The following is a 44621-nucleotide window of genomic DNA, read 5'->3' on the forward strand; positions in this document are numbered from 1 at the left end:
AACAGCGCATCCACCTCAGGCAACAGGCGCTCAAGGGCGCCACAATCACGCAGTACCTCAATGAACACTTGCGGCTGGTCTTCCATGAGCGCGCGGGAGATCTCTTTCCAGCTCCGCTCGGGCGTCAGTGCTGCCAGTTCACCGGAATCGCTGAGTTGACGCATCAACGCCAGGGTCTCGTCGGCGACCCTGAAGCCCAGGGATGCGTAACGCGCAGCAAAGCGTGCCACGCGCAGTACGCGCAGGGGATCTTCGGCGAACGCCGGGGAAACGTGACGCAAGATTCGATGTTCCAGATCCGCCTGGCCGCCGTAGGGATCGGTCAATTGCCCATGATCATCCTCGGCCATGGCGTTGATGGTCAGGTCGCGGCGGATCAGATCCTGCTCGAGCGTAACGTCCGGATTAGCATAGAAAGTAAAGCCGCCATAGCCCTGGCCGCTCTTGCGCTCGGTGCGAGCCAGCGCATATTCCTCACCCGTTTCGGGATGCAGGAACACCGGAAAATCGGCGCCTACCGGTCGATAGCCCAGGCCCAGCATCTGTTCGGCGCTGGCGCCCACGACCACATAATCGATATCAGTGACGTCTCGCCCGAGAAGGTGATCCCGGACCGCGCCACCCACTTTGTAGATCTGCATGAAAAAGCCTCCGTCTGCGCCCACAGGATACCTGCTGCAGGGCGCCGAGGGAGGCTGGTGTGCCTCGGTGGATCAGAGATGGACTACGGCGAGATCCAGACGCCCGTAGTCGCCTTCGGCATGTTCGTGCCGGGGCGGTACGTGATGGGTTTTCATGATCTGGTCGCCCTGCAGGGTCTCCAGCTTGATATCGAAGCCCCAAAGCCGATGCAGGTGCTTGAGGACTTCGTCAGTGGACTCTCCCAGCGGTTTGCGGTTGTGCTGCTGATGGCGCAGGGTCAGCGAGCGATCGCCACGGCGATCGATACTGTAGATCTGCACGTTGGGCTCACGATTGCCGAGGTTGTACTGTGCAGCCAGAGTTTCGCGAATGATCTGATAGCCGGCATCGTCATGGATGGCCGGAACCAGCAAATCGTCGCGCTGGTCGTCGTCCATGATGCTGAACAGCTTCAGGTCGCGGATCACCTTGGGTGAGAGATACTGGAGGATAAAGCTCTCGTCCTTGAAGCTGGTCATGGCGAACTTGATGGTCGATAGCCAGTCGCTGCCGGCGATCTCGGGGAACCACTTGCGGTCTTCATCGTCCGGGTTTTCACACATGCGGCGGATGTCGCGGTACATGGCGAAGCCCAGCGCATAAGGGTTGATGCCGCTGTAGTAAGGGCTGTCGAAGCTGGGCTGGAACACCACGCTGGTGTGGGAAGTCAGGAACTCCATCATGAAGCCGTCGGTGACCAGGCCTTCGTCGTACAGGTCGTTCATCAGCGTGTAGTGCCAGAACGTCGCCCAGCCCTCGTTCATCACCTGAGTCTGGCGCTGCGGGTAAAAGTACTGCGCGATCTTGCGCACGATCCGCACGATTTCCCGCTGCCAGGGCTCCAGCAACGGCGCGTGCTTCTCGATGAAGTAGAGAATGTTTTCCTGGGGCTCCGACGGGAAGCGCACGTTGTCCTCTTCGCGATTCTTGTCGGCACTTTTAGGAATGGTGCGCCACAGATCGTTGATCTGGCGCTGCAGGTGCTCCTCGCGGTCCTTTTGCCGCCGACGCTCTTCCTCGGCGGAAATCGGATAAGGGCGCTTGTAGCGATCGACGCCATAGTTCATCAATGCGTGGCAGGAATCGAGCAAGTCCTCCACCGCATCGATGCCGTGGCGCTCCTCGCATTGCATGATGTACTGCTTGGCAAACACGAGGTAATCGATGATCGAACTGGCGTCGGTCCAGGTGCGGAACAGGTAGTTGCCCTTGAAGAAGCTGTTATGCCCATAGCAAGCGTGAGCCACCACCAGCGCCTGCATGCAGATGGTGTTTTCTTCCATCAGGTAGGCGATGCACGGGTCCGAGTTGATCACGATCTCGTACGCCAACCCCATCTGCCCGCGGGTGTAGGACTTTTCGGTACTAAGGAAGTGTTTGCCGTAGGACCAGTGGTGGTAGCCCAGCGGCATGCCGACGGACGCATAGGCATCCATCATCTGCTCGGCGGTGATCACCTCGATCTGATTGGGATAGGTGTCCAGCGCATAGCGCTCGGCGATACGGCCGATTTCCCGGTCGTAAGCCTGGATCAGCTCGAACGTCCATTCCGAGCCGGTGGAGAGGGGTTGGCGTTTCTGCTCTCTAGCGGTCATGTCACTAACCTGCGCTGGAAGAGTTCACGAAAGACCGGATAGATATCACCGGCCGTCACCAGCTGTTGCTGGGCGAACGTATCGGCGAAGCTCTCGCTGATGCGTTCATATTCATACCATAGAGCTTGATGTTCGCGCGGAGTGATCTCGACATAGGTGTAGTACTGGACGAACGGCATGATCTGCTTGGTGAGGATTTCGCGGCAGATCGGCGAGTCGTCGTTCCAGTTGTCACCGTCCGAGGCCTGGGCCGCGTAGATGTTCCATTCGTTGGTGGGATAGCGGGCAGCCATGATCTCCTGCATCAGCTTGAGGGCGCTGGATACGATGGTGCCGCCGGTTTCCCGGGAATAGAAAAACTCCTCTTCGTCGACTTCGCGGGCGCTGGTGTGATGGCGAATGAATACCACCTCGATCTTGTCGTAGTTACGCTTCAGGAACAGGTACAACAGGATGAAAAAGCGCTTGGCAATGTCCTTGGTGGCTTGGGTCATGGAGCCAGAGACGTCCATCAGGCAGAACATCACCGCCTTGGAGCTGGGGTTGGGGTGCTTGACCAGCAGGTTGTACTTGAGGTCGAAGGTATCGAGGAACGGCACGCGGTGAATACGCGCGCTTAGTTTCTCGATTTCGATCTCGACTTCCTGAATATCGCCGAAGTTATCTGGCTCTTCGCGCTTGAGGCGCTCGAGCTCTGCTTTCGCTTCCCTCAGCTTGGCGCGGCTGCTGCCGGACAGCGCGATGCGCCGTGCATGGGCTGAGCGCAGGGTGCGGACGATGTTGATGCGTGATGGATTGCCTTCGTTGGCTACACCCGCACGTACGGTCTTGAAGGTATCGGTACCGGTCAGGTTGCGCTTGACGAGGTTGGGCAGTTCAAGGTCTTCGAACATGAACTCGAGAAATTCTTCCTGAGTGATCTGGAAGGTGAACTCGTCCATGCCCTCGCCGGAATTACCGGCCTTGCCGGCGCCTTTGCCACCGCCGCCGCCCCCTTGGGGCCGGGCAATATGCTCGCCTGCAGTGAATTCCTTGTTGCCGGGGTGGACCACGGTCTGCTTGCCGCCGCGCCCATGGTGTAGCACTGGCTCGTCAATATCGCGACCAGGAATGCTGATCTGTTCACCGTGCTCCATATCGGTAATGGAGCGCCGGCCCACGGCCTCTTCGACCGCTTTCTTGATGTGATCACGGTAGCGTCGCAGAAAGCGCTGACGGTTCACCGTGCTCTTGTTCTTGCCGTTCAGACGTCGGTCGATCACATAGCTCATAGGGGGCCCTCCGGGCAGCTGCAAGCGTTAAGCTCCAAGCTGCAAGTCGGAGCTGCAGGCTGCCGCATCCGGCGCAGACAATGCGCCGTTTGCCGTCAACTTGCCGCGTACTACTTGCAGCTTATAGCTGCCTCATTGAGACTTTCTGACCCGCAGATACCACTCGGACAGCAGTCGGACCTGTTTGTCGGTGTATCCGCGTTCGACCATGCGTGTGACGAAGTCGTTGTGCTTGAGCTGATCCTCCTTGCTGGCTTTGGCGTTGAAGCTGATGACCGGCAGCAGATCCTCGGTGTTCGAGAACATTTTCTTCTCGATCACCACCCGCAGCTTCTCGTAGCTGAGCCAGGTCGGATTCTTGCCGTTGTTGTTGGCACGGGCGCGCAGCACGAAATTGACGATTTCGTTACGGAAATCCTTCGGATTGCTGATCCCTGCGGGTTTCTCGATTTTTTCCAGTTCCTCGTTGAGCGCAACGCGGTTGAGGATTTCTCCGGTTTCAGGATCGCGGTATTCCTGGTCCTGAATCCAGAAGTCGGCGTAAAGCACGTAGCGATCGAAGATGTTCTGACCGTACTCGCTATAGGATTCGAGATAGGCGGTTTGAATTTCCTTGCCGATGAACTCGATATAGCGCGGTGCCAGGTATTCCTTGAGATAGCGCAGATAGCGCTCGCGCACCTCGGCCGGGAATTGTTCCTGTTCGATCTGTTGTTCCAGCACGTAGAGCAGGTGCACCGGGTTGGCCGCGATTTCGTGCGGGTCGAAGTTGAAGACTTTGGACAGAATCTTGAACGCGAAACGTGTGGACAGGCCATTCATCCCTTCGTCTACGCCCGCGCTGTCGCGGTATTCCTGGATCGACTTGGCCTTGGGATCGGTATCCTTGAGGTTTTCGCCGTCATACACCCGCATCTTCGAATAGATGTTGGAGTTTTCCGGCTCCTTGAGTCGCGACAGGGTGGTGAACTGGGCAAGCATTTTCAGCGTGTCTGGCGCGCAATGAGCCTTGGCCAGCGAGCTGTTGAACAAGAGCTTGTCGTAGATCTTGATTTCGTCACTGACCCGCAGGCAATAGGGGACCTTGACGATATAGATCCGGTCGATGAACGCTTCGTTGTTCTTGTTGTTGCGAAAGCTGTGCCATTCCGATTCGTTGGAGTGGGCCAGCAGGATCCCGGAATAGGGGATAGCCCCCAAGCCTTCGGTACTGTTGTAGTTGCCTTCCTGAGTGGCGGTCAGCAGCGGGTGCAAGACCTTGATGGGGGCCTTGAACATCTCGACGAATTCCATCAAGCCCTGGTTGGCCCGGCACAGCGCGCCTGAGTAGCTGTAAGCATCGGCGTCGTTCTGTGGGTATTCTTCCAGCTTGCGGATGTCGACCTTGCCCACCAGGGCCGAGATGTCCTGGTTGTTGTCATCGCCAGGTTCGGTCTTGGCAACGCCAATCTGGTTGAGAATCGATGGGTACAGTTTGACCACGCGGAACTGGCTGATATCGCCGCCAAATTCTTGCAGACGTTTGGTAGCCCACGGCGACATGATGGTGTTCAGGTAGCGTAACGGGATACCGAAGTCTTCCTCGAGGATGGCACCGTCTTCGGTGGCATTGAACAGCCCCAGGGGCGATTCGAACACCGGTGAGCCCTTGATCGCGTAGAACGGTTCTTTCTCGATCAACTGCTTGAGTTTTTCGGCCAGCGACGATTTACCGCCCCCTACCGGGCCCAGCAGGTACAAGATCTGTTTCTTTTCCTCCAGCCCTTGGGCTGCGTGGCGGAAGTAGGAAACAATCTGGTCGATGCATTCCTCCATCCCGTGGAAATCCTTGAACGCCGGATAGCGTCGGATCACCTTGTTGGAAAAAATGCGCGAGAGCCTGGAGTTGGTCGACGTGTCGGTCAACTCGGGCTCGCCGATAGCAGTCAGAATCCGCTCGGGCGCAGACGCATAGGCGCTGCGGTCAGATTTGCAGAGCTCGAGATACTCCTGTAATGAGAGCTCTTCCTGACGAGTGGATTCGAAACGTTGCTGGAAGTGGCTAAAAATACTCATGACGTCACCTCGCTCGATACGTGGAGCCGACGTCGGATCAGTCAGTTTGATGCTGGAAAACAGCCGACATTCGGCTGCCTTTACCCCCCAGAACACCTCTAAGTCGCTACCGATGACCCGCGCGCCGGTGTACCGGCTCTCCCCTGTTTTGGATGGCCTGCACCTAAGGATAGTTGGTTATGGCAGACTTCAAGGCGAGATGAGCAATTAGTTGCGCCTGGCCAACTGGCAGCCAGGTCGCAGCCCGCGTGCCACGGGCGATAGACGGTAATTAAATTTTTTTTGATGCGACCCTCAGACTGCAATCTGCTCAGGGTAGGTGGCACGCCACAATTCAAAGCCGCCATCCAGGCTGTAGACATCGGAAAAGCCCTGGCTGACCAGATAGGCCGCCGCGCTTTGGCTGGAGTTGCCGTGATAGCAGACCACCACGACTGGAGCATCCAGATCGGCGCCACGGATGAACTCGGCGATCGAGTGGTTATCCAGGTGCTGGGCTTCGGGGATGTGGCTGGCGGCGAAGGTTTGCGGGTCGCGCACGTCGACGATGACCGCGCCTTTTTCGCGTAAGGATTGAGCCTCGGCGGGCGGGATGCGTTTGAATTCGGTCATGGCAGGGGCTCCATTCAACAGGATGATTAGCGGGGTGCCGACTGCGCTTCGATCACCTGGGACGGGGCGCCCCGTTCCAGGCGGCCGTGCTCGTCGCAGCTGCATTCATGGCGAGTGCCATGGTCGATATTGTACAAGGTCATGGCGCCGCCCCAGACGCAGCCGGTATCCAGCGCGATGATATTCGGCTCGCTGACCTTGCCTTCAAGCGCCGCCCAGTGGCCGAAGATGATCTTCACCGCCTTGGTGCGCCGCTCCTTGTGCTTGAACCACGGGGCATATCCGGGCGGCGCTTTGTCGGCGCCTTCCTTGCCCTTGAGGTCAAGCTTGCCTTCGCGGGTGCAGAAGCGCATCCGCGTAAAGTAGTTGGTGATGACCCGCAGCCGCGTGACGCCGTGCAGGTCCTTGTCCCACTTGTTTGGTTCGTTGCCGTACATGCCATCCAGAAACGGCAGCAGCAGATTGTCATCCTTGAGCACGGCCTCTACCTCTGCGGCGTATTGCAGCGCCTTGCCCAGGGTCCATTGCGGCGGGATGCCAGCATGAACCATGGCAACGCCCCTTGGCTCGTCGTAATGCAGCAGCTTTTGCTGGCGCAACCAGCCGAGCAACTGTGGGGCATCGGGGGCTTCGAGGATTTCGCGCAGGGTGTCGCCTTTTTTCAGACGCTCGATGTTGTAACGCGCAGCCAGCAGGTGCAGGTCATGATTGCCCAGCACGCAGACAACCGCCTCGCGAATACCGTACAGGTAGCGCAAAGTCTCGAGTGACTCGGGGCCGCGGTTGACCAGATCGCCGACCAGCCACAGTTGATCATGGGCGGGGTCGAAGGCCACGCGGTCGAGCAGGCATTTGAGGGGTTCCAGGCAGCCCTGCAGGTCGCCGACCGCATAGGCCGTCATCAGTGCAGGGCCCCGGGCACGGCCAGGCGAAAGGGCGCAATAACGGCATCGAAGCGTTTGCCATCCTCGGCCTGCATTTGATAGGAGCCCTGCATGTTGCCGACTTTGGTGGTCATCACCGTGCCGCTGCTGTAGGTGTGGCTGGCGCCCGCTTCGATACGCGGTTGCTGGCCAACGACGCCCGCACCGCGGACTTCTTCGACGTGGCCGTCACCGTCGGTGATTACCCAGTGGCGGGACAGCAAGGTGGCAGGCACCTCGCCGTTGTTGCGTACGGTGACGGTGTAAGCAAACGCATAGCGCTGCTGTTCAGGTTGCGACTGTTCTGCCAGGAAGCGAGTTACTACGCTGACATCGATCTGGTAGCGGGAGTCGGGCATGCAATGGCGCCTTTGAACAAAAACGAGTAAACCAAAAGAGGCGGATTCGATCAGTCTAGGTCATCAGGGTGGGGTAGGGCCAGATGTAGCGGTGATGCAGCAGGCCTCTTCGCCGCCGAACGCGTAACCTTGCTCCTGCAGGTGCAGGGCTCACCACTGTGGAGCAAGGTTTGCCCGCGAAGGGGGCTTGATGGCTGGCGCAAAAGAATCAGGCAGGATCGCCTAATTCATGCAGCTTGTCGGCCAAGCGCACGAACTCTTCCAGGCTGAGCTGCTCCGGACGTCGGCTGCCATCCACGCCAGTGGCTTCGATGGCCTCATTGGGCATCAATGCCTTGAGCGTGTTACGCAGCGTCTTGCGCCGCTGATTGAAGGCTTCGCGCACCACGCGCTCGAGCAGGCGGTGATCCTTGGCCGGGTGGGGCAGGGTCTCGTAGGGCACCATGCGCACGATTGCCGAGTCGACCTTGGGCGGCGGATTGAAGGCGCCCGGGCCAACGTTGAACAGATGCTCGACCCGGCAGTGGTACTGCACCATGATCGACAGCCGCCCCCAATCACCACCGCCCGGCCCGGCTGCCATGCGTTCGACCACTTCCTTCTGCAGCATGAAGTGCATGTCTTTGATCAAATGTGCGTTGTGCAACAGATGAAAGATCAGCGGTGTGGAGATGTTGTACGGCAGGTTACCGACCACCCGCAGGGTGCCAGGAGCGGCGCCGAGGGTATTGAAGTCGAATTTCAGCGCGTCGCCCTGGTGCAGGCTGAAGTTTTCACGCGCAGCGAACTGCTGGGTGAGGATCTGCGCCAGGTCCTTGTCGATTTCGACCACATCCAACTGTGCGCCGCTGTCGAGGATGCCTTCGGTCAATGCGCCTTGGCCCGGACCAATTTCCAGGACGTGCTCGCCTGGGCGGGCATGCACGGAACGCAGAATGCGGTCGATCACGCCAGCGTCGTGCAGGAAGTTCTGGCCGAAACGCTTGCGCGCCCGGTGTTGGTATTGCTCGGTCATAGTTGGGTCTCGGCCATCTGGTAGGCGGTGGCCAGGGCAACCTGCAGGCTGCCGGTGTCGACGCGCCCGGTGCCGGCCAGATCAAGCGCGGTGCCGTGGTCGACGGAGGTGCGGATGATCGGCAAGCCCAAGGTCACATTGACGGCGGCGCCAAAGCCCTTGTACTTGAGTACGGGCAGGCCCTGGTCGTGGTACATCGCCAGCACCGCGTCGCAGTGCTCCAGATATTTGGGGGTAAATAAAGTGTCGGCAGGCAAGGGGCCGCGCAGGTCCATGCCTTCGCTACGCAGTTGTTCAAGCGCAGGCTCGATGATGTCGATTTCTTCTCGGCCCAGGTGTCCGCTTTCGCCAGCGTGGGGGTTGAGCCCGCAGACCAGGATACGCGGCGCCGGGATGCCGAACTTGTGCTTCAGATCGGCGTGCAGGATGCGCGTGACGCGCTGCAGCCGCTCGGTGGTTATCGCGTCGGCGACTTCACGCAGTGGCAGGTGCGTGGTCACCAGTGCAACCCGCAGGTCGCCGGTGGCCAGCATCATCACCACTTGCTCGGTGTGGGTCAGCTCGGCGAGGAATTCAGTGTGGCCAGAGAACGCAATGCCGCCGTCATTGATCACCCCTTTGTGCACCGGCGCGGTAATCATCCCGGCAAACAGGCCGTCCATGCAGCCGCGACCGGCACGGGTCAGGGTTTCGAGGACGAAGCCGGCATTGGCCTTGTCGAGCTCTCCGGTGTGTACCGGGGCCGCCAGTGGCGTGTCCCAGACGTACAGACTGCCCGCGTCGGCGGGCTGCTCGGGGAGCGCGTCGGGGCTGACCCGCAGCAGGTTGACGGCCACACCCAGTTGCACGGCCCGCTCGCGGAGCAGGTCGTGGCTGGTAATGGCGATCAGGGGGTGGGGCTGGCGTTGCGCGGCGAGCAACAGGCACAGGTCTGGACCTATGCCCGCCGGCTCGCCGGGTGTCACCGCAAAACGTGCGGGTTTCACTGGGCAGCCTTTTCGGCGCCAGGGATCTTGATCTCGACGTAGGCTTCGTCGCGGATCTGCCGCAGCCAGGTTTGCAGCTCTTCATCATACTTGCGGTTGCGCAGGGCACTGAGGGCCTGCTGTTCGCGAGCCTGTTCGGTACTGTCGGTAGCACGGCGACCCAGCACTTCAAGGATGTGCCAGCCGTACTGGCTCTTGAATGGCTTGGACACGACGCCTTGAGCAGTCTCGTTCATCACGTCACGGAAAGCCGGAACCAGCGACGCTGGGTCGACCCAGCCGAGGTCGCCGCCGTTGAGCGCGGAGCCCGGGTCTTCCGAGAAGTTCTTCGCCAGTGCGGCGAAGTCTTCGCCGTTCTTGATGCGATCGGCGACGGTATTTATCAGGCGCTGGGTTTCCGCTTCGCTGCGGATCTCGCTCGGCTTGATCAGGATATGCCGCACGTGGACTTCATCACGCATCTGCGCCTGTTCGCCGCCACGGACTTCCAGGACCTTGAGAATGATGAAGCCGCCCGGCGTCCGCACTGGTTGAGTGATATCACCCACGGCCGTCTTCGACAGCATCGTGTCGAAAGGGGGTGGCAACTGAGCCGACTTGCGCCAGCCCATGTCGCCGCCTTCCAGTGCGTTGTCGCTGGACGACTTGGCAATGGCGGTCTGGGCGAAATCGGCGCCGCTTTTCAGTTGCTGATAGACGGCCGTGGCCTGGCTGGCAGCTTTCTGGATGGCATCGGAGTCGGCGCTTTCAGGCGTCGGAATCAGGATGTTGGCCAGGTGGAATTCCTGGGACAACTGCATCTTGCCCAGGTCGGAAGCGAGGAAGTTTTTCACTTCCTGCTCGGAGACCTGGATGCGTTCGGCCACACGGCGTTGACGCACACGGCTGATGATCATTTCGCGACGGACCTGGTCACGGGCGTCTTCGAACGAGACACCGTCGTGAGCCAGGGCACCCTTGAACTGCGTCAGGTTCATGTTATTGCGCTGGGCAATAGTTTCCATGGCCTGGTTGAGTTCTTCATCGGTGATGCGGATGCCGGAACGATCGCCAATCTGCAGTTGCAGGTTTTCGACGATCAGGCGTTCGAGCACTTGCTGTTGCAGTACATCAGGGGGCGGCATGCCGCCCCCACGTTTGGCGATGGTCTGCTCTACATCATGCACCCGCGCATCGAGCTGGCTTTTCATGATGACGTCGTTGTCGACGATCGCGGCCACGCTGTCCAGCGATCGGAAATCGGCGTGCGCCACGCCACTCAGTAACACCGCGCCCAACATCATGGGGCGCAGTCGATCAATTAGCTTGGTCTTCACGTTCACGATAACCTTGAATGCCTTTGTCGAGGAAACTTTCGACTTTGGTGCCTGTTACGCCACCGAGCCCTTTGAGCACGAATTGCAGGAACAGGCCATGATCGCCTTTCTCGTTTTGAGGCGCGTCCTGGCTGTACTCGTCGTAGTCGACCCAGTACCGGCTGATGAAGCGCAACTTCCAGCAGCAATTGTCGTATTCGAAGCCACCGAAGGCGTCGAGCGTACGGTTGCGGTTGTAGTCGTACTGCCAGCGGCTGATAAGGCTCCACTGCGGAACAAGCGGCCAGATGACCGAGAAGTCATGCTGCTTGATCTTGTAGTAGTCCTTCACATAGCCAGGGGTGCCAGGGGTGCCGTAGTCGCCACCGCCCACTTTCCAGGTACCCGTCGCGTTGTCGTAACGCACCAGGTCGTTGCGATAGCGATAACCGAAGTTGACCACCTTGTTGGGGTTGTCTTCAGGCTGGTAGTGGAACATCGCGCTGCCGGAGCGCGGGCTGTGGCTGTCCGGATCCCAGTTGTACTCGGAGTTGAAGCGCCAGTCGCGGTTGAAGCGCAAGACGTACTGCAGCGCGTACGGGGAGACCTTGGCAGTGGCGTCGTCGCGGGTACGGTAGTCGATGCCAGGCAGTTGCGCCTTGCGATCTTCCATGTAGTACGCCTGGCCGACGCTGATGCGTTGGCGTTCGAAGCCGTTGTCTTCGATCCAGCGGCTGGTGAGGCCGAGGGAGATCTTGTTCTCGTCGCCGATACGGTCCGAACCACTGAAGCGGTTGTCGCGGAACAGCGAATCGTAGTTGAAGGTGTACTCGGAGGTGTCGAAAACCGGGATGTCATCCTGGTTCTTGTACGGCACATAGAGGTAGTAAAGGCGCGGCTCGAGTGTCTGGCGATAGTTGGTACCGAACAGACTGGTATTGCGGTCGAAGTACAGGCCGCTGTCGATGCTGCTGATCGGGACGCCGCGGCTTGGGGACTTGTCGTAGCTACCATCGGTGAGCTGCGATTTGCCCGTACCGTCAAGGTCGAGATCGTACTGGGTGTAGGCGTACTTGAGCGTCGGCTTGATGAAACCATAGCTGTTGGACAGCGGCAAGCTGATGGCTGGCACGAAGTTCAACCGGTTGCCGTTGGCGCGGGCCAGACCCCGGACGTTGGTGTCAAGGCGCGGAACTGGGTCACCACCGTCTTCGTTAGTGTAATTGCCGTTCTGCAGATCACGCTCAAAGCGCACTGCTTCGGTCGCATAGCTGAAATCCAGCCCGCCTGGATGGAATGGCAACGCACCGTTGAAGTAGATCTGTGGCAGACGGTTGTACGGGGTGATGTCCGATACCGTTGCCAACTTGTACGCCTGCACGTTCAGGCCGGCCTGATAGGTATCACCGCGCCAGGTCAGGCTGCCCTGCTGGTTGATGTAGTCACGTTTCTCAACGCCGATCTGATCGCTTTCGAGATCCTGAAAGTAGTACGGATCGCTAATATCGGTGAAGTCAACTTGGGTGGTCAGGCGCGAGCCCAGGCCACCTTTGTGCTGCCAGTTGATCATCCAGCGATCTTTTTCGTAGTCGGTCTGCTTCGAGCGCTCATCATCGCTGTCATTCAGGAACGCACCACCAAACTGACCTTCACTGGTGTTGGTCAAATAGCGGAATTCGCCTTCCATCATGGTGCCGCGTTCGGCCATGAAGCGCGGGTACAACGTGGCGTCATAGTTAGGCGCCAGGTTGAAGTAGTACGGCGTGACCAGCATGAAGCCGGTTTTGCTGCTGCTCGAGAAGCTCGGCGGCAGGAAGCCCGATTGACGACGGCTGTCGATCGGGAAATAGATGTACGGCGTGTAAAGGATCGGAATGTCCTTGACCCGCAGCGTCACGTTGGTCGCGGTACCGAAGCCGGTCGCCGGGTTCAAGGTGATGTTGTTGCCCTTGAGCTGCCAGGCGTTGCTGTTCGGTTCACACGTGGTGTACGTACCATCCTTGAGGCGGATGATGGCGTTCTCGGCCCGCTTGGCGTAGAGCGCACTGCCGCGAATGCGCGACTTGTGCAGCACGTACTCGGCGTTGTCGACCTGGGCGGCACCGGTATCGAGTTGGACTTCGGCATGGTCGCCGACGATCAGCGCGCCGTTGTCGCGCAGCTTGACGTTACCGGTCAGCTCGCCACGGCTTTCGGCTTGATGCAGGCTCGCCTCATCGGCTTCGAGCTGCATGCTGCCCTGACGCATGACCACATCACCGGCGAGCGTCGCGACCTGAGTCTGCTGCTCGTAGCGCGAAGCTTTGGCACCCAGGAAAGTGGGCGCGTCCTTCTTCGAGGTCTTGTCGTTCATGCCGGGGCGGACGGGTTCGATGTAGGCACCGGAGCAATAAGAGCCTGCCTCCGCCAACTGCGCAGGGGTGAGCTTGTCCCGCGTGACCCAGTCGAGGTGACTGTAGTCAGTGCTGCGGGATTCAAGTCCTCGGCCTTTGCTGTCGATAACCTTGGTCGGACCCTCTGCCTTGCCGTCGGCGCCAGACGCACTGCGGCCATCCGCTACCGCGCCGTCCTGAACGGGACGTGGTGGCAGATTGGCTGCACTCGTCTGGGGCTTGCAGTCCCAGGTGCCGGCAGCAGAAACTGAACAGTCGAACTGTTCCGCTGCTATTGCATGCGGGAGGATCAGGGGTTGCATCGCCAGCAGACTGCCGGTTACGAGCAACGGAAACTTTCTACGAAACGCGGGGGATTTCAATGCCATCTTATTAGTCCGGGCTTCCTGCGTGCCATCTGCCCGCGGTGGGGCCGCACGCCTCTCGATGGTCTGAAAAAGATGCTGGATAATAAAGCATGACCCGCTTGACGGCTAGCGCCGTCGGAGACCCTTGTAATGCCTGAGCAAGATGTACGCCTGCAACACCTCGAAGTCTGGCTTGCGGAGCAGCTGACACACCTCTTCAACGACCAGGGCTGGGGCGCTGTACCCCCGGTTTCATTGGTTGCAGCCAGTAGTGATGCGAGCTTCCGGCGGTATTTCCGCTGGGCCGCCGACGGCAGAAGTTTCATCATCATGGACGCTCCTCCCCCCCAGGAAAACTGCGAACCGTTCGTAAAAATCGCTGGGTTGTTGAAAAAAAGCGGGATAAATGTCCCGCAAATTCATGCTCAAGACCTCGAGCACGGCTTTCTTTTGCTCAGCGACCTGGGCAAACAGACCTATCTGGACGTCATCGATGCCGAAAATGCCACGGCAAAGTTCGCCGATGCCATCGATGCACTGATCGCCCTGCAGCAGTTGCCCATGGACACGCCGCTGCCCAGCTATGACGTGCCACTGTTGCGCCGCGAGCTGGAGTTGTTCCCCGAATGGTATGTGCGCCGGCATCTGGGCGTGGAGTTCGATGCGCAACAGCTGCAACGCTGGCAGCGGGTCAGCGAGTTGTTGATCGACAGCGCACTGGCGCAGCCCAAGGTGCTGGTCCACCGTGACTATATGCCGCGCAACCTGATGGACAGCGAACCGAACCCCGGCGTGCTGGATTTTCAGGATGCCGTCTACGGGCCGGTAACCTATGACGTGACGTGCCTGTTCAAGGACGCCTTCTTGAGCTGGCCCGAAGAACGTGTGCAGGGTTGGTTGCACGACTATTGGCGGCAGGCCGCCGCCAAGGGTATCCCGGTGCAGGCCGATTTCGCCGAGTTTCAGCGGGCCAGCGATTTGATGGGAGTGCAGCGTCACCTCAAGGTCATCGGTATCTTCGCGCGCATCTGCCACCGTGATGGCAAGCCGCGTTACCTGGCCGACGTGCCGCGCTTCTTCGCTTATATAGAGACAGTGCTGGCACGCCGACCTGAACTGGCCGATCTGGCCGATCTGCTGCGCTCGCTGCCCGCTGCGGCCAAGGGCGCCCAATCATGAAGGCGATGATTCTGGCCGCGGGCAAGGGCGAGCGTATGCGCCCGCTCACATTGCACACCCCCAAGCCGCTAGTGCGCGCCGGCGGCGTGCCCTTGATCGAATACCATATCAGGGCGCTGGCCAAGGCCGGCTTCAAGCAGGTCGTCATCAACCACGCATGGCTGGGGCAGCAGATCGAAGACCATCTGGGCGATGGTCAGCGCTTCGGCGTGCAACTCAGCTATTCGCCAGAAGGCGAACCGCTGGAAACCGGCGGCGGTATCTTGCGCGCATTGCCGCTGCTGGGCGACGAGCCGTTCGTGATCGTCAATGCCGATCTGTGGACCGATTATGACTTCGCTCGCCTGCACCGCCCAATAGAGGGGCTGGCCCATCTGGTGCTGGTGAATAACCCGGTGCAACATCCGCTGGGAGATTTTGTCTTGAATAAAGGCAAGGTCCGTGACGGCCTGCCAGGGGAGGCGCAATTGACGTACAGCGGTATTTCCATTCTGCACCCAGCGTTGTTCGCCAACTGCCAGCCAGGGGCGTTCAAGCTGGCGCCGCTGTTTCGTCAGGCCATGAGCCAGGCGCAGGTCAGTGGCGAGCACTTCACCGGCCAGTGGATCGACGTCGGCACCCATGAGCGACTCGCCGATGTCGAACGCTTGCTGGCCGAGCGCCAATAACGTGCTGTGGCCGACGACCTTGATAGGCGCGGGTGCGGGGTATGCCATCGCCAGTATTCCCGGTGCCATGCTTGGCGCTTTGCTGGGCCAGGCGCTGGATCGGCGCCTGCAACTGCACAGCTGGGCCAACGTTCGCGAATTGTTGGGCGGTCGCCCGGCATTGCGCGACGACGAATTGCTGTTCGTGTTGCTCGGGCGGGTGGCTAAAAGCGACGGGGTGGTCACCGATAGCCATATTCGTCAGGCGCGGCACGAGATGGCGCAATTGCATCTCGGGCCGGGCGCGCAGCAGGCCGCGATCGCCTCGTTCGGCCGCGGCAAGACCGGGCGCGACAATGTGCGCGGGCATCTGCGCCGTCTTGGGCGCCAGGCGCACACGGGTGAGGGGATCCTGCGAGCCTGCTGGCGCATGGCCTGGGCGGATGGTGGGGTAGGGGCGACCGAGCGCGAGTTGATCCTGCAGTGGAGCGGGTGGCTGGGCTGGACTCGCCAGCAAAGCCTGGCGCTGGGCGCCGACTACGAGCCGCGACGCAACAAGCCGCCGGTCAACAGTGGTGGGGAATATCAGGATGCCTTGCGCTTGTTAGGGGTAAACAGCGCCACCGAGCCGGACCAGATCAAACGCGCCTACCGCCGACTGCTCAGCAAGCACCATCCGGACAAGCTCGAAGGCAGCGGTGCCAATGAGGCGCAGGTCCGGGCGGCGACCGAGCGCACGCGCGATCTGCACAATGCCTACACGTTGATCAGGCAGCGGCGCGATTTTTGATATTGCGTCAGCAGGGCGGGCCTCTTCGCGGGCAAGCCTTGCTCCCACAGAGTTCGCCGATCCCGAGTAGTACACCTGTGGGAGCGAGGCTTGCCCGCGAAGAGGCCTTCAAGAGCCACGCCAATCTCCCTACAGATTCTTATCCGGACTCAACCACCCTCGCACTCGCCGATACAGTTGCTCCTGCTCGGCCTGCGGGTCACCCGGCAGCACTGTCAGGTTGACCTGGCGATATTGGCTGCCGGTGACGCGCTTGCTGGCCTCCAGCCGTGCCTTGGCGGTTTTGCTCGCTGTCCCCTCATCGCCATAAAAGATATCCACAGCCGGGACCTTGAGCTGCGAGGTCAATTGCTCCAGCGGTTGCGTCGCGCCTTGCGGTGCGCGGGCGGCGACCATGACCAGTCGCTGCGCCCGCGACGGTTGGCGTTCGGTCAGATAGCGGGTAGCCCAGTAGGCGCCCGAACCATGTCCGAGCAACACGATGCTGCGGGCTTTCTGGGTTTGCGCGTAGGCGATGCCGGCATCGATACGGGCGAATATGCGCTGGGCATCGGCGTCGGACTGTTCATCGGCCGAGTCGGCGGCTGCGCTCTTGTCACCCGGATCGGCATCGGCGGCCGTAGCCTGCTCCACCGGTGCATTGGCATCGGCGGGGGTGGACTGACTTTTCGATTCGGTTGGTGTCGGCGTTGCGGCAACGGCGCGCGGTTGCGGGGAATCACTGAGCAGGTCCGGCACCGTCAGGCTCAGGCTGGCCCACTGGCCATCCGGCAGCTTGCGCCGCAACGGGCCGACGGCTTGCGGCCAGTCGGCAGTCTCGCCGGTGCCGGGGACAATGATCACCACGCCGTTACCGTTCGGGGCATTGGCCGGGCGCCACAGGGCCAGAAAGTTATCGCTGCCCGCTTGCAGTTGCACTTGCTCGGCGGCGGGCAGGGTGCGCGTCAGGGCCAGTGCGTCTTCTTCGCTGCGCTCCATGATGGGCGTGCGGGGCGCGGCCGGTGCAGCTGGCGGGGCAGCGGCGGGCGCCGGATCGGCGGCCAGCGCCCAAGGCGAAACCAGTGCCAGGCACAAAAAGGCGCTGCGCGAAATTGAAAAGCACGGAACAGCGAGCGATGTGCGGTAGATTGGAGACATCGGGTATTCCAGTCCAGTGTAGTAGCCGGCAGCCTAAAGCCATTTGGTTGCAGCAGCCAAGTGCCAGGCCAGTTCTTCTTGTTCATGAGACAGCAAATGATTCGATTGTGCAGCCTGTTGCTGATGGGCGTACTGATGCTCGGTGTGATGGTCGGCGGGCAAGCGCGCGCCGACGTGCCTGCCGTCGCGTCCCTTGATCCCGTCCACGCGCAATGGTTGGCGGCCCATCGCCAGTGGCGGGTGGGGCTGATCCTGCAAACCCCTTATGCGTCCTATGATCGACGTTCGCAGCAGTTGTCCGGGCTCAACGTCGATGTGATCAATGGCTTGGCCAAGGTACTTCCGGTGGAGTTGACCTGGCGCCATTACCCCGATCAGGCCGCGCTGGAAGCCGGGCTGCGCCAAGGCGATATCGATTTCGCCCCGGGCCTGACGCAGACGCCGTCGGGTTTGCGTCTGTGGATTTTTTCCGATCCGTACATGCGCATCGCCGAGCGTGTGGTGGGCGAGCGCAACGGCGCAGTAGCAGTCGATCTCGAAAAGCTCGGCGAGAGCGACCGCGTGGCGGTGCGCATGCCCAGCCCTGTGGCCGATTACCTGCGCGACACCTACAGCAATCTCAATATCCAGGGCGTACCGCTGGAGCGCTACGCGCTGCAGGCGGTGCTTAGCCAGCAGGCCAGCTACGCGGTGGTCGACGAAGCGCAACTCAGTCGTCTGTCCAGGGAGCCCGAATTCGCCAGCCTGGCAGTAGTGGGTGACATCGGTCGCCCGCAGCTTTTGCGCATTGGGTCGAGGCGCGACTGGCCACAGATGGCCGGCGTAATCGAGGCCGGTCTGCACGATATCCCCGTCAAGGACATCGTGCAGTGGCGATCTCGCTGGCTGCAGCCTAGATACCCGACCCTCAATGAAGCCGGCGGTTTCTGGCTGAACCTGTGCCTGCTGCTGTTGGCCATGGTGCTGGCCAGCATCGCCATTCTCAGCTGGCAGCGCCGCCAGGTACGGCATCTGGAGGACGACCTGTTGCGCTCGAGGGAGGCCGTCGCCCGTCATCAGGCCGCCGAGCAGGCGTTGCAGCTCACGCAGTTTTCCATCGATCAGAGCACGGTCGGCATTTTGTGGGTGAACTGGGACAGCCACGTGCGCTATGCCAACCGCGCCGCCGAGACCATGCTGGGCTATGCACCGGGGGCGGTGGTCGACCGGCCGCTGATCGACTTCGAGCCCGGCTTGCACATGGATCGATGGCTCAATCTGTGGAAACGCGCACGCCAGGGCGAGGACGGTTCGCAGAGTGTCGAGACCGAGTGCGTGCGCGCCGATGGCAGTATTCTGCCAGCGGACGTGTCGCTGAGTTTTCTGCGCTTTCAGGACGGTGAATACCTGGTGGTGTATATCCAGGACGTCACCGAACGCCGCCGCGCCTCTGCCGCATTGATGGAAAGCGAAGCGCGGCTGGCCGGGCTGGCGGAACAGTTGCGGGATCTGACCGCGCACCTGGAGAGCGTGCGCGAAGAAGAGAAAGCCCGTATCGCCCGCGAGGTGCACGACGAATTGGGGCAGATGCTCACCGTGCTCAAGCTCGAAACCTCAATGTGCGAGCTGGCCTATGCGCAGCTGGATCCCGGTTTGCAGGAGCGCCTCAACAGCATGAAGAAGCTGATCGCCCAGCTGTTTCAGCTGGTGCGCGATGTGGCAACCGCTCTACGCCCGCCGATCCTCGATGCCGGCATCGGCTCGGCCATCGAGTGGCAGGCACGGCGTTTCGAGGCGCGCACCCAGATCCCGTGCCTGGTCCAGGTGCCGGAGCAGCTCCCGGCGCTCGGCGATGGCAAGGCGATCGGCCTGTTCCGCATCCTCCAGGAGGCACTGACCAATGTCATGCGCCACGCGCAGGCGCATACTGTGGAGGTCGTGCTTGTGGATGACGGCCAGTGGCTGAGCCTGTTGATCATCGATGACGGCATCGGTTTCGATCCGAGTGTGCCCAGCGCTTCGTTCGGCCTGGTCGGTATGCGTGAGCGGGTGCTGATGCTCGGCGGCAATTTGCAGCTCGACAGTGCGCCGGGGGAGGGGACTCAGCTCAAGGTGGCGATTCCGTGGGTTTGACGCAGATCCTGTCGGGGCTTGCGCGTTCGGCGGCGAAGAGCGCCGGATTTGCGATGCAATATCATTGAGGCACCTGAGTCTTCAGCATTCTGGCGATTCGCCGGCAGAGCTCGCTCCCACAGGTTGATGTGTTTTCAGGAGAGATTATGTGATCCGTGTATTCGTGGCCGAAGACCACACCATCGTGCGCGAAGGCATCAAACAGTTGATCGGGCTGGCCAAGGACCTGTTCGTGTGCGGTGAGGCCAGCAATGGCGAGCAGTTGCTCGAAGCGCTGCGCCATACACCTTGCGAAGTGGTGCTGCTGGATATTTCCATGCCCGGGGTCAATGGCCTGGAGGCGATCCCACGGATTCGCGCGCTGAGCCATCCACCGGCGATCCTGGTGCTGTCGATGCACGACGAAGCGCAAATGGCGGCCCGCGCCTTGAAGGTCGGCGCCGCCGGCTACGCCACCAAGGACAGCGACCCCGCGTTGCTGCTGACTGCCATTCGTCGGGTCGCGGGCGGTGGGCGCTATATTGATCCGGACCTGGCCGATCGCATGGTGTTCGAGGTCGGCCTCACCGATTCTCGGCCGTTGCACACGCTGCTGTCCGAGCGCGAATTTTCGGTATTCGAGCGGCTCGCCCAGGGCGCCAACGTCAATGACATCGCCCAGCAACTGGCCCTGAGCAGCAAGACTATCAGCACCCACAAGGCGCGGTTGATGCAAAAGCTCAAGGTGGCGTCACTCGCCGAGCTAGTAAAATATGCGATGGAGCATAAATTGATTTGAATTGCAGGGTGTACAGGCGGGCCTCTTCGCCGCCGAAGGCGCCCGCAAGCCAGACGTATCCATTTACGACACCCCTGCACCCAGCAATAGCGGCAACCGCTCGTCCCGCATACCTGTCCACGCCATCCGTGTAGGGCAATCCCTACCCCAAAGCTTCCATAGCGCTGATGCCAATCTCTCCCGGCCCCCGATTTGCGTGGCCTGCAGCCTTCACTAGGCTGTAGGCAGGCAGTCACCAATCATCATAGGTACGGGTTATGAGCGTGGTTCAATCAAGCGCGCAGGCGAGCGAAGTGCTGGTCAGCTTTCGGGGCGTGCAAAAAAGCTACGACGGCGAAGCGCTGATCGTCAAAGACCTCAACCTGGATATCCGCAAAGGCGAATTCCTCACCCTGCTTGGCCCCTCGGGTTCCGGCAAGACCACCAGCCTGATGATGCTGGCCGGGTTCGAGACACCCACCGCCGGTGAAATCCAGCTGGCCGGTCGCTCGATCAACAACGTGCCGCCACACAAGCGCGACATCGGCATGGTGTTCCAGAACTACGCGCTGTTCCCGCACATGACTGTCGCCGAGAACCTGGCGTTCCCGCTGTCGGTGCGCGGCCTGAGCAAGACCGACATCGCCGAGCGAGTCAAACGCGTGCTCGGCATGGTCCAGCTCGACAGTTTCGCCTCGCGCTACCCGGCGCAGTTGTCCGGTGGCCAGCAGCAACGCGTCGCCCTGGCCCGCGCGCTGGTGTTCGAGCCGCAGTTGGTGCTGATGGACGAACCCCTTGGCGCGCTCGACAAGCAGCTGCGCGAACACATGCAAATGGAGATCAAGCACATTCACCAGCGCCTGGGCGTGACCGTGGTCTACGTGACCCACGACCAGGGCGAAGCGCTGACGATGTCTGACCGCGTGGCGGTGTTCCACCAGGGCGAGATCCAGCAGATCGCCGACCCGCGCACCCTCTATGAATCCCCCAGCAACACCTTTGTCGCCAACTTCATCGGCGAAAATAACCGCATCACCGGGCGGCTGCTCAGTCGCGCCGGCGATCAGTGCGTGGTGGGCCTGGCCCGGGGCGAGAAGGTCACCGCGCTGGCGGTCAATGTCGGCCAGATCGGTGACGAAGTGACCCTGTCGATCCGACCTGAGCGTATCCGCCTCAATGGCCATAGCAACGAATGCGCCAACCGTTTTTCCGGGCGCGTCGCCGAGTTCATCTACCTGGGCGACCACGTGCGCGTGCGTCTTGAGGTGTGTGGCAAAACCGATTTCTTCGTCAAGCAGCCGATCGCCGAGCTCGATCCGAGCCTGGCCGTGGGCGACGTAGTGCCACTGGGCTGGCAGATCGAGCACGGCCGCGCGCTCGATCCGCTGCCCGACGCACCGTAACGATTACCTCTGCCGTTGTAAGAAAAACCATAAGAGATACACCCAACCTGCACTCTGGAGAATCGATTAAATGCTCAAGCATCTGAAGTTCACCGCCCTCACCCTGGGCATGCTGTGTGCGGCCCAGGCCATGGCCGCCGACTTGACCGTGGTGTCGTTCGGTGGTGCCAACAAGGCCGCACAAGTCAAAGCGTTCTACGCGCCGTGGGAAGCTGCGGGCAACGGCAAGATCATCGCGGGCGAATACAACGGCGAAATGGCGAAGGTCAAAGCCATGGTCGACACCAAGAGTGTTGACTGGGATCTGGTTGAAGTCGAATCGCCCGAGCTGTCGCGCGGCTGCGACGAAGACATGTTCGAAACCCTCGACCCGAAACTGTTCGGCAATGGCAGCGACTACGTGAAGGGCGCGATCCAGACGTGCGGCGTCGGCTTCTTCGTGTGGTCCACTGTGCTGGCCTATAACGCCGACAAGCTCAAGACCGCACCGACCAGCTGGGCCGACTTCTGGGACACCCAGAAATTCCCTGGCAAACGTGGCCTGCGCAAAGGCGCCAAGTACACCCTCGAATTCGCGCTGATGGCCGACGGCGTAGCGCCCAAGGATGTCTACAAGGTCCTGGCCAGCAAAGACGGCCAGAACCGCGCGTTCAAGAAACTCGACGAACTCAAGCCCAACATCCAGTGGTGGGAAGCTGGGGCCCAGCCGCCGCAGTACCTGGCCTCGGGTGACGTGGTCATGAGCTCGGCCTACAACGGTCGCATCGCTGCCGTGCAGAAAGACAGCAACCTCAAGGTGGTGTGGAACGGCGGGATCTACGACTTCGACGCTTGGGCTATTCCTAAAGGCGCGAAACACGCCGAAGAAGCGAAGAAGTTCATCGCCTACAGCGTTTCGCCCGAGCAACAGAAGATCTACTCCTCGAATATCGCCTACGGCCCGGCCAACAGCCAGGCGGTACCGCTGCTCGACAAAGGCATCCTCAAGGACATGCCGACCACGCCGGAGAACATCGCCAACCAGGTGCAGATCGACGTCAGCTTCTGGGCTGACAACGGCGAGCAACTGGAGCAACGCTTCAACGCCTGGGCTGCCAAGTAAAGGTATCCGGTGGTAAAGCCGGCGCCTCCACCTAGGGGGCGTCGTTCTCGTCAAAGTCTTGCGGAGTACGTTATGGCCATCGCAGTGCCCCTGACCCCGGTCACCGGCCCCACCCTGAAGCAACGGCTGGCCCGCGCCGAGCGGCTCAACCGCTGGAAGGCCCAGGCGTTGATCGCGCCGTTGGTGCTGTTCTTGCTGCTGGTGTTCCTGGTGCCTATCGTGGCCTTGCTCTATAAGAGCGTAGGTAACCCGGAAGTGGTCGGCACGCTGCCGCGCACGGTCGCTGCCATGGCCGCGTGGGATGGCAAGGGCCTGCCGGAAGAGATGACCTTCAAGGCGTTGAGCGAGGACCTGGCCGATGCGCGCAAGAATCAGCAATTGGGCGATCTGTCCAAGCGCTTGAACATGGAATCGGCGGGCTACCGCAGCCTGCTGATGAAAACCGCCAAGGCGCTGCCTTTCGAGGCCGCCCCTGGCTCTTATAAAGAAGCGCTGGAGGGTCTCGACGAACGTTGGGGCGATCCGGCGTACTGGCAAGTGATCCGCCGTAACACCAGCAGCGTCACGCCCTATTATCTGCTGGCGGCGGTGGATCACCGGATCGACGATCTCGGCGAGCTGGCGCCCGCCACCCCGGATCAGGCGATCTACCTGGATATCTTCGCCCGCACCTTCTGGATGGGCCTAGTGATCACCGCCATCTGCCTGGCGCTGGCCTATCCGCTGGCTTACCTGCTGGCCAATCTGCCGACCCGGCAGAGCAACCTGTTGATGATCATGGTGCTGTTGCCGTTCTGGACTTCGATCCTGGTGCGGGTGGCGGCGTGGATCGTGCTACTGCAATCGGGTGGGCTGATCAACAGCGCGTTGATGGCCATGGGCATCATCGACAAGCCGCTGGAACTGGTCTTCAACCGCGTGGGCGTGTACATCTCGATGGTGCACATCCTGCTGCCGTTCATGATCCTGCCGATCTACAGCGTGATGAAGGGCATTTCGCCCACCTACATGCGTGCGGCGATTTCGCTGGGCTGCCATCCGTTCGCGAGTTTCTGGCGGGTGTATTTCCCGCAGACCTACGCGGGCGTCGGCGCGGGTTGCCTGTTGGTGTTCATCCTGGCGATCGGCTACTACATCACCCCGGCATTGCTGGGCAGCCCGAACGATCAGATGGTCAGCTACTTCGTGGCCTTCTATACCAACACCAGCATCAACTGGGGCATGGCCACGGCATTGGGCGGCTTGCTGCTGCTGGCCACGGTGGTGCTGTACCTGATCTATAGCCGCCTGGTCGGTGCCAGCCGCCTGCGCCTGAGCTGAGGAGATAAAAAATGCTGACCCCCTACATGTCGCCCATCGAGCGGGCGTGGTTTTACGGTTTGCGCATCCTCTGTGGATTGGTGCTGCTATTCCTGATCCTGCCGGTGCTGGTGATCATCCCGTTGTCGTTCAACTCCGGCAGCTTTCTGGTCTATCCGCTGCAGGGATTTTCGCTGCACTGGTATCAGGACTTCTTCGGCTCGGCCGAGTGGATGCGCGCGCTGCGCAACAGCATCATCGTTGCCCCGGCGGCCACGGTGCTGGCGATGATCTTCGGCACCCTGGCGGCGATTGGTCTGACCCGTGGGGATTTTCCCGGCAAGTCGCTGGTGATGGCGTTGGTGATTTCACCGATGGTGGTGCCTGTGGTGATCATCGGGGTGGCGAGCTATCTGTTTTTCGCGCCGTTGGGCCTGGGCAACAGTTTCTTCTCACTGATCATCGTTCATGCGGTGCTGGGCGTGCCGTTCGTGATCATTACGGTGTCGGCGACGCTGCAGGGTTTCAATCACAATCTGGTGCGGGCCGCCGCGAGCCTCGGTGCTTCGCCGCTGACCGCCTTTCGTCGAGTGACGCTGCCGATGATCGCTCCTGGGGTAATTTCCGGCGCGTTGTTCGCGTTTGCTACGTCCTTCGATGAAGTGGTGGTCACGCTGTTCCTGGCTGGGCCCGAGCAGGCGACCTTGCCGCGGCAGATGTTCAGCGGTATCCGCGAAAACCTCAGCCCGACGATTGCGGCGGCGGCGACGTTGCTGATCGTGTTTTCGGTGATTTTGTTGCTGGTGCTGGAATGGCTGCGTGGGCGTGGGGAGAAAATGCGTACCGCCGCTTGATCGGTGGCGGCTATTGGATCGCTTTCGCGGGCAAGCCTTGCTCCTACAGGCGTACACCGCACCATTGTGGGAGCCAGGCTTGCCCGCGAAGGGGCCCGCACTGACACACCCGAAAACCCGCACCTGCCCGTCACCCTCTGTCCTGGGCTACAATGCGCGCCACCGTGATTTCAGCCCAACAGGTGCGCCATGCAGCCCTACGCAATTGCTCCTTCCATTCTCTCCGCAGATTTCGCCCGCCTGGGCGAAGAAGTCGACAACGTCATTGCCGCAGGCGGTGATTTCGTCCACTTCGATGTGATGGACAACCACTACGTGCCCAACCTCACCATCGGCCCGATGGTCTGTGCGGCGCTGCGCAAATATGGCATCAAGGCACCTATCGATGTGCACCTGATGGTCAGCCCGGTCGATCGCATCATCGGCGATTTCATCGAGGCCGGCGCCACCTACATCACCTTCCATCCCGAAGCCACCCAGCACATCGACCGCTCCCTGCAGTTGATCCGCGAAGGCGGCTGCAAGGCCGGGCTGGTGTTCAACCCGGCCACGCCGCTCAATTTGCTCGAATACGTCATGGACAAGGTCGACATGATCCTGCTGATGAGCGTCAACCCGGGCTTCGGCGGGCAGAAATTCATCCCTGGCACCCTGCAAAAACTGCGCGAGGCCCGCGCCTTGATCGATGGCAGTGGCCGCGATATTCGCCTCGAAATCGACGGCGGCGTAAATTTGCACAATATTCGCGAAATCGCCGAGGCCGGTGCCGACACCTTTGTCGCCGGCTCGGCGATCTTCAACTCCCCCGATTACAAAGACACCATCGCCAAAATGCATGCCGAGCTCGCGCTGGCGCGCTCATGAGTAACCTGGCCCAGCTGTTCCCCGAGCATTTGCCGCGGGTGGTGATGTTCGACCTCGACGGCACCTTGGTCGATTCGGTGCCGGACCTCGCGGTCGCCGTGGACAAGATGCTGACCGAACTGGGCCGGGAACCCGCAGGCATTGAAGCGGTACGCATCTGGATCGGCAACGGCGCCAAGGTGCTGGTACGCCGCGCCCTGGCGGGCGGTCTGGAACATGACCACATCGATGATGCCGAGGCCGCTCGGGCGCTTGAATTGTTCATGGCTCACTACGGCGACAGTCACGCGCTGACCACGCTGTATCCGGGCGTGGTCGAGACCCTCAAGTGGCTGCATAAAAAGCGTGTGAAAATGGCCCTGATCACCAACAAGCCGGAGCAGTTCGTCGCGCCGCTGCTGGATGAGCTGGGCCTGGGGCGTTTTTTCAAATGGATCATTGGCGGCGATACCCTCCCGCAACAAAAGCCTGATCCGGCCGCCTTGCTGTTCGTCATGAAAATGGCCAATGCGCGACCCCGGCATGCGCTGTTCGTCGGCGACTCGCGCAGTGACGTGCTGGCGGCCAAGGCGGCTGGCGTGGCTTGCGTGGCCATGAGCTACGGCTACAATCACGGTCGGCCGATCAGTGAAGAATCGCCGACGCTGGTCATCGATGATCTGCGCGCATTGATCCCCGGTTGCTTACCGGCAAGCGGTGCGCTAACGTTGGCCGCAATCGACTCCTCCCCGCAAAGAGATTCCATCGTGGTGGTCACTCGCAAACTCTGGATGAAAGTCATCAAGGCCCTGGCCCGCTGGCGTTGGCGCGCCTGACTTTTGCCGCCGGCGCTGCCGGTTCGTTTGCCTACCTGACCGTTTTCCCCTCATGCCACGAGGCTGCTCATGATCCGCGAAGAATTCCTGCGCTTGGCTGATGCCGGCTACAACCGTATCCCGCTCGCTCGCGAAACCCTGGCCGACTTCGACACGCCGCTGTCGATCTACCTGAAACTGGCCGACGCCCCCAACTCCTACCTGCTCGAATCCGTGCAAGGTGGCGAAAAATGGGGGCGCTATTCGATCATCGGCTTGCCCTGCCGTACCGTGTTGCGGGTGCATGACCACACGGTACGCATCACGCTCGATGGCGAAGAGATCGAGCGCCACGAGGTCGAGGATCCACTGGCGTTCGTCGAAACCTTCAAGGCCCGTTACCAGGTGCCGACCATCGCCGGTCTGCCGCGCTTCAATGGCGGTTTGGTGGGGTACTTCGGTTATGACTGCGTGCGCTATGTCGAAAAACGCCTGGGCAAGTGCCCCAATCCTGATCCGCTGGGCGTGCCGGACATCCTGTTGATGGTTTCCGATGCGGTGGTGGTGTTCGACAATCTGGCCGGCAAGATGCATGCGATCGTGTTGGCCGATCCCGAGCAGCCTGATGCATTCGCCGCTGGCCAGGCTCAGCTCGATACGCTGATGGCCAAGCTGCGCGAGCCGATCACGCCCCGTCGGGGCCTGGATTTCAGCCGCGAGCAGGGCGCCGAACCGGTGTTCCGCTCAAGCTTCACCCAGGCCGACTATGAGCGCGCCGTCGACACCATCAAGGAATACATCCTGGCGGGCGACTGCATGCAGGTGGTGCCGTCGCAACGCATGACCATCGATTTCAAGTCGGCGCCGATCGACTTGTATCGCGCGCTGCGCTGCTTCAACCCGACGCCGTATATGTTCTTCTTCAATTTTGGCGATTTCCACGTGGTCGGCAGCTCGCCCGAGGTGCTGGTGCGGGTCGAGGATAATCTCATCACCGTGCGGCCCATCGCCGGTACGCGCCCACGCGGCGCCACCGAGGAGGCCGATGAAGCGCTGGCGGTCGATCTGTTGAGCGATGACAAGGAGATCGCCGAGCACTTGATGTTGATCGACCTGGGGCGCAACGACACCGGTCGGGTGTCCGAGGTGGGCTCGGTGAAGTTGACCGAGAAGATGGTCATCGAGCGCTATTCCAACGTGATGCACATTGTGTCCAACGTCACCGGGCATTTGAAGGAAGGCCTGACGGCGATGGATGCGTTGCGGGCGATTCTGCCGGCGGGCACCTTGTCGGGCGCACCGAAGATTCGCGCGATGGAAATCATCGACGAGCTGGAGCCGGTCAAGCGTGGCGTGTATGGCGGGGCAGTGGGGTATTTTGCCTGGAACGGCAATATGGACACGGCCATCGCCATCCGTACCGCGGTGATCAAGAACGGCGAGCTGCATGTGCAGGCGGGCGGCGGTATCGTGGCCGACTCGGTGCCGGCGCTGGAGTGGGAAGAAACCATCAACAAGCGCCGCGCCATGTTCAAGGCGGTGGCGTTGGCGGAGCAGCCTGTTTCGGCTGACTGATAGCTGATAGCTGATAGCTGATAGCTGATAGCTGATAGCTGTGGGAACGGGATCTGCCCGCGAAGTTTTTTAAAGGCTTCAAGCGCTTCGCGGCAGAGCCCGCTCACACAGAGGGGCGGTGACTCTAGAACGTGATGTTCAACCCCGCCCCAGCCCCTTGCTGCACAACCCCCGCGCTTTTCTGCCAGCTATACGCCGTCTGCAACGACCAATCCTGCGCCAATTGCAACCGCAGCCCCAGGCTCGCACGATGGTGGCTGCCTGGCACTTGATAGCCCGGCAGCGTGAAATCCAGCCCCGACAGCGTGTTCTGGCTGATGGTCAGTGCCTGTCGCTGATTATCGAACTCGCGTTCATGGCTGACCTCGCCATGCAGCGACAAACGCTTGGCCAGTGGCAGCGTCCCTTGCAGGCCGACACCCAGGCGCCGAGAGTGGCGTTGTTGATCGGCGAAGGTCAACGCCGTGGTGCGATCACCTTTTTCTCGGTAACCCTCGACGGTAGCGCGTCCATAGTGAGCGCTGACGAACGGCGACAAGTGCCAGGCGCTGTCCGGGCGCGCCAGATCGAAACCCAGGCGCCCGCCCGCAGCCACCGCAGAGCCCTGGGTTTCGCCCCGTTCAGTGCGGGTCTGAATGCCCAGCGCGAAGCGTCGCTGATTGTCGAAACGGGTCAGCCCGCCACTGAGCGTCAGGTCGGCCCAGGCATGATTGCCCCGGTATTGGCTGAAGGCACTGAGCATATAGCTGTCCATCCGGTAACGAGAATCGGCGCTCCCCGCTTCCAATTGCTGATGCTCGAAACCGTTGGCGATCCCCAGCCGCCAATGCTCGCTCGGGCGATAGCTGGTGCCGACCAGCAATTGCTGCGCGCGCCCTTTGCCCTGCGCTGAGGTGCTTTGCGCATCATGGCGGATGGATTGATCGTTGGCCACCAGCAGCACTTGCCATTCCCCGACGGGCTGCCAGGGTGTCTGCCATTGGCTGCGCAGTTCGTCTTGATGACCACGCAGGCTGCCATGGGCCATCTCCGGCAGCAGGGTGATTTCCCACGGTGCGGCAAGCAGCGACCACGCATAATCGGCGATCAGGCGGTGGCCGGCCGTGGTGGGGTGGGCGGCGTCGTTGAACAGCAGCTTGCTCGGGTCGGGGGTGGGGCTGTTGATACCGTATTGGGGGTGTTCATCGCACAGCTGGCCATTGAAGCAGGTGGTCACAGCACCTTTGCCGGGTACCAGCCCGAACTGTACCGGGGCCGCTAGCACTTCCCCGAACAGGCCGGGAATATTCAGTGGGATGACCTGGGCGTCGATACCTTTGAGGCCGTCGAGTAATTGCTGGTTGAAGGCGGCGGACCAGGGCGTCAGAAAATTACCCAGGCCGATGGGGTAGACGCTTGGCGTATTGCCGAGATCGGGGAGCATCCACACCATTATAGTGCGGGCACCCGCCTGTTTCAGGGCCGACACACTGGCGAGCAGGCGATCGGCCGCCGCCTGGGCTTGCGCCACGCCAATCACTTTGCCTTGGATGAAGTCGTTGCCACCGCCGGTGAGGTAATAGAGGGCCTCGGGATCGGCACGCTGGCCGTTGCTCAGATAACCGGGGGTGTCCGGTGTGCCGGTGATAGTTTGCAGGATCTGGTCAGTGCGCCATCCACCAATCGCATGGTTGTTGCCGCCGGCCGGTAGGTCAGCATGCACCGCCGGGCCAAGGCTGGCCTCGGCAATGCCCAGCCGGCGGCCCAGCAGCATCGGCGCGACTGGAGCGAAGGGCTCGCCTGGCTGATAGGTGGGGCCGATGCGGTTGGTAAAGCGTAGGTGGCTGCCAGGCGAAGCATCCGGGTCGGCGAAATGTCCGGCATCGCTCAGGCTGTCGCCGAATACATGCAGGGATGAATAGGGCGCGCCCAGGCTGTCGGATGAACAGACAAGGGCGATGGCGAAGGTGCAAGTCGTGGCTGACAAGCGTGACATGAGCATAGGGGCGGTCCTGTTGTTTTTGTTATGGCAGTGCTCATCCGTGAGCCCGGCAAGAGGCTGTTCCTCTGTCGCGCTGGGAAGGTAACAAGTGCAACGGGTAAGAAACGATTGGGAAACATTGCCCTGGGAGAGCCGAACCGGTGCCCAATCGCCGTATCGACAGGCTCGTCGCCGCCACGCTATACTCGGCCGCAATTGAGCCTCTGTTACCGCCCGATCGGTACCATGCCCGCCTGACGCTTCACCACAAACCGGTAGCTTCACGTTATGTGCAACGCAACGACCCTCACTCAGCAGTGGTGGCGCTTCCAATAGGAAGCGGCATGTCGTTGCGCCTTGAAAGCGCACTTGCCGCCGTCACGGGTGAGCAAGGTTCAGGTTTCAGATAACTCCCCCGGCACGGCGGCTCCAACCCTCAGGAGATTGCCCGATGCCAGCGATACACCCTCTTTTCTGCCCACCGCCGGCACGCAGTCCCTGGCGGGAAGTACTCACGTCCCGTATTCGGATTAATGCAGACGCACGTCGAGTGCCCATGTCGCGCTCGAACGCTCATAACATCAGTAGATTGGGTGCAGCATGCTTTTGATGATCGATAACTACGACTCTTTCACTTACAACGTCGTGCAGTACCTGGGAGAGCTGGGCGCCGAGGTCAAGGTGGTCCGCAATGACGAACTGACGCTGGCCGATATCGAAGCCATGGCGCCGGAGCGTATCGTCGTGTCGCCGGGCCCGTGCACGCCGACCGAAGCCGGTATCTCGATCCCGACCATCCTGCATTTCGCCGGCAAGCTGCCGATTCTCGGTGTTTGCCTGGGCCACCAGTCAATTGGCCAGGCCTACGGCGGTGCTGTGGTGCGCGCGCGTCAGGTGATGCACGGCAAGACCAGCCCGGTGTTCCACCGTGATCTGGGCGTGTTCGCCGGTCTCAACAATCCGCTCACGGTGACTCGCTACCATTCGTTGGTGGTCAAGCACGAGACATTGCCCGATTGCCTGGAAGTGACGGCCTGGACCCAGCACGACGACGGTAGCGTCGACGAAATCATGGGCCTGCGCCACAAGACCCTCAATGTCGAAGGTGTGCAATTTCACCCCGAGTCGATCCTCACCGAGCAGGGTCACGAATTGTTCGCCAATTTTCTCAAGCAGACCGGCGGCGTCCGTCAGGGCTAAGGAATCAGCATGGATATCAAAACGGCCTTGAACCGAGTGGTCAGCAACCTTGACCTGAGCACGGATGAAATGCGCGACGTGATGCGCGAGATCATGACCGGCCAGTGCACTGACGCACAGATCGGCGCCTTCCTCATGGGCCTGCGCATGAAGAGCGAGAGCATCGATGAAATCGTCGGCGCGGTATCGGCCATGCGCGAGTTGGCCGGCAAGGTCGAGCTCAAGAGCTTGGCCGGTGTGGTGGACATCGTCGGCACCGGCGGTGATGGCGCCAACATTTTCAACGTGTCCACTGCCTCGGCATTCGTCGTTGCGGCGGCGGGTTGCACCGTGGCCAAGCATGGCAACCGCGCGGTATCGGGCAAGAGCGGCAGTGCCGATTTGCTGGAAGCGGCCGGGGTGTATCTGAACCTGACGCCGGTGCAAGTGGCGCGCTGCATCGACAGCGTCGGCATCGGCTTCATGTTCGCCCAGGCCCATCACGGTGCGATGAAGCACGCCGCCGGCCCGCGCAAGGAACTCGGCCTGCGGACCATTTTCAACATGCTTGGCCCGCTGACCAACCCTGCGGGTGTCGAGCACCAGGTGGTCGGCGTGTTCAGCGAGGCCCTGTGTCGGCCGCTGGCCGAGGTGCTGTTGCGCCTGGGCAGCAAGCACGTGCTGGTGGTGCATTCCAAGGACGGCATGGATGAGTTCAGCCTGGCGGCCGCCACCCATGTCGCGGAACTCAAGAACGGCGTGGTGACCGAATATACCGTGCAGCCCGAAGACCTGGGCATCAAGAGCCAGAGCCTGTATGGCCTGGTGGTGGACAGCCCGGCGCAATCGCTGGAGCTGATCCGGGATGCCCTGGGCAAGCGCAAGACCGAAAACGGGCAAAAGGCCGCCGAGATGATCGTACTCAACGCCGGCGCGGCCTTGTATGCTGCCGATCACGCCCGTTCGTTGAAAGAAGGCGTGGCCTTGGCCCATGATGCATTGCACACCGGCCTGGCCCGGGAGAAGCTCGAAGAGCTGGGTGCCTTTACCGCGGTATTCAAGCAGGAGAATGAAGGATGAGTGTACCGACGGTTCTGGAAAACATTCTGGCGCGCAAGGCCGAGGAAGTTGCCGAGCGCCTGGCGCGAGTGAGCTTCGCCGAGGTCGAACGTCTGGCCGCTCAGGCCGATGCCCCTCGGGGCTTCGCCAAGGCGCTGATCGAGCAGGCCAAGCGCAAGCAGCCGGCGGTCATTGCCGAAATCAAGAAAGCCTCGCCGAGCAAGGGCGTGATCCGCGAGAACTTCGTGCCGGCCGATATCGCGCGCAGCTACCAAAAGGGCGGCGCGACCTGCCTGTCGGTGCTTACCGATGTCGATTACTTCCAGGGCGCCGATGCCTTTCTGCAGCAAGCCCGCGCGGCCTGCACGTTGCCGGTGATCCGCAAGGATTTCATGATCGACCCCTATCAGGTCGTCGAGGCGCGGGCATTGGGGGCAGATTGCATATTGCTGATCGTCGCTGCGTTGGATGACGTGAAAATGGCTGAATTGGCCAGCGTCGCCAAGGGCGTCGGCCTGGATGTGCTGGTCGAGGTGCACGACGGCCACGAACTGGATCGGGCCTTGAAAGTCCTCGATACGCCACTGTTGGGCATCAACAATCGCAACCTGCATACCTTCGAAGTCAGCCTGGAGAACACGCTGGATCTGCTGCCGCGGATTCCCCGCGATCGCCTGGTGGTGACTGAGAGCGGCATCCTTAACCGTGCGGACGTCGAGTTGATGGAAATCAGCGACGTGTACGCATTTCTGGTGGGGGAGGCATTCATGCGTGCCGAGAGCCCGGGGCAGGAGTTGCAGCGTTTGTTCTTCCCTGAGCGGGTGATTCAGAACAGCGTCTCGACACTGGACTGACCCTGCAGCGAGGGGGCTTGCCCCCGGCAGATGCCCCTGCATCGCGGCGCATCAGCTTTACCGAATCGGGTGCAAGCCCTCTCGCTACAAGGGTCGATACGGCATGGACACTGTGCAACGCCTCACCACTGCTGCCGGCCTTCAGGCTGAGCAGGACCTGCTGGCCGCCGTCTGTGCCGGGCGCCAGCCCCATGGGTTACTGTTCTGGCAGCCCACGGATCGCGCCTTGGTCATGCCGCGGCGCCTGAATCGTCTTGAACATTTCGATGCCGCCTGTGGCGAGCTGGCTGCCTCCGGCTGGCCAGTACTGCTGCGCGAAACCGGCGGCGAGCCGGTGCCGCAATCGCCAGCCACGGTCAATGTGGCGCTGGTCTGTGCCGCCCCCCGTAGCGAAGGTGATCAGAATCGTCTGGAAATTGCCTATCGGCGTTTGTGCGATCCACTCAGCGCGGCGCTCGATGCCTATGGCGGTGAATCGTCGCTGGGTGAGATCGAAGGTGCCTTCTGTGATGGCCGCTTCAACGTCAATCTGGATGGCCGCAAGTGGGTGGGCACGGCGCAACGCTGGCGCCAAGGGCTGAGTGGTACGCGCCCGGTGGTGTTGGTGCATGGCGCCATGCTCATGGATAACGAGCGTGAATCCATGGTCGGTGCCGTCAATCGTTTCAACCAGCGCTGCGGCGTGCCTCAGGTTTGTAGGGCCGACAGCCATATCGCCTTGCACGAGCGGTTCGCCGCTGAAGAGCTGTTCGAACGCCTGAAGCAGGTCTATCAGGCGACTCTGGTAGAAATCGCCAATAAAGACTAACGGGTGCCGAACACCACCATCGTTTTGCCTTTGACGCTGACCAGATTCTGCTCTTCGAGGTCTTTAAGCACCCGTCCGACCATTTCCCGCGAGCAACCGACGATCCGGCCGATTTCCTGGCGAGTGATCTTTATCTGCATGCCGTCGGGGTGGGTCATGGCGTCGGGTTGCTTGCATAACTCCAGCAGGCAGCGGGCGACGCGACCGGTCACATCGAAAAACGCCAGATCACCCACCTTGCGGGTGGTGTTACGCAATCGTTGCGCCATCTGGCTGCCCAGCGCGTAGAGGTAGTCGGGATTCTGCTGCGCGAGTTCGCGGAATTTCTCGTAGCTCAGCTCTGCGACCTCGCACTCGGTCTTGGCCCGCACCCAGGCGCTGCGTTCGCGCTCGGCTTCCGCCGGCTCGAACAATCCCAGTTCGCCGAAGAAATCCCCAGGATTGAGGTAGGCGATGATCATCTCGCGACCGTCATCGTCCTCGATCAGAATGGTCACCGAGCCCTTGACGATAAACGAGAGCGTTTGCGACTGCTCACCCGAGCAAATGATGTTGCTCTTGGCGGCAAAACGCCGGCGATGGCAGTGAGTCAGCAGATTCTCGATATTCTGGATCTTTACCGCGCAAGCGACTGCCATAGGGATATTCCGGATTCGAAAAGGGACGCGCCGAATGAGTAGGTACTAAGGTGCCATCAATTTGGCGTCAGCTTATCAGACATGAATATTTGTATCCTTATATTTACTGCTTCGACATGAATCCTGTTCCGGCGCCGAACTCATCAACACAGAAAGTGAAAATCAGGCCCTGTGCTAAGCTGGCTGCCATTTTTTTCAACAGTGGAGTCCGGGTGATGAAAGCACGTATCCAGTGGGCCGGTGAAGCCATGTTTCTGGGCGAGTCGGGAAGCGGTCATGTCGTAGTAATGGACGGCCCGCCAGAAAGCGGTGGTCGCAACCTGGGTGTGCGGCCCATGGAGATGCTGCTGATCGGCTTGGGTGGCTGCAGCAACTTTGATGTGGTCAGTATCCTGAAAAAATCTCGTCAGCCGATCGAAAGCTGTGAAGTGTTTCTGGATGCCGAGCGCGCACCGGTCGATCCCAAGGTATTCACCAGGATCACCATGCACTTCGTGGTCAAGGGGCGCGGGTTGAAGGAAGCTCAGGTCAAGCGGGCGGTGGAGTTGTCGGCCGAGAAGTATTGCTCGGCGTCGATCATGCTCGGTGCAGCAGGGGTGGAGATTACTCACGACTATGAGATCGTCGAGTTGGGTGAGTAAGGGCGTCTATCCCATCGTTGATGGTGATCTTACTGGCCTCTTCGCGGGCAAGCCTTGCTCCTACAGGCGTACACCTGGGAGCAAGGCTTGCTGCGAAGAGGTCGGTATTCGTGGCGCAAAATCAAACTCGGTAGGTCGTCTTGGTCATCACCTTGGCCAACAAACTCATACCCAGCTTGACCGGCGCCGGGAAGCGCAATCCCCCTGCGCCCAGCGCCGACTCGGCATGTTCGGCCTCATCGATGCGCATCTGCTCGAGAATCGCGCGGGATTTCTGATCGACTTCGGGCAGCTCCTGTAGATGCTCGTCCAAGTGCTTGCATACCTGATGCTCGGTAGCGGCGACGAATCCCAGGCTGACCTTGTCGCTGATCAAGCCTGCCGCGGCGCCCATACCGAACGACATCCCGTAGAACAGCGGATTCAGTACGCTGGGGCGACTACCTAGCTGGCGAATACGTTGTTCGCACCAGGCCAAATGGTCGACTTCTTCCTCGGCCGAGTGCTCCATGGCCTTGCGCACTGCTGGCAGCTTGGCGGTAAGCGCCTGGCCCTGATACAGGCCTTGGGCGCAGACTTCGCCGGTGTGATTGATGCGCATCAGGCCGGCGATATGCCGGGACTCGGTCTCGTCCAGCGCAGCGTCGGGCTTGACGATGGCAGGCGACGGGCGCGACGGCTGGCCGCTGAAGGGCAATAGGGTGCGCATGGCAGTGTCGGCCTGCAGCAACAGACGGTCGATGGGCGAGTATTGACGTTCGGTAGCCATGGGCTCCTCCGAGTGAAACGGGCAGAAACGTTAGCAGATCCGCGGGCAGAGCCCGCTCCCACAAAGGGGGCTCAGCCCGGTGGCCAGTTCATCTGGCGCTGACCGAGCACGTGCATATGAATGTGATAGACGGTCTGGCCGCCGAGTTCATTGCAGTTCATCACCACGCGAAAGCCTTCCTCGCAACCCAGCTCGAGTGCCAGGCGCTGGGCGGTCAGCAGGATGTGCCCGGCCAGGCCTTTGTCGTCTTCGGTCAGGTCGTTGAGCGTGCGGATGGCCTTTTTCGGAATGACCAGGAAATGCACGGGGGCTTGCGGCGCGATGTCGTGGAAGGCCAGGACCTGATCGTCCTCGTAGATGATCTTGGCCGGGATCTCCCGGTTGATGATCTTGGTGAACAGAGTTTCCACAGCGGTTTCTCCAGACTGAAAGTTCGGCCCGATCCTGTCGGGCGGGCATCTGTGCAAATACTGCAGTGTATCAGCGTGGGCAGTAGGCGGTATTGATGTAGCCACTGATCTTGCGGACCAACCAGCGAGAACCCAAGCGCACAGCGCGTGCCAGCCAGCGGTTGCGCCGGCCCGGTATGATGATCGCGCGGTTGCGGTCCAGCGCGCGGACGGTGTACAGCGCGACTTCTTCAGGGCTCAGAACTCGGCTCGAACCTGACAGGCGTGGAATATTGCGTAACGGCGAACGTACCGGGCCGGGGCATAGCACCGAGACCTTGACGCCGCTGCGTTTGAGCTCTTCGCGCAGCGCTTCGGATAAATGCATGACGTAGGCCTTGCTGGCACTGTAACTGGCCATCCACGGGCCGGGCTGGAATGCAGCGAGGGAAGCAACGTTGAGGATCTGCCCGCCGCCTTGCACCGCCATGGCGTTGCCTAGTACGTGGCAGAGGCGGGTAAGGGCCAGCACGTTGAGCTCGATAAGGTCTTGCTCGACGCCCCAGTCCTGGGCCAGAAAGGAACCGTAAGAGCGAATGCCGGCGCAGTTGATCAGCAGATCGATACGTCGGTCGCTTTCTTCAAGTTCCAGCAAGAAGCCGGACAAGCGCAACGGCTCGCCCAGGTCACAGGCGCGAAACAGCACTTCGACGCCAAAGCGCTGAGTGAGCTCCAGCGCGATGGCCTCCAGCGGTTCGCGCTGGCGAGCCACCAGAAGCAAATGACGACCGCGACGCGCCAGGGCTTCGGCCAATGCCAGGCCCAGGCCGCTGGAGGCGCCGGTGATCAGGGTGTAACGGGTCATGCGGTTCTCCGTGCTGTGCGATCGGGAATGGAGCGCACAGGTGTATCGATGCTGCAGTTTACCGCGTAGGGCCGTCAGTGCCGATATCAAGAAGAGGGCTGGTGGGCGGTCGCCCCGATTGTGCCTATGTACCATGCGACCACAGCGATCGCGACAATGACCAAAATGCAGCCGATGCCAACGAAGAGTTTGGCCAGCAGGGTGGGCGGGCGGGGTTGGGGGCCGAACCTGTTATTGCCTGGGGTCCCTGGTTTGAACAGCATGACCAGCCCGAATATGGGGCCCGCATAGGGCACCGCGGACAGCAGGATCAACCAGCCTGACCAGTTGATATCGTGCAGGCGCCTTACTCCTATCACGACGGACGCTGCTAGATAGCACAGGGACATGATCAGCAATGACACGCTTGGCCCGACAAGATACTCGACCATCGGTGCGACCGCTTTTACGACCAAGCCGCCGACGATCAGAATCAATAGCGACCATGCCGCGTAATTGATCCTGCCAAGTCGCCCCTCCAGCGAGAGGGCTTTTCGTGGGCCTGTAACGATTGGGTCGTAGACTTCCTCACCCGACCTTGGCGCAGCCCACGGCGAATACTCGATATCGTCATAGGTCGCGCCACCCGCCAGCGTTTCCGATCCGGCAGGATCGAACGGCGTGTCGTCTTCCAGGTGAGTCCGAATACCGGCCTTCTCCAGCATCGGCACGAACTTGTGCGTGTCTTCGAGCAGCAGGTGACGCTTGAGCGCCAACTTGCGGCCTTCGAACAATCGCTCGACGGCATGCTCGCTGGCCTCGAACAGCGTCGCCAGGTTGCGCACCGCGGTGGGCTTGTCGATACCAGGCAACAGTTGCCCGTCAAAGGTGATCTTGTACTGCGGTACGGCCATTACGACGTCCTTGTTAAGGAGAGGGCAATCAGAAGGGTTTGACGACGACCAGGATGACGATCAACAGCAGGAACACCACCGGCACCTCGTTGAACCAGCGATAGAACGTGTGGCTACGGGTGTTCTCGCCCCGGGCGAAGCGCTTGAGCTGGGCGCCGCACATATGGTGGTAGCCGATCAGCAGGAAGACCAGCAGCAGCTTGGCGTGCAGCCAGCCCTGATGCAGCCAGCCAGGGTTGAGGTAGATGAGCCAGATGCCGAACACGAGGCTGGCGATCATCGAGGGGCCCATGATGCCACGGTAGAGCTTGCGTTCCATGATGATGAAGCGCTCGCGGCTGACGGTGTCTTCGCTTTGCGCGTGGTAGACGAACAGGCGGGGCAGGTAGAACAGCGCGGCAAACCAGCAGACGATGCTGACGATGTGCAGGGCTTTGATCCATAAATAGAGCATTTCTAATAATTTCCAGGTTCACGGTGATCCGATAGTAGTAGCAAGCGGGGTATTCCGTCATCAGCACGGTTGTTACTGAAAGCGTTGCCTTCTATTATCGGGGGCTTTCCAGTCTGTTCGTTAAGTGAGGGGCGGTTTTATGGTCAAGGTCGGTATCGTCGGCGGCACGGGTTACACCGGTGTCGAACTGCTGCGTCTGCTGGCGCAGCATCCCCAGGCTGAAGTGGTCGTGATCACCTCGCGATCGGAAGCCGGCCTGCCCGTTGCCGACCTTTACCCCAATCTGCGCGGCCACTATGACGGCCTGGCCTTCAGCGTGCCTGACGTGCAGACGCTCGGTGCCTGCGACGTCGTGTTCTTCGCTACGCCCCATGGCGTCGCCCACTCGCTGGCCGGTGAATTGCTCGATGCCGGTACCAAGGTGATCGACCTGTCGGCGGACTTCCGCCTGCAGGACGCCGACGAATGGGCCAAGTGGTACGGCCAACCCCATGGCGCGCCGCAATTGCTCAAGGAGGCGGTCTACGGCCTGCCGGAAGTCAATCGTGAAGCCATCAGCCAGGCGCGCTTGATCGCAGTTCCGGGTTGCTATCCGACGGCGACCCAGTTGGGTTTCCTGCCGCTGCTCGAAGCCGGCCTCGCCGATAACAGTCGCCTGATTGCCGACTGCAAGTCGGGTGTCAGCGGTGCTGGCCGTGGTGCGGCGGTGGGCTCGTTGTTCTGCGAAACGGGCGAGAGCATGAAGGCCTACGCCGTCAAAGGCCATCGCCATCTGCCCGAGATCACTCAAGGCCTGCGTCGTGCGGCGGGTGGCGACGTCAACCTGACATTCGTCCCGCACCTGACGCCGATGATCCGTGGCATTCACTCGACCTTGTACGCCACGGTCACCGATCGCTCGGTGGATTTGCAGAAGCTGTTCGAAAAGCGCTATGCCGATGAGCCTTTCGTCGATGTCATGCCGGCCGGCAGCCATCCGGAAACCCGCAGCGTACGCGGTGCCAATGTCTGCCGTATTGCCGTGCACCGCCCTCAGGGTGGCGACCTGGTAGTGGTGCTTTCGGTCATCGACAACCTCACCAAGGGCGCTTCCGGTCAGGCCGTGCAATGCCTGAACATCCTGTTCGGCCTGGATGAGCGCCTGGGTCTTGCCCATGCGGGCATGCTGCCGTAATACAAGTTGATGAGGGTGCTTGCCTCTCGATTGCGGTGTTCATGGCCTCTCATCACGCAGCTCAGCACAATTGTTGACCAATTTTGTCGGAGAAGCGGATAATGGCGTCATTACGCATTATGACGGCCTAGCGCCGGGAGAGAGTCAGCATGAGCGTCGAAACCTTTACCCCAACGGCTTTGCAGTTCACCTACGGTGCTGCGAACAAGGTCAAGAACCTGGTCGACGAAGAGGGTAACGACCGCCTGAAGTTGCGCGTGTTCGTGACCGGCGGCGGCTGTTCGGGCTTTCAATATGGCTTCACCTTCGATGAAGATGTGGCCGATGACGACACCATCGTCGAGCGCGAAGGCGTGAGTCTGGTGGTCGATCCGATGAGCTTTCAGTATCTTGCGGGGGCCGAAGTGGACTACCAGGAAGGTCTTGAGGGCTCGCGTTTCGTCATCAACAACCCGAATGCGTCCACCACCTGCGGTTGCGGTCAGTCGTTCTCGATCTGATTTCACCCGAGACAATGCAAAACGCCGCGCAGATGCGCGGCGTTTTGCTGTCTGGCGTTTATCAGGATGGCTTTCAGGCCGGGTAGATGGCGCCCAGGATACGCAGCCCTTTAGCACCCGTAACGCTGGGCCGGTTGCCTGGAATACTCTCCAGGCAGCAATGGGCCAGCCACGCGAAGGCGGTGGCCTCGACCCAATCCGGATCGACGCCCTTGGCCGCAGTGCTGGCGACGACCGTGCTGGGCAGCAGCGCGGCAATTCGGGCCATCAAGGCGCCGTTGTGAGCGCCGCCGCCGCAGACCAGCAGTGCATCGGTCGTCGGCTGGGCTTTTTTCAGGGACTCGACGATGGTGCGTGCGGTCAGCTCCAGGAGCGTCGCCTGTACGTCAGCTTCGGGGCAAGGCGGCAGCGTGGCCAACTGCTGCTGCAGCCAGGTCAGGTTGAATACTTCCCTACCGGTACTTTTCGGGCCGGTGCCGGCAAAAAACGAATCGCTCAGCAGTGTCATCAACAGCAAGGGATTCACTTGGCCGCTGGCGGCCCAGGCCCCATCCTTGTCGTAACTGTCGCCTTTGCACGCCTGAATCCAGGTATCGAGTAGCACATTGCCCGGCCCGCAGTCGAAGCCAGCGACGGGCTGGTCGACCTCGATCAGGCTCAGGTTGCTGAAACCGCCGATATTGAGCACTGCCAGGCGCTGCCCTTGACCACCGAACAGTGCTTCGTGGAAGGCTGGAACCAAGGGCGCGCCCTGACCGCCAGCGGCGACGTCACGACGGCGAAAATCACTGACGACGCTGATGCCGCTGAGCTCGGCCAATAACGCCGGATTACCGATCTGCAAGGTGAAGCCGCGGGCAGGTTCGTGCCGCACGGTCTGCCCGTGACTGCCGATCGCGCGTATCGCCGAGGCATCGAGTTGCTGATCTTGCAGCAGTTGCTTGATGCCTTCGGCCGCCAAGCGGACCCATTGGTTTTCCGCGAGGGCGGCACGGGCGATTTCATCCGGACCGCTGCTGCACAAGGCCAGCAAAGTGCGCCGCAGATCGTCGGGCATCGGCACATAATGGCTGGCGAGCAGGCGCGTAGCCTGCCCTTGCTCGATCAGGGCGATATCCAGTCCATCAAGGCTGGTGCCGGACATGAGGCCGATATAGAGCGCCATGGCTTAGCGCTTCGAGGCCAGCATGGTAGCTTTTTCCTGCTCCATGCGGGCCATCAAGGGTTGGCTTTGCTGCATGAAACGCCCTCGCTCGGATTTGGCAATCGGGTCGGCCATCGGCAGCTTCTGCCCCAGCGGGTCGACATGCACGCCATTGACCTGGAACTCGTAGTGCACATGTGGGCCGGTAGACAGCCCGGTGGTGCCGATGTAGCCGATGACCTGGCCCTGCCGGACCGGGACGCCTGCGCGGATGCCCTTGGCGAAACCTTGCATATGCCCATACAGGGTGCGGTAGGTCTTGCCGTGCTGGATGATCACTACATTGCCGTAGCCGCCCTTGCGCCCAGCCATGAAGATCTTGCCGTCGCCGGTGGCCTTGATCGGGGTGCCCCTTGGCGCGGCATAGTCGACGCCCTGGTGCGCACGGATCTTGTTGAGGATCGGATGCTTTCGCCCACCCGAGAAACGCGAGCTGATGCGGGCAAAGTCCACGGGCGAGCGTACGAACGCTTTGCGCATGCTGTCCCCGGACGCGGTGTAATAGTTGGTGGTCCCTTGTTTGCTAGTGTAGCGCACGGCCGTGTACGTCTTGCCGCGGGAGACGAAGCGGGCGGACAGGATATTGCCGGTGCCGATGACGTTGCCCTTGAGCACGCGCTGCTCGTAGATGACCTCGAATTCGTCGCCGTGCCGGATGTCCTGGGCGAAGTCGATGTCGTAGCCAAAGATGCCGGCCAGGTCGGTGACCTGCTTATGCGAAAGACCAGCGCGTTGCGCCGCGACCGAGAGGTTGCTGGTGATGACGCCGTGAGCATAGGCTTCGCGCATGACCGGCTTGTTGGTTTCGCGCTCGAAGGCGAAACCGGTGGCGGCGCGGTTCAGGCGGATGGTTTCGAGGTCGCTGAGCTTGCTGTGCAGGCTCTGCAGCTGCCCGTCGGCGGACACTTCGAACTCCAGCATCTGACCGTGGCGCAGTTTGCTGAACTGGCTCGCCTGCTTGTCGCTGGCCATCACTTCAGCCACTGCGGATGCTGGCAGGCCTACCTTTTGAAACAGTGTCGAGAGCGTATCGCCCTTGGCGACCACTACTTGCTTATGGACCGAGCCGGGTACGGCGGCGGCGGTGGGCTTGGCTTTCGCTTTCGAGCTGGCGTCGGCATCCGCCTCGGCTTGCTCGGCATCAGAGTCGTCGCCGCTGTCGGCGGTATTCTGCTCGTCGCCATCCTGATTGATCTTGGCAAACGGTGAGTCGGTGGCGTTTTCGGTGTCGTCGGTATCGGATGCCGGGGTGTTCTGCTCTTTCTGGAGTTGGTCTGCCGGGGACTCGAGGTCAATGGCCATCGAGGTCTTTTTGGCCTCTACTTCGCTGGAGGGAAATACCAGCAGAGCCAGGCTGAGGAGGGCGGCGATGCCGCTTGCGGCCAATAGATGGCTCTTCGGATAAAGCGGGGGCGCTTTAGGCGGTGTCTCGATCATAGGTAGTTTTGACTTTGAAAAAAGATGAATTGGAAAAGATGAATGACATGATGAAGATGAAATAACTGTATAAAATATAACCAAAACCTCATCGAAGCAAGCGCGCAGACGTTCTGTAACACTTATCAGGTCACATGGTGGGTCGTACCTTGTATTTGATGCGTGATCTTGTATGGTTGAGCCCTTTGAATCTGAGCCTCGTGGGTCCATTTTATGAAGTCGGTTGAAGAGCAGCTCGCGCTGATCAAGCGCGGTGCTGAAGAGTTGTTGGTCGAGTCCGAGCTGGTGGAAAAGCTCAAGCGTGGACAGCCGCTGCGGATCAAGGCCGGTTTCGACCCGACGGCACCCGATCTGCACCTGGGCCACACGGTGTTGATCAACAAGCTGCGCCAGTTCCAGGAGCTGGGTCACCATGTGATCTTCCTTATAGGTGATTTCACCGGGTTGATCGGCGATCCGAGCGGCAAGAGCGCCACGCGCCCGCCGCTGACCCGCGAGCAGGTGCTCGAAAACGCCGAGACCTACAAGGCGCAGGTCTTCAAGATTCTCGACCCGGCCAAGACCGAGGTGGCCTTCAACTCCACTTGGATGGACGCGCTTTCGCCGGCTGACTTCATTCGCCTGGCTTCGCAGTACACCGTGGCGCGGATGCTCGAGCGTGACGATTTCGACAAGCGCTATAAAGCCAACCAGTCGATCGCTATTCACGAGTTCCTCTACCCCTTGGTGCAGGGCTACGATTCGGTGGCGCTGCGTGCCGATGTCGAGCTGGGCGGTACCGATCAGAAATTCAACCTGTTGATGGGGCGCGAGCTGCAACGTGCCTATGGCCAGGAGGCGCAGAACATCCTGACGATGCCGTTGCTCGAAGGCCTGGACGGGGTGAAGAAGATGTCCAAGTCGCTGAACAACTATGTTGGCATTCAGGAGGCGCCGGGCTCGATGTACAGCAAGCTGGTGTCGATCCCTGATCCGCTGATGTGGCGCTACTTCGAGCTGCTGAGCTTCCGCTCGATGGACGAGATCAACCAGTTCAAAGTTGATGTCGAGGCGGGTGCCAATCCCCGTGACATCAAGATCAAACTGGCAGAAGAGATCGTCGCGCGGTTTCATGGCGAAGAAGCCGCCGCCAACGCGCACCGTGCTGCCGGTAACCGTATGAAAGAAGGCGAGCTGCCCGAGGATCTGCCGGAAGTCGAGCTGACCGCGTCGGAGGCTATGCCGATCGCCGCCATCCTTAACAAGGCAGGTTTGGTGAAAAACTCCGCGGTGGCTCGGGACCTGTTGGCATCCGGTGGTGTGCGTATAGATGGTGAAGTGGTCGATCGCGGCTTCGTCTTCGCCTTGGGCGCTACCCATGTGTGCCAGGCGGGCAAGAAGGCCTTTGCACGGGTATCGCTTAAATCCGAATAAAGGGGTTGACGGCGAATTATATCTGTCTATAATTCGCCCCACTTCCGGCGCAGTCGGAACTTGAAACTCCTTGTTAATCAACGAGTTATAGGTTCAAGATGGCGAGGTAAGGTTTCGATCGGTTCTTAAATGAACGATTCGAAAGCGGTGAAAAAGGTGGTTGACAGCGGTTTGAAACGCTGTAGAATTCGCCTCCCGCTAACGAGAGATCGAAGCGAGTCAAGTGTTTGAAGTTGTTCAGGTTTCTAGCGAAACACTTCAAAATAAACGCTTGACAGAATGTGAGGCTAGCGTAGAATGCGCGCCTCGGTTGAGACGAAAGAATCAACCCACCGCTCT

General features: G+C 60.8%; 41 protein-coding genes (1 of these 41 only partly in view). 20 read left to right on the forward strand and 21 right to left on the reverse strand.

All coding sequences use genetic code 11. The features are described from left to right. The 11 genes from LIX93_RS12825 to LIX93_RS12875 form a co-directional block, all read right to left on the reverse strand. Positions 1-641 carry the 5' portion of a multifunctional CCA addition/repair protein gene (locus LIX93_RS12825; protein WP_226504400.1) on the reverse strand. Its footprint begins 508 nt before the window's first position, so only the first 641 of its 1149 coding nucleotides appear in the window; its start codon is at positions 639-641; the stop codon falls past the left edge of the window. Between the two features lie 72 nt (positions 642-713). Beyond that, the gene (locus tag LIX93_RS12830) at positions 714-2276 is read right to left on the reverse strand and encodes a SpoVR family protein (RefSeq protein WP_226504401.1); all 1563 of its coding nucleotides are present in this window, start codon (positions 2274-2276) and stop codon (positions 714-716) included. After that, complete coding sequence (locus LIX93_RS12835) at positions 2273-3547, reverse strand: YeaH/YhbH family protein (protein ID WP_226504402.1); 1275 nt, start codon at positions 3545-3547, stop codon at positions 2273-2275. Before LIX93_RS12835 ends, LIX93_RS12830 begins: the two co-directional genes overlap by 4 nt. Positions 3548-3679: 132 nt before the next feature. Beyond that, positions 3680-5602, reverse strand: a complete 1923-nt coding sequence (locus tag LIX93_RS12840; RefSeq protein WP_226504403.1) for a PrkA family serine protein kinase — start codon at positions 5600-5602, stop codon at positions 3680-3682. A gap of 294 nt (positions 5603-5896) precedes the next feature. Then, the gene (glpE, locus tag LIX93_RS12845) at positions 5897-6214 is read right to left on the reverse strand and encodes a thiosulfate sulfurtransferase GlpE (RefSeq protein WP_226504404.1); all 318 of its coding nucleotides are present in this window, start codon (positions 6212-6214) and stop codon (positions 5897-5899) included. Between the two features lie 26 nt (positions 6215-6240). After that, positions 6241-7116, reverse strand: coding sequence for a symmetrical bis(5'-nucleosyl)-tetraphosphatase (locus tag LIX93_RS12850; protein ID WP_226504405.1), 876 nt, complete (start codon positions 7114-7116; stop codon positions 6241-6243). Continuing rightward, a complete protein-coding gene (apaG, locus tag LIX93_RS12855) occupies positions 7116-7496 on the reverse strand; it encodes a Co2+/Mg2+ efflux protein ApaG (RefSeq protein WP_226504406.1) in 381 nt (126 codons plus the stop codon). The genes LIX93_RS12850 and apaG overlap by 1 nt, the downstream gene beginning before the upstream one ends. 208 nt (positions 7497-7704) lie before the next feature. Further along, on the reverse strand, positions 7705-8511 hold the full coding sequence (gene rsmA / locus LIX93_RS12860) for a 16S rRNA (adenine(1518)-N(6)/adenine(1519)-N(6))-dimethyltransferase RsmA (RefSeq protein WP_226504407.1): 807 nt from the start codon (positions 8509-8511) through the stop codon (positions 7705-7707). Further along, on the reverse strand, positions 8508-9497 hold the full coding sequence (gene pdxA, locus LIX93_RS12865; RefSeq protein ID WP_226504408.1) for a 4-hydroxythreonine-4-phosphate dehydrogenase PdxA: 990 nt from the start codon (positions 9495-9497) through the stop codon (positions 8508-8510). Before pdxA ends, rsmA begins: the two co-directional genes overlap by 4 nt. After that, positions 9494-10813, reverse strand: a complete 1320-nt coding sequence (surA, locus tag LIX93_RS12870) for a peptidylprolyl isomerase SurA (RefSeq protein ID WP_226504409.1) — start codon at positions 10811-10813, stop codon at positions 9494-9496. Before surA ends, pdxA begins: the two co-directional genes overlap by 4 nt. Beyond that, positions 10794-13553 carry an LPS-assembly protein LptD gene (locus LIX93_RS12875; RefSeq protein WP_226504410.1) on the reverse strand — a complete coding sequence of 920 codons (2760 nt, stop codon included), beginning with the start codon at positions 13551-13553 and terminating at the stop codon, positions 10794-10796. The genes surA and LIX93_RS12875 overlap by 20 nt, the downstream gene beginning before the upstream one ends. A 129-nt stretch (positions 13554-13682) precedes the next feature. On the opposite strand from LIX93_RS12875, the gene LIX93_RS12880 reads away from it, so the two are divergent. From LIX93_RS12880 to LIX93_RS12890, 3 genes are read left to right on the forward strand one after another with little or no spacing between them, the layout of a single operon-like run. Continuing rightward, positions 13683-14711 carry a phosphotransferase gene (locus LIX93_RS12880; RefSeq protein WP_226504411.1) on the forward strand — a complete coding sequence of 343 codons (1029 nt, stop codon included), beginning with the start codon at positions 13683-13685 and terminating at the stop codon, positions 14709-14711. Then, positions 14708-15379, forward strand: coding sequence for an N-acetylmuramate alpha-1-phosphate uridylyltransferase MurU (gene murU, locus LIX93_RS12885; RefSeq protein WP_226504412.1), 672 nt, complete (start codon positions 14708-14710; stop codon positions 15377-15379). Before LIX93_RS12880 ends, murU begins: the two co-directional genes overlap by 4 nt. Position 15380: 1 nt before the next feature. Further along, the gene (locus LIX93_RS12890) at positions 15381-16148 is read left to right on the forward strand and encodes a TerB family tellurite resistance protein (protein WP_226504470.1); all 768 of its coding nucleotides are present in this window, start codon (positions 15381-15383) and stop codon (positions 16146-16148) included. Positions 16149-16277: 129 nt separating this feature from the next. Here the strand turns inward: LIX93_RS12890 and LIX93_RS12895 are convergent, their stop codons facing one another. After that, on the reverse strand, positions 16278-17285 hold the full coding sequence (locus tag LIX93_RS12895; RefSeq protein ID WP_226504413.1) for an alpha/beta hydrolase family protein: 1008 nt from the start codon (positions 17283-17285) through the stop codon (positions 16278-16280). Between the two features lie 96 nt (positions 17286-17381). Between LIX93_RS12895 and LIX93_RS12900 the strand changes: the two genes are divergently transcribed. From LIX93_RS12900 to trpE, 9 genes are all read left to right on the forward strand, one after another. Next, positions 17382-19397 carry a transporter substrate-binding domain-containing protein gene (locus LIX93_RS12900; protein ID WP_226504414.1) on the forward strand — a complete coding sequence of 672 codons (2016 nt, stop codon included), beginning with the start codon at positions 17382-17384 and terminating at the stop codon, positions 19395-19397. Between the two features lie 148 nt (positions 19398-19545). Continuing rightward, on the forward strand, positions 19546-20175 hold the full coding sequence (locus LIX93_RS12905; protein WP_226504415.1) for a response regulator transcription factor: 630 nt from the start codon (positions 19546-19548) through the stop codon (positions 20173-20175). 257 nt (positions 20176-20432) lie between these two features. Then, positions 20433-21557, forward strand: coding sequence for an ABC transporter ATP-binding protein (locus LIX93_RS12910; protein ID WP_226504416.1), 1125 nt, complete (start codon positions 20433-20435; stop codon positions 21555-21557). Between the two features lie 70 nt (positions 21558-21627). Continuing rightward, positions 21628-22659, forward strand: coding sequence for an ABC transporter substrate-binding protein (locus LIX93_RS12915; RefSeq protein WP_226504417.1), 1032 nt, complete (start codon positions 21628-21630; stop codon positions 22657-22659). A 72-nt stretch (positions 22660-22731) separates the two neighbouring features. Continuing rightward, a complete protein-coding gene (locus LIX93_RS12920) occupies positions 22732-23979 on the forward strand; it encodes an ABC transporter permease (RefSeq protein ID WP_226504418.1) in 1248 nt (415 codons plus the stop codon). Positions 23980-23990: 11 nt separating this feature from the next. Beyond that, on the forward strand, positions 23991-24812 hold the full coding sequence (locus tag LIX93_RS12925) for an ABC transporter permease (RefSeq protein WP_226504419.1): 822 nt from the start codon (positions 23991-23993) through the stop codon (positions 24810-24812). A 189-nt stretch (positions 24813-25001) separates the two neighbouring features. Then, positions 25002-25676 carry a ribulose-phosphate 3-epimerase gene (rpe, locus tag LIX93_RS12930; protein ID WP_226504420.1) on the forward strand — a complete coding sequence of 225 codons (675 nt, stop codon included), beginning with the start codon at positions 25002-25004 and terminating at the stop codon, positions 25674-25676. After that, a complete protein-coding gene (locus LIX93_RS12935; protein ID WP_226504421.1) occupies positions 25673-26491 on the forward strand; it encodes a phosphoglycolate phosphatase in 819 nt (272 codons plus the stop codon). The genes rpe and LIX93_RS12935 overlap by 4 nt, the downstream gene beginning before the upstream one ends. 69 nt (positions 26492-26560) lie before the next feature. After that, positions 26561-28045: an anthranilate synthase component I gene (gene trpE, locus LIX93_RS12940; RefSeq protein WP_226504422.1), complete on the forward strand. Its 1485-nt coding sequence runs from the start codon at positions 26561-26563 to the stop codon at positions 28043-28045. Between the two features lie 124 nt (positions 28046-28169). Here trpE and LIX93_RS12945 read toward each other — a convergent pair whose 3' ends face one another. Beyond that, positions 28170-30020 (reverse strand): autotransporter domain-containing SGNH/GDSL hydrolase family protein, encoded by a 1851-nt coding sequence (locus tag LIX93_RS12945; protein WP_226504471.1) that lies wholly within the window; start codon positions 30018-30020, stop codon positions 28170-28172. Between the two features lie 585 nt (positions 30021-30605). On the opposite strand from LIX93_RS12945, the gene LIX93_RS12950 reads away from it, so the two are divergent. The 4 genes from LIX93_RS12950 to LIX93_RS12965 all read left to right on the forward strand — a co-directional run bounded on the left by LIX93_RS12950 (position 30606) and on the right by LIX93_RS12965 (position 33905). Then, complete coding sequence (locus LIX93_RS12950; protein ID WP_226504423.1) at positions 30606-31205, forward strand: aminodeoxychorismate/anthranilate synthase component II; 600 nt, start codon at positions 30606-30608, stop codon at positions 31203-31205. 9 nt (positions 31206-31214) lie between these two features. Next, positions 31215-32264 (forward strand): anthranilate phosphoribosyltransferase, encoded by a 1050-nt coding sequence (gene trpD, locus LIX93_RS12955; RefSeq protein ID WP_226504424.1) that lies wholly within the window; start codon positions 31215-31217, stop codon positions 32262-32264. After that, a complete protein-coding gene (trpC, locus tag LIX93_RS12960) occupies positions 32261-33097 on the forward strand; it encodes an indole-3-glycerol phosphate synthase TrpC (RefSeq protein ID WP_226504425.1) in 837 nt (278 codons plus the stop codon). Before trpD ends, trpC begins: the two co-directional genes overlap by 4 nt. Before the next feature lie 103 nt (positions 33098-33200). Then, positions 33201-33905 carry a lipoate--protein ligase family protein gene (locus LIX93_RS12965; protein ID WP_226504426.1) on the forward strand — a complete coding sequence of 235 codons (705 nt, stop codon included), beginning with the start codon at positions 33201-33203 and terminating at the stop codon, positions 33903-33905. On the opposite strand, the gene crp is transcribed toward LIX93_RS12965, so the two are convergent. Further along, complete coding sequence (crp, locus tag LIX93_RS12970; RefSeq protein ID WP_226504427.1) at positions 33902-34543, reverse strand: cAMP-activated global transcriptional regulator CRP; 642 nt, start codon at positions 34541-34543, stop codon at positions 33902-33904. The genes LIX93_RS12965 and crp overlap by 4 nt on opposite strands. 215 nt (positions 34544-34758) lie before the next feature. Here crp and LIX93_RS12975 point away from each other — a divergent pair, with 215 nt between their 5' ends. Then, a complete protein-coding gene (locus LIX93_RS12975) occupies positions 34759-35184 on the forward strand; it encodes an OsmC family protein (RefSeq protein WP_226504428.1) in 426 nt (141 codons plus the stop codon). Positions 35185-35305: 121 nt separating this feature from the next. Here LIX93_RS12975 and coq7 read toward each other — a convergent pair whose 3' ends face one another. From coq7 to hemJ, 5 genes are all read right to left on the reverse strand, one after another. Further along, on the reverse strand, positions 35306-35953 hold the full coding sequence (gene coq7 / locus LIX93_RS12980) for a 2-polyprenyl-3-methyl-6-methoxy-1,4-benzoquinone monooxygenase (protein WP_226504429.1): 648 nt from the start codon (positions 35951-35953) through the stop codon (positions 35306-35308). 71 nt (positions 35954-36024) lie between these two features. Continuing rightward, entirely contained in the window at positions 36025-36363 is a 339-nt protein-coding gene (locus tag LIX93_RS12985; protein WP_226504430.1) for a histidine triad nucleotide-binding protein, read from the reverse strand. A 70-nt stretch (positions 36364-36433) separates the two neighbouring features. After that, on the reverse strand, positions 36434-37207 hold the full coding sequence (locus LIX93_RS12990; protein WP_226504431.1) for an SDR family oxidoreductase: 774 nt from the start codon (positions 37205-37207) through the stop codon (positions 36434-36436). Between the two features lie 86 nt (positions 37208-37293). Then, complete coding sequence (locus LIX93_RS12995) at positions 37294-38100, reverse strand: DUF805 domain-containing protein (protein WP_226504432.1); 807 nt, start codon at positions 38098-38100, stop codon at positions 37294-37296. A 28-nt stretch (positions 38101-38128) separates the two neighbouring features. After that, positions 38129-38554 carry a protoporphyrinogen oxidase HemJ gene (gene hemJ, locus LIX93_RS13000; protein WP_226504433.1) on the reverse strand — a complete coding sequence of 142 codons (426 nt, stop codon included), beginning with the start codon at positions 38552-38554 and terminating at the stop codon, positions 38129-38131. 139 nt (positions 38555-38693) lie between these two features. Between hemJ and argC the strand changes: the two genes are divergently transcribed. Both argC and erpA read left to right on the forward strand, forming a co-directional pair. Then, the gene (gene argC / locus LIX93_RS13005) at positions 38694-39728 is read left to right on the forward strand and encodes an N-acetyl-gamma-glutamyl-phosphate reductase (protein WP_226504434.1); all 1035 of its coding nucleotides are present in this window, start codon (positions 38694-38696) and stop codon (positions 39726-39728) included. Positions 39729-39877: 149 nt separating this feature from the next. Further along, positions 39878-40228, forward strand: a complete 351-nt coding sequence (gene erpA, locus LIX93_RS13010; RefSeq protein WP_226504435.1) for an iron-sulfur cluster insertion protein ErpA — start codon at positions 39878-39880, stop codon at positions 40226-40228. Between the two features lie 73 nt (positions 40229-40301). Here the strand turns inward: erpA and LIX93_RS13015 are convergent, their stop codons facing one another. Further along, on the reverse strand, positions 40302-41393 hold the full coding sequence (locus LIX93_RS13015) for an anhydro-N-acetylmuramic acid kinase (RefSeq protein ID WP_226504436.1): 1092 nt from the start codon (positions 41391-41393) through the stop codon (positions 40302-40304). A gap of 3 nt (positions 41394-41396) precedes the next feature. Beyond that, positions 41397-42869: a peptidoglycan DD-metalloendopeptidase family protein gene (locus tag LIX93_RS13020; RefSeq protein WP_226504437.1), complete on the reverse strand. Its 1473-nt coding sequence runs from the start codon at positions 42867-42869 to the stop codon at positions 41397-41399. A 213-nt stretch (positions 42870-43082) separates the two neighbouring features. On the opposite strand from LIX93_RS13020, the gene tyrS reads away from it, so the two are divergent. Then, the gene (gene tyrS, locus LIX93_RS13025; protein WP_226504438.1) at positions 43083-44282 is read left to right on the forward strand and encodes a tyrosine--tRNA ligase; all 1200 of its coding nucleotides are present in this window, start codon (positions 43083-43085) and stop codon (positions 44280-44282) included. The last annotated feature ends 339 nt before the right edge of the window (positions 44283-44621 follow it).

Origin of the sequence: Pseudomonas sp. MWU16-30317 (assembly GCF_020515695.1) — a bacterium.
Classification (GTDB): Bacteria; Pseudomonadota; Gammaproteobacteria; order Pseudomonadales; family Pseudomonadaceae; genus Aquipseudomonas.

Coding starts and splice junctions, on each gene's coding strand:
- LIX93_RS12975 (WP_226504428.1), top strand. CDS start 34,759: ATGAAAGCACGTATCCAGTGGGCCGGTGAAGCCATGTTTCTGGGCGAG.
- apaG (WP_226504406.1), bottom strand. CDS start 7,496: ATGCCCGACTCCCGCTACCAGATCGATGTCAGCGTAGTAACTCGCTTC.
- LIX93_RS13020 (WP_226504437.1), bottom strand. CDS start 42,869: ATGATCGAGACACCGCCTAAAGCGCCCCCGCTTTATCCGAAGAGCCAT.
- LIX93_RS12945 (WP_226504471.1), bottom strand. CDS start 30,020: ATGTCACGCTTGTCAGCCACGACTTGCACCTTCGCCATCGCCCTTGTC.
- LIX93_RS12875 (WP_226504410.1), bottom strand. CDS start 13,553: ATGGCATTGAAATCCCCCGCGTTTCGTAGAAAGTTTCCGTTGCTCGTA.
- LIX93_RS12880 (WP_226504411.1), top strand. CDS start 13,683: ATGCCTGAGCAAGATGTACGCCTGCAACACCTCGAAGTCTGGCTTGCG.
- tyrS (WP_226504438.1), top strand. CDS start 43,083: ATGAAGTCGGTTGAAGAGCAGCTCGCGCTGATCAAGCGCGGTGCTGAA.
- LIX93_RS12925 (WP_226504419.1), top strand. CDS start 23,991: ATGCTGACCCCCTACATGTCGCCCATCGAGCGGGCGTGGTTTTACGGT.
- LIX93_RS12910 (WP_226504416.1), top strand. CDS start 20,433: ATGAGCGTGGTTCAATCAAGCGCGCAGGCGAGCGAAGTGCTGGTCAGC.
- LIX93_RS12965 (WP_226504426.1), top strand. CDS start 33,201: ATGGACACTGTGCAACGCCTCACCACTGCTGCCGGCCTTCAGGCTGAG.
- LIX93_RS12950 (WP_226504423.1), top strand. CDS start 30,606: ATGCTTTTGATGATCGATAACTACGACTCTTTCACTTACAACGTCGTG.
- trpE (WP_226504422.1), top strand. CDS start 26,561: ATGATCCGCGAAGAATTCCTGCGCTTGGCTGATGCCGGCTACAACCGT.
- LIX93_RS12830 (WP_226504401.1), bottom strand. CDS start 2,276: ATGACCGCTAGAGAGCAGAAACGCCAACCCCTCTCCACCGGCTCGGAA.
- LIX93_RS12935 (WP_226504421.1), top strand. CDS start 25,673: ATGAGTAACCTGGCCCAGCTGTTCCCCGAGCATTTGCCGCGGGTGGTG.
- LIX93_RS12900 (WP_226504414.1), top strand. CDS start 17,382: ATGATTCGATTGTGCAGCCTGTTGCTGATGGGCGTACTGATGCTCGGT.
- LIX93_RS13015 (WP_226504436.1), bottom strand. CDS start 41,393: ATGGCGCTCTATATCGGCCTCATGTCCGGCACCAGCCTTGATGGACTG.
- argC (WP_226504434.1), top strand. CDS start 38,694: ATGGTCAAGGTCGGTATCGTCGGCGGCACGGGTTACACCGGTGTCGAA.
- trpC (WP_226504425.1), top strand. CDS start 32,261: ATGAGTGTACCGACGGTTCTGGAAAACATTCTGGCGCGCAAGGCCGAG.
- LIX93_RS12995 (WP_226504432.1), bottom strand. CDS start 38,100: ATGGCCGTACCGCAGTACAAGATCACCTTTGACGGGCAACTGTTGCCT.
- rsmA (WP_226504407.1), bottom strand. CDS start 8,511: ATGACCGAGCAATACCAACACCGGGCGCGCAAGCGTTTCGGCCAGAAC.
- trpD (WP_226504424.1), top strand. CDS start 31,215: ATGGATATCAAAACGGCCTTGAACCGAGTGGTCAGCAACCTTGACCTG.
- crp (WP_226504427.1), bottom strand. CDS start 34,543: ATGGCAGTCGCTTGCGCGGTAAAGATCCAGAATATCGAGAATCTGCTG.
- LIX93_RS12840 (WP_226504403.1), bottom strand. CDS start 5,602: ATGAGTATTTTTAGCCACTTCCAGCAACGTTTCGAATCCACTCGTCAG.
- coq7 (WP_226504429.1), bottom strand. CDS start 35,953: ATGGCTACCGAACGTCAATACTCGCCCATCGACCGTCTGTTGCTGCAG.
- LIX93_RS12835 (WP_226504402.1), bottom strand. CDS start 3,547: ATGAGCTATGTGATCGACCGACGTCTGAACGGCAAGAACAAGAGCACG.
- LIX93_RS12895 (WP_226504413.1), bottom strand. CDS start 17,285: ATGTCTCCAATCTACCGCACATCGCTCGCTGTTCCGTGCTTTTCAATT.
- LIX93_RS12850 (WP_226504405.1), bottom strand. CDS start 7,116: ATGACGGCCTATGCGGTCGGCGACCTGCAGGGCTGCCTGGAACCCCTC.
- LIX93_RS12990 (WP_226504431.1), bottom strand. CDS start 37,207: ATGACCCGTTACACCCTGATCACCGGCGCCTCCAGCGGCCTGGGCCTG.
- glpE (WP_226504404.1), bottom strand. CDS start 6,214: ATGACCGAATTCAAACGCATCCCGCCCGCCGAGGCTCAATCCTTACGC.
- murU (WP_226504412.1), top strand. CDS start 14,708: ATGAAGGCGATGATTCTGGCCGCGGGCAAGGGCGAGCGTATGCGCCCG.
- LIX93_RS12920 (WP_226504418.1), top strand. CDS start 22,732: ATGGCCATCGCAGTGCCCCTGACCCCGGTCACCGGCCCCACCCTGAAG.
- hemJ (WP_226504433.1), bottom strand. CDS start 38,554: ATGCTCTATTTATGGATCAAAGCCCTGCACATCGTCAGCATCGTCTGC.
- LIX93_RS12915 (WP_226504417.1), top strand. CDS start 21,628: ATGCTCAAGCATCTGAAGTTCACCGCCCTCACCCTGGGCATGCTGTGT.
- erpA (WP_226504435.1), top strand. CDS start 39,878: ATGAGCGTCGAAACCTTTACCCCAACGGCTTTGCAGTTCACCTACGGT.
- rpe (WP_226504420.1), top strand. CDS start 25,002: ATGCAGCCCTACGCAATTGCTCCTTCCATTCTCTCCGCAGATTTCGCC.